At 71.6% G+C, this 55100-nt stretch carries 56 protein-coding genes and 1 pseudogene (2 of these 57 cut by a window edge); 31 read left to right on the forward strand and 26 right to left on the reverse strand.

All coding sequences use genetic code 11. The features are described 5' to 3' along the window. The 4 genes in view from OG514_RS36935 to OG514_RS36950 are tightly spaced (each overlapping or abutting the next) and all read left to right on the forward strand, a layout consistent with a single transcriptional unit that may run on beyond the window. Positions 1 to 285: the 3' portion of a helix-turn-helix transcriptional regulator gene (locus OG514_RS36935; RefSeq protein ID WP_266903071.1), read on the forward strand. Its footprint begins 27 nt before the window's first position; the window shows 285 of its 312 coding nt (coding positions 28-312); its start codon lies off the left edge, out of view; the stop codon is at positions 283 to 285. After that, complete coding sequence (locus OG514_RS36940; RefSeq protein ID WP_266902443.1) at positions 282 to 1094, forward strand: MIP/aquaporin family protein; 813 nt, start codon at positions 282 to 284, stop codon at positions 1092 to 1094. The genes OG514_RS36935 and OG514_RS36940 overlap by 4 nt, the downstream gene beginning before the upstream one ends. Continuing rightward, a complete protein-coding gene (locus tag OG514_RS36945; RefSeq protein ID WP_266902445.1) occupies positions 1091 to 1528 on the forward strand; it encodes an arsenate reductase ArsC in 438 nt (145 codons plus the stop codon). The genes OG514_RS36940 and OG514_RS36945 overlap by 4 nt, the downstream gene beginning before the upstream one ends. Next, complete coding sequence (locus OG514_RS36950) at positions 1525 to 2031, forward strand: GNAT family N-acetyltransferase (protein ID WP_266902447.1); 507 nt, start codon at positions 1525 to 1527, stop codon at positions 2029 to 2031. The genes OG514_RS36945 and OG514_RS36950 overlap by 4 nt, the downstream gene beginning before the upstream one ends. A gap of 47 nt (positions 2032 to 2078) precedes the next feature. On the opposite strand, the gene OG514_RS36955 is transcribed toward OG514_RS36950, so the two are convergent. Next, positions 2079 to 2774 (reverse strand): TetR/AcrR family transcriptional regulator, encoded by a 696-nt coding sequence (locus OG514_RS36955; RefSeq protein WP_266902449.1) that lies wholly within the window; start codon positions 2772 to 2774, stop codon positions 2079 to 2081. 243 nt (positions 2775 to 3017) lie between these two features. Between OG514_RS36955 and OG514_RS36960 the strand changes: the two genes are divergently transcribed. Continuing rightward, the gene (locus tag OG514_RS36960; protein ID WP_266903073.1) at positions 3018 to 3470 is read left to right on the forward strand and encodes a nitroreductase family deazaflavin-dependent oxidoreductase; all 453 of its coding nucleotides are present in this window, start codon (positions 3018 to 3020) and stop codon (positions 3468 to 3470) included. A gap of 63 nt (positions 3471 to 3533) precedes the next feature. Here the strand turns inward: OG514_RS36960 and OG514_RS36965 are convergent, their stop codons facing one another. Then, positions 3534 to 4913: a geranylgeranyl reductase family protein gene (locus OG514_RS36965; protein WP_266903075.1), complete on the reverse strand. Its 1380-nt coding sequence runs from the start codon at positions 4911 to 4913 to the stop codon at positions 3534 to 3536. A 368-nt stretch (positions 4914 to 5281) separates the two neighbouring features. Between OG514_RS36965 and OG514_RS36970 the strand changes: the two genes are divergently transcribed. Continuing rightward, positions 5282 to 6646 carry a dipeptidase gene (locus tag OG514_RS36970; RefSeq protein ID WP_266902451.1) on the forward strand — a complete coding sequence of 455 codons (1365 nt, stop codon included), beginning with the start codon at positions 5282 to 5284 and terminating at the stop codon, positions 6644 to 6646. 247 nt (positions 6647 to 6893) lie between these two features. Here the strand turns inward: OG514_RS36970 and OG514_RS36975 are convergent, their stop codons facing one another. Further along, positions 6894 to 7928, reverse strand: a complete 1035-nt coding sequence (locus OG514_RS36975) for an NUDIX hydrolase (RefSeq protein WP_266902453.1) — start codon at positions 7926 to 7928, stop codon at positions 6894 to 6896. A 192-nt stretch (positions 7929 to 8120) separates the two neighbouring features. Here OG514_RS36975 and OG514_RS36980 point away from each other — a divergent pair, with 192 nt between their 5' ends. Beyond that, entirely contained in the window at positions 8121 to 8303 is a 183-nt protein-coding gene (locus OG514_RS36980) for a hypothetical protein (RefSeq protein ID WP_266902456.1), read from the forward strand. A 59-nt stretch (positions 8304 to 8362) separates the two neighbouring features. Here the strand turns inward: OG514_RS36980 and OG514_RS36985 are convergent, their stop codons facing one another. After that, positions 8363 to 9358: an ROK family protein gene (locus OG514_RS36985; RefSeq protein ID WP_266902458.1), complete on the reverse strand. Its 996-nt coding sequence runs from the start codon at positions 9356 to 9358 to the stop codon at positions 8363 to 8365. A gap of 197 nt (positions 9359 to 9555) precedes the next feature. Here OG514_RS36985 and OG514_RS36990 point away from each other — a divergent pair, with 197 nt between their 5' ends. Then, positions 9556 to 10590, forward strand: coding sequence for a LacI family DNA-binding transcriptional regulator (locus OG514_RS36990; protein ID WP_266902460.1), 1035 nt, complete (start codon positions 9556 to 9558; stop codon positions 10588 to 10590). A gap of 135 nt (positions 10591 to 10725) precedes the next feature. Here OG514_RS36990 and OG514_RS36995 read toward each other — a convergent pair whose 3' ends face one another. From OG514_RS36995 to OG514_RS37015, 5 genes are all read right to left on the reverse strand, one after another. Then, positions 10726 to 12015 carry an aldolase/citrate lyase family protein gene (locus OG514_RS36995; protein WP_266902462.1) on the reverse strand — a complete coding sequence of 430 codons (1290 nt, stop codon included), beginning with the start codon at positions 12013 to 12015 and terminating at the stop codon, positions 10726 to 10728. Between the two features lie 171 nt (positions 12016 to 12186). Next, entirely contained in the window at positions 12187 to 13149 is a 963-nt protein-coding gene (locus OG514_RS37000; protein WP_266902464.1) for an electron transfer flavoprotein subunit alpha/FixB family protein, read from the reverse strand. A gap of 87 nt (positions 13150 to 13236) precedes the next feature. Continuing rightward, on the reverse strand, positions 13237 to 14022 hold the full coding sequence (locus OG514_RS37005) for an electron transfer flavoprotein subunit beta/FixA family protein (RefSeq protein WP_187623784.1): 786 nt from the start codon (positions 14020 to 14022) through the stop codon (positions 13237 to 13239). A gap of 200 nt (positions 14023 to 14222) precedes the next feature. Further along, a complete protein-coding gene (locus OG514_RS37010; protein ID WP_266902468.1) occupies positions 14223 to 14753 on the reverse strand; it encodes a flavin reductase family protein in 531 nt (176 codons plus the stop codon). Between the two features lie 197 nt (positions 14754 to 14950). Continuing rightward, a complete protein-coding gene (locus OG514_RS37015; RefSeq protein WP_266902470.1) occupies positions 14951 to 15277 on the reverse strand; it encodes a thioredoxin family protein in 327 nt (108 codons plus the stop codon). A gap of 226 nt (positions 15278 to 15503) precedes the next feature. On the opposite strand from OG514_RS37015, the gene OG514_RS37020 reads away from it, so the two are divergent. Beyond that, positions 15504 to 16226 (forward strand): 1-acyl-sn-glycerol-3-phosphate acyltransferase, encoded by a 723-nt coding sequence (locus OG514_RS37020; protein WP_266902472.1) that lies wholly within the window; start codon positions 15504 to 15506, stop codon positions 16224 to 16226. A 45-nt stretch (positions 16227 to 16271) separates the two neighbouring features. Here OG514_RS37020 and OG514_RS37025 read toward each other — a convergent pair whose 3' ends face one another. The 6 genes from OG514_RS37025 to OG514_RS37050 all read right to left on the reverse strand — a co-directional run bounded on the left by OG514_RS37025 (position 16272) and on the right by OG514_RS37050 (position 21661). Then, positions 16272 to 16964 (reverse strand): B3/4 domain-containing protein, encoded by a 693-nt coding sequence (locus tag OG514_RS37025; protein WP_266902474.1) that lies wholly within the window; start codon positions 16962 to 16964, stop codon positions 16272 to 16274. A 26-nt stretch (positions 16965 to 16990) separates the two neighbouring features. After that, positions 16991 to 17590, reverse strand: coding sequence for a transglutaminase family protein (locus OG514_RS37030; RefSeq protein ID WP_266902476.1), 600 nt, complete (start codon positions 17588 to 17590; stop codon positions 16991 to 16993). Positions 17591 to 17669: 79 nt separating this feature from the next. Further along, complete coding sequence (locus OG514_RS37035) at positions 17670 to 18752, reverse strand: low specificity L-threonine aldolase (RefSeq protein WP_266903077.1); 1083 nt, start codon at positions 18750 to 18752, stop codon at positions 17670 to 17672. Then, positions 18749 to 19510: an SDR family oxidoreductase gene (locus OG514_RS37040; protein ID WP_266902478.1), complete on the reverse strand. Its 762-nt coding sequence runs from the start codon at positions 19508 to 19510 to the stop codon at positions 18749 to 18751. The genes OG514_RS37035 and OG514_RS37040 overlap by 4 nt, the downstream gene beginning before the upstream one ends. Positions 19511 to 19545: 35 nt before the next feature. Next, on the reverse strand, positions 19546 to 20952 hold the full coding sequence (locus OG514_RS37045) for a DUF6421 family protein (protein ID WP_266902480.1): 1407 nt from the start codon (positions 20950 to 20952) through the stop codon (positions 19546 to 19548). A gap of 157 nt (positions 20953 to 21109) precedes the next feature. Then, complete coding sequence (locus tag OG514_RS37050; protein WP_266902482.1) at positions 21110 to 21661, reverse strand: GNAT family N-acetyltransferase; 552 nt, start codon at positions 21659 to 21661, stop codon at positions 21110 to 21112. A 192-nt stretch (positions 21662 to 21853) separates the two neighbouring features. Between OG514_RS37050 and OG514_RS37055 the strand changes: the two genes are divergently transcribed. From OG514_RS37055 to OG514_RS37070, 4 genes are all read left to right on the forward strand, one after another. After that, positions 21854 to 22468 carry a DUF5134 domain-containing protein gene (locus OG514_RS37055; RefSeq protein ID WP_266902484.1) on the forward strand — a complete coding sequence of 205 codons (615 nt, stop codon included), beginning with the start codon at positions 21854 to 21856 and terminating at the stop codon, positions 22466 to 22468. Positions 22469 to 22619: 151 nt separating this feature from the next. After that, on the forward strand, positions 22620 to 23561 hold the full coding sequence (locus OG514_RS37060) for a M56 family metallopeptidase (protein WP_266902485.1): 942 nt from the start codon (positions 22620 to 22622) through the stop codon (positions 23559 to 23561). Positions 23562 to 23650: 89 nt separating this feature from the next. Continuing rightward, positions 23651 to 24334: a phosphatase PAP2 family protein gene (locus tag OG514_RS37065; protein WP_266902486.1), complete on the forward strand. Its 684-nt coding sequence runs from the start codon at positions 23651 to 23653 to the stop codon at positions 24332 to 24334. 129 nt (positions 24335 to 24463) lie between these two features. Next, positions 24464 to 25156 carry a TetR/AcrR family transcriptional regulator gene (locus tag OG514_RS37070; RefSeq protein WP_266902487.1) on the forward strand — a complete coding sequence of 231 codons (693 nt, stop codon included), beginning with the start codon at positions 24464 to 24466 and terminating at the stop codon, positions 25154 to 25156. Here the strand turns inward: OG514_RS37070 and OG514_RS37075 are convergent. Continuing rightward, positions 25135 to 26574: an LVIVD repeat-containing protein gene (locus tag OG514_RS37075; protein ID WP_266903079.1), complete on the reverse strand. Its 1440-nt coding sequence runs from the start codon at positions 26572 to 26574 to the stop codon at positions 25135 to 25137. The genes OG514_RS37070 and OG514_RS37075 overlap by 22 nt on opposite strands. Positions 26575 to 26846: 272 nt before the next feature. Between OG514_RS37075 and OG514_RS37080 the strand changes: the two genes are divergently transcribed. Further along, on the forward strand, positions 26847 to 27494 hold the full coding sequence (locus OG514_RS37080; RefSeq protein ID WP_266902488.1) for a DUF305 domain-containing protein: 648 nt from the start codon (positions 26847 to 26849) through the stop codon (positions 27492 to 27494). A 169-nt stretch (positions 27495 to 27663) separates the two neighbouring features. On the opposite strand, the gene OG514_RS37085 is transcribed toward OG514_RS37080, so the two are convergent. Further along, complete coding sequence (locus OG514_RS37085) at positions 27664 to 28017, reverse strand: helix-turn-helix transcriptional regulator (protein WP_266902490.1); 354 nt, start codon at positions 28015 to 28017, stop codon at positions 27664 to 27666. Positions 28018 to 28141: 124 nt separating this feature from the next. On the opposite strand from OG514_RS37085, the gene OG514_RS37090 reads away from it, so the two are divergent. From OG514_RS37090 to OG514_RS37100, 3 genes are all read left to right on the forward strand, one after another. Then, the gene (locus tag OG514_RS37090) at positions 28142 to 29227 is read left to right on the forward strand and encodes an NADH:flavin oxidoreductase/NADH oxidase (protein ID WP_266902492.1); all 1086 of its coding nucleotides are present in this window, start codon (positions 28142 to 28144) and stop codon (positions 29225 to 29227) included. A gap of 133 nt (positions 29228 to 29360) precedes the next feature. After that, positions 29361 to 30443: an exo-alpha-sialidase gene (locus OG514_RS37095; protein ID WP_266902494.1), complete on the forward strand. Its 1083-nt coding sequence runs from the start codon at positions 29361 to 29363 to the stop codon at positions 30441 to 30443. A gap of 224 nt (positions 30444 to 30667) precedes the next feature. Next, positions 30668 to 31210: an RICIN domain-containing protein gene (locus OG514_RS37100; RefSeq protein ID WP_266902496.1), complete on the forward strand. Its 543-nt coding sequence runs from the start codon at positions 30668 to 30670 to the stop codon at positions 31208 to 31210. 78 nt (positions 31211 to 31288) lie between these two features. On the opposite strand, the gene OG514_RS37105 is transcribed toward OG514_RS37100, so the two are convergent. Further along, positions 31289 to 31966, reverse strand: coding sequence for a uracil-DNA glycosylase (locus tag OG514_RS37105; protein ID WP_266902498.1), 678 nt, complete (start codon positions 31964 to 31966; stop codon positions 31289 to 31291). Between the two features lie 127 nt (positions 31967 to 32093). On the opposite strand from OG514_RS37105, the gene OG514_RS37110 reads away from it, so the two are divergent. Next, the gene (locus OG514_RS37110) at positions 32094 to 33098 is read left to right on the forward strand and encodes an N-acetylglucosamine kinase (RefSeq protein ID WP_266902500.1); all 1005 of its coding nucleotides are present in this window, start codon (positions 32094 to 32096) and stop codon (positions 33096 to 33098) included. Between the two features lie 161 nt (positions 33099 to 33259). Beyond that, positions 33260 to 34183, forward strand: a complete 924-nt coding sequence (locus OG514_RS37115) for a sirohydrochlorin chelatase (protein ID WP_266902502.1) — start codon at positions 33260 to 33262, stop codon at positions 34181 to 34183. Between the two features lie 92 nt (positions 34184 to 34275). On the opposite strand, the gene OG514_RS37120 is transcribed toward OG514_RS37115, so the two are convergent. Next, a complete protein-coding gene (locus OG514_RS37120; protein WP_266902504.1) occupies positions 34276 to 35325 on the reverse strand; it encodes a lactonase family protein in 1050 nt (349 codons plus the stop codon). Positions 35326 to 35518: 193 nt separating this feature from the next. Then, positions 35519 to 37015, reverse strand: a complete 1497-nt coding sequence (locus OG514_RS37125) for an FUSC family protein (protein ID WP_266902506.1) — start codon at positions 37013 to 37015, stop codon at positions 35519 to 35521. 350 nt (positions 37016 to 37365) lie between these two features. Between OG514_RS37125 and OG514_RS37130 the strand changes: the two genes are divergently transcribed. From OG514_RS37130 to OG514_RS37145, 4 genes are all read left to right on the forward strand, one after another. Then, the gene (locus OG514_RS37130; protein WP_266902508.1) at positions 37366 to 38073 is read left to right on the forward strand and encodes a VanZ family protein; all 708 of its coding nucleotides are present in this window, start codon (positions 37366 to 37368) and stop codon (positions 38071 to 38073) included. 128 nt (positions 38074 to 38201) lie between these two features. Next, positions 38202 to 38930 carry a response regulator transcription factor gene (locus OG514_RS37135; RefSeq protein ID WP_266902510.1) on the forward strand — a complete coding sequence of 243 codons (729 nt, stop codon included), beginning with the start codon at positions 38202 to 38204 and terminating at the stop codon, positions 38928 to 38930. After that, a complete protein-coding gene (locus OG514_RS37140; protein WP_266902512.1) occupies positions 38923 to 40002 on the forward strand; it encodes a HAMP domain-containing sensor histidine kinase in 1080 nt (359 codons plus the stop codon). The genes OG514_RS37135 and OG514_RS37140 overlap by 8 nt, the downstream gene beginning before the upstream one ends. Positions 40003 to 40120: 118 nt before the next feature. Continuing rightward, a complete protein-coding gene (locus OG514_RS37145) occupies positions 40121 to 40519 on the forward strand; it encodes a molybdopterin-binding protein (RefSeq protein WP_266902514.1) in 399 nt (132 codons plus the stop codon). Positions 40520 to 40573: 54 nt separating this feature from the next. Here OG514_RS37145 and OG514_RS37150 read toward each other — a convergent pair whose 3' ends face one another. After that, positions 40574 to 42103: a PucR family transcriptional regulator gene (locus tag OG514_RS37150; RefSeq protein ID WP_266902516.1), complete on the reverse strand. Its 1530-nt coding sequence runs from the start codon at positions 42101 to 42103 to the stop codon at positions 40574 to 40576. Positions 42104 to 42436: 333 nt separating this feature from the next. Here OG514_RS37150 and OG514_RS37155 point away from each other — a divergent pair, with 333 nt between their 5' ends. The 4 genes from OG514_RS37155 to OG514_RS37170 all read left to right on the forward strand — a co-directional run bounded on the left by OG514_RS37155 (position 42437) and on the right by OG514_RS37170 (position 46259). After that, positions 42437 to 42832 carry a molybdopterin-binding protein gene (locus OG514_RS37155; RefSeq protein WP_266902518.1) on the forward strand — a complete coding sequence of 132 codons (396 nt, stop codon included), beginning with the start codon at positions 42437 to 42439 and terminating at the stop codon, positions 42830 to 42832. A 102-nt stretch (positions 42833 to 42934) separates the two neighbouring features. Then, entirely contained in the window at positions 42935 to 43750 is an 816-nt protein-coding gene (gene modA / locus OG514_RS37160) for a molybdate ABC transporter substrate-binding protein (protein WP_266902520.1), read from the forward strand. Between the two features lie 78 nt (positions 43751 to 43828). Continuing rightward, a complete protein-coding gene (locus tag OG514_RS37165; RefSeq protein WP_266902522.1) occupies positions 43829 to 45847 on the forward strand; it encodes an ABC transporter permease in 2019 nt (672 codons plus the stop codon). Between the two features lie 43 nt (positions 45848 to 45890). Continuing rightward, positions 45891 to 46259 carry a pyridoxamine 5'-phosphate oxidase family protein gene (locus OG514_RS37170; protein ID WP_323181689.1) on the forward strand — a complete coding sequence of 123 codons (369 nt, stop codon included), beginning with the start codon at positions 45891 to 45893 and terminating at the stop codon, positions 46257 to 46259. 335 nt (positions 46260 to 46594) lie between these two features. Here OG514_RS37170 and OG514_RS37175 read toward each other — a convergent pair whose 3' ends face one another. Then, entirely contained in the window at positions 46595 to 48418 is a 1824-nt protein-coding gene (locus tag OG514_RS37175) for a protein kinase (protein ID WP_266902525.1), read from the reverse strand. A 293-nt stretch (positions 48419 to 48711) separates the two neighbouring features. Beyond that, positions 48712 to 49029: pseudogene (locus tag OG514_RS37180) on the reverse strand (transposase); the annotation flags it as partial. Positions 49030 to 49468: 439 nt separating this feature from the next. On the opposite strand from OG514_RS37180, the gene OG514_RS37185 reads away from it, so the two are divergent. After that, a complete protein-coding gene (locus OG514_RS37185) occupies positions 49469 to 50131 on the forward strand; it encodes a DUF1254 domain-containing protein (protein ID WP_266902527.1) in 663 nt (220 codons plus the stop codon). Further along, positions 50128 to 50793, forward strand: a complete 666-nt coding sequence (locus OG514_RS37190) for a DUF1214 domain-containing protein (protein ID WP_266902529.1) — start codon at positions 50128 to 50130, stop codon at positions 50791 to 50793. The genes OG514_RS37185 and OG514_RS37190 overlap by 4 nt, the downstream gene beginning before the upstream one ends. Positions 50794 to 50890: 97 nt before the next feature. Here OG514_RS37190 and OG514_RS37195 read toward each other — a convergent pair whose 3' ends face one another. Beyond that, positions 50891 to 51310, reverse strand: a complete 420-nt coding sequence (locus OG514_RS37195; protein WP_266902531.1) for a molybdopterin-binding protein — start codon at positions 51308 to 51310, stop codon at positions 50891 to 50893. A gap of 736 nt (positions 51311 to 52046) precedes the next feature. Between OG514_RS37195 and OG514_RS37200 the strand changes: the two genes are divergently transcribed. Beyond that, positions 52047 to 52823, forward strand: a complete 777-nt coding sequence (locus OG514_RS37200; protein WP_266902533.1) for a class I SAM-dependent methyltransferase — start codon at positions 52047 to 52049, stop codon at positions 52821 to 52823. Positions 52824 to 52843: 20 nt separating this feature from the next. On the opposite strand, the gene OG514_RS37205 is transcribed toward OG514_RS37200, so the two are convergent. Further along, positions 52844 to 53953 carry an alkene reductase gene (locus OG514_RS37205; protein ID WP_266902535.1) on the reverse strand — a complete coding sequence of 370 codons (1110 nt, stop codon included), beginning with the start codon at positions 53951 to 53953 and terminating at the stop codon, positions 52844 to 52846. Positions 53954 to 54018: 65 nt separating this feature from the next. Here OG514_RS37205 and OG514_RS37210 point away from each other — a divergent pair, with 65 nt between their 5' ends. Next, positions 54019 to 54477, forward strand: coding sequence for a MerR family transcriptional regulator (locus OG514_RS37210; RefSeq protein WP_266902537.1), 459 nt, complete (start codon positions 54019 to 54021; stop codon positions 54475 to 54477). 8 nt (positions 54478 to 54485) lie between these two features. On the opposite strand, the gene OG514_RS37215 is transcribed toward OG514_RS37210, so the two are convergent. After that, a protein-coding gene (locus OG514_RS37215; RefSeq protein WP_266902539.1) for a hypothetical protein crosses the window boundary here: on the reverse strand, positions 54486 to 55100 show its 3' portion. It continues 270 nt past the right edge of the window; the window shows 615 of its 885 coding nt (coding positions 271-885); its start codon lies off the right edge, out of view — the gene reads right to left on this strand; the stop codon is at positions 54486 to 54488.

The following is a 55100-nucleotide window of genomic DNA, read 5'->3' on the forward strand; positions in this document are numbered from 1 at the left end:
ACCGCCGCCGATCTGGCGAAGGCCTTCAAGGCCCTCTCCGACCCGGTCCGGCTGCGGCTGCTCTCGCTCATCGCCTCCCACGAGGGCGGCGAGGCCTGCGTCTGCGACCTCACCGGGCCGTTCGACGTGTCCCAGCCGACCATCTCCCACCACCTGAAGGTGCTCCGGGAGGCCGGATTGGTCGACTCCGAGCGACGCGGGACCTGGGTCTACTACTGGGTGCTGCCCGCCGCCCTGACGCGACTCTCCTCGCTGCTCCAGGCTCCGGCCGGGACGACCGAGTGACGGCTACGGCTCCGCTCGGGCGGCGCGTGGCGGCCGAGTTCGTCGGAACCGGTGCGCTGGTCGCGATCGTGGTGGGCTCCGGCATCCAGGCCACCCGGCTCAGCCAGGACGTCGGCGTACAACTCCTGGCCAACTCCGTGGCGACCGTGTTCGGCCTCGGCGTCCTCATCGCCCTGCTCGGCCCCGTCTCGGGCGCCCACTTCAACCCGGTCGTCACCCTTGCGACCTGGGCGACGACCGGGCGACGATCCCTGAACGGCGGGGGCCGGGGCGCAACGGACGGCGGGGGCAGGGGCGGGGAAAGCGGCGAAGGGCCGCACGCGCGCGAGGTGGCCGCCTATGTGTCCGCGCAGACAGCCGGAGGGATCGGCGGCGCCGTCCTCGCGGACGCGATGTTCGCCGAACCGCTCGTCCAATGGTCCGGCCACGACCGGTCGGACCCACACCTGTGGCTGGGCGAGGTCGTCGCCACCGCCGGCCTGATCCTGCTGGTCCTCGGGCTGCCCAGGGCCCGCCGGGCGCACCTGGCTCCCGTGGTGGTCGCGTCCTACATCGGCTCCGCCTACTGGTTCACCTCCTCCACCAGCTTCGCCAATCCGGCCGTCACCGTGGGCCGGGCCTTCACCGACACCTTCGCCGGCATCTCCCCCGGCTCGGTACCGATGTTCGTCGTCGCACAGCTCGGCGGGCTCGTCGCCGGACTCGCGCTGTACGGCCTGCTGTTCGGCCGACCGTCCGACCGGCACACGGCCGACCCGGGCCCTGTACCCGAGCCCCCTCGCCCCCGTGAAGGAAGTACCCGCCCGTGAGCGCTGCCCCGATCCCCTCCGCACCCTCCGTACCGTCCGTCCTTTTCGTCTGTGTGCACAACGCCGGGCGGTCCCAGATGGCCGCCGCCTTCCTCAGCCACCTCGGCCGGGGCCGCGTCCAGGTGCGCTCGGCCGGATCCGCCCCGGCGGATGCCGTGAACCCGGCCGTTGTCGAGGCTCTCCAGGAGGTCGGGATCGACATCTCGGCCGAGACCCCGAAGGTGCTCACCGTCGAGGCGGTGCAGGAGTCCGATGTCGTGATCACCATGGGGTGCGGTGACGCCTGCCCGTACTTCCCGGGCAAGCGCTACCTGGACTGGCAGCTGGACGACCCGGCCGGCCAGGGCGTCGCCGCCGTCCGCCCGATCCGTGACCGGATCGAGCACCTCGTCCGCGAACTGCTCACCGACCTCGATGTCGAGGAGGCCGTATGACCGCGAACGGCGCGGTGCGGATCGCCCCTCTGCTGCCCTCACACGCCGAACAGGTGCTGGAGGTCTACCGCCTCGGCATCGAGGGCGGCGACGCCACGTTCGAGACGCACCCACCCACCTGGGAGGCTTTCGACAGCAGCCGGGCTCCCGCGCACCGGTTGGTCGCCCTCGACGGGGACGACCGGGTTCTGGGCTGGGCGGCCGTCACCCCGGTCTCCGACCGTTGCGCGTACGCGGGGGTCGTCGAGCACTCCGTCTACGTCCACCCCGAGGCGCGCGGCCGGGGTGTCGGTCTGTCACTGCTCACCGAACTGCTCGCGTCCACCGACGCCGCCGGGATCTGGACGGTCCAGTCGGGCATCTTCCCGGAGAACACCGCCAGTCTCGCCCTCCACGCGAAGGCCGGCTTCCGCGTCGTCGGCACGCGGGAGCGCCTGGGGCGCCGTCAGGGTGTCTGGCGGGACGTCGTCCTCGTCGAACGCCGCAGCCCCGTCGTGGACTGACGCACCCCCGGGGCGCATGGCCACGTGGGCCTGCTGCCGCGCGCCCCTCAGCCGCGCGGCAGCAGGCCCACGTCCTGGCCGAGGCGGCGGGCCGCCGTCGCGAAGAAGGTGTCGCGGTCCTCGACGATGTTGTGGAAGTGGCCGAACACCTCGAAGGAGACGAGGCCGAAGAGCTGTGACCAGGCGGCGACCAGCGCGACCGCGAGCGCCGGGGGGAGGTCCGGGGCGACGTCGGCGGCCAGGCGGGCGGCTTCGGGGCTCAGCGCTTCCGGGAGCGGGGGAAGGGCGACGCCCTCGCCGGTGTGCGCGCTGCGCGCGGTCTCGATGAGGACGAGGCCGACGCGGGAGGCGGGGACGATGGTGTCCTGGGGTGCCGTGTAGCCGGGCACCGGGGAGCCGTAGATCAGGGCGTACTCGTGCGGGTGGGCGACGGCCCAGGTGCGGACCGCCCGGCAGACGGCGGTCCAGCGGTCCAGGGGGCGCTGCCGGGCGGTCTCGGAGGCGGCCTGTTCGGCGGCGGCGCCGATGGCGTCGTAGGCGTCGACGATCAGTGCGGTGAGCAGGTCGTCGCGGCTCGGGAAGTAGCGGTAGAGCGCGGAGGACACCATGCCCAGTTCGCGGGCCACGGCCCGGAGGGACAGCTTGGCGGCGCCTTCGGCGGCGAGCTGGGTGCGGGCCTCGTCCTTGATGGCGGCGGTGATCTCGATACGGGCGCGGGCGCGGGCTCCTCGAACAGTCGTCATGGAGAGCAGTGTGCCATTTTCGGAGCGCCGATACGAAACGAGAGCACCGCTCTTGCTTGTGAGCGACGATCCGTGCACACTGATCTCAAGCGAGAGCAGTGCTCACACTTTGCTCTCGTGGTCAGCAGTCGCCGCACCACCCGTCGATTCCGCAGTCTCCGCAGGAGGAACCCCATGTCCGACCGGTCCACCACCGACTCCGCCGGCTCGAACGACTCCACCGGCTCCCCCGCCGCTCACGTCATGAAGCCCGGCTGGCTCACGATCAACGTCCTCAACCGCGCGGTCGCCTGGATGACCCGGCGCGGCTTCAGCGTCTGGGGATCCCGCGTTCTCGCCGTCCGCGGCCGCAAGAGCGGTGAGTGGCGCCGTACCCCCGTCAACCTCCTGACGCTGGACGGCGACCGGTACCTGGTCGCTCCCCGCGGGCACGTCCAGTGGACCCACAACATGCGGGCCGCCGGCGGCGGCCGGCTGATCCTCGGCAAGCACGTACAGGACTTCACCGCCGTCGAGGTCGCCGACGACGACAAGCCCGCCCTGCTGCGCGCCTACCTCAAGCGCTGGAAGGCCGAGGTCGGCGTCTTCTTCGGCGGTGTCGGCCCCGACTCCTCCGACGAGGAGCTGCGTGCCATCGCCCCGAAGCACCCCGTCTTCCGCATCACGCCGACGGGCCCCACCACTCCCGCCGCGTGAACCGGCCGGAGCGGCGGAGCCCGTCCGCACCTCTTCGTCGGAAAGCCTCGCCGAACAGCCGCGTCAGACCACTTCCGGAGCTTCCGGACTCGCTGAAGCCTCAGGACTCACGGAAGCCTCCGTGCTCGCGGAAGTCGCCGGGCTGTCGGAGGCCTCCGGAGCCGACCGCTCCCGCTGGCCGACCCCCCGGCCCGCGGGACCGACTCCGGTCGAGGTGTCCATGCGCTTGTCGAGGATCTCAAGGGCCCGCCGGGCCATGCCGTTCGAGCGGACCATGCCACCGAGCGTCGCCGAGCCCCGGGTGATGTCCGCGAACGCGTTCCACGCCGGGCGCAGCCCCGTGAGCGTCGCGTGCAGCAGACCCGGCCGCCGCTCGAAGACGGCGAGCATCCGCCGGCCGACGGCCATCTCGACACCGAGGCCGGCCTTGATGGCGAAGGCGTAGTTCAGGGCCTGACGCCGGGCGTCGACCGCGTCGTTGGCCTCGGCGACCCGTACCGCCCACTCGCCGGCGAGCCGGCCCGAGCGGAGCGCGTACGAGATGCCCTCTCGCGTCCACGGCTCCAGGAGCCCGGCCGCGTCACCGCAGACGAGGACCCGGCCGCGGGAGAGCGGCGAGTCGTCGGTGCGGCAGCGCGTCAGATGACCGGAGGAGATCGTGGGCTCGAAGCCGGAGAGGCCGAGCCGGGCGACGAAGTCCTCCATGTACCGCTTGGTGGCGGCGCCCTCGCCGCGCGCCGAGATGACGCCGACGGTCAGCGTGTCGCCCTTCGGGAAGACCCATCCGTAACTGCCGGGCATCGGGCCCCAGTCGATGAGGACACGGCCCTTCCAGTCCTCGGCCACCGACGGCGGCACGGGGATCTCCGCCTCAAGGCCCAGGTCGACCTGACCGAGCTTCACCCCCACATGAGCGCCTATCCGGCTGGCGCTGCCGTCGGCACCGATGACCGCGCGCGCGAGCACGGTCTCCCCGTCGGCGAGGACCACGGCGACGGTCCGCCGGTCAGGGACCGCCGGGCCGTGCTGCTCCACGCGGGTCACGGTGGCCCCGGTCCGCAGTTCGGCGCCGGCCTTCTGGGCGTGCTCGACGAGCTGCGCGTCGAACTCGGGGCGGTTGATGAGCCCGAAGAGCATCTTCCGCGAGCGACGGGTCCGGGCGAAGCGTCCGTCCAGGGAGAAGGTGACGGCGTGCACCCGGTCCTGGAGGGGCAGTTCGAAGCCGGGCGGCAGGCAGTCGCGGGAGGGGCCGATGATGCCGCCGCCGCAGGTCTTGTACCGGGGCAGCTCGGACTTCTCCAGGAGCAGCACCCGACGTCCCGCGACGGCCGCCGCGTAGGCCGCGGACGCGCCTGCCGGTCCCGCGCCGACGACCACGACGTCCCAGACCTCGGCCTGCTGGGCCTCACCGGCCGCCCCGACTTCGAGGTCCGCCTCGACCACGGCGTCCGCCTCGACTTCGAGGTCCGGCGCCGCTCCGTCGGCCGCGACGTGCGCGAGGGCCGCGTCCGTGACGTCGTCCGCGACCTCGTTCCCGACCGCGTCCGTGACCTCGTCCGTCGCCGCCTCCGCACCGATGCCCTCAGGAGTCGCGCCTTCGGGGGCGGTGTTCTCCGGACCGGCGTTCTCCGCTTGCTCGCTGCTCACGATGTGCTTCTGCTCCTGATCCGACCGGTGGTCTGCTCCTGACGCATCCTACGGCGCGGTAGCCAGAGGCCCGCGCCGTAGGATCGGCGGTGCGTTCGCCGTACCACGACATACGCCGAACGCCGTCCTACAGTCGTAACGTCGCACCCATCAGGAGCGTGCCCATGACCTCGAATCCGATCGCCGAGACCGTCCGGTCCCTGATGCCCCGAGCCAAGGCCGAGCTCACGGAGCTGGTGGCCTTCGAGTCGGTGGCGGACGAGGCCGTGGCCCCGCGCAGCGAGTGCGAGGGCGCCGCCAACTGGGTCGCGGACGCCCTGCGTGCCGAGGACTTCCAGGACGTGGCGCTGCTCGACACCCCGGACGGTTCGCAGGCGGTGTACGGCATCCTGCCCGGCCCGGCCGGCGCGCCGACCGTCCTTCTCTACGCCCACTACGACGTCCAGCCGAAGCTGGACGAGTCCGCCTGGCTCACCCCGCCGTTCGAGCTGACGGAGCGGAACGGGCGCTGGTACGGGCGTGGCGCGGCCGACTGCAAGGGCGGCTTCATCCTGCACCTGCTCGCGCTGCGCGCCCTGAAGGCGAACGGCGGCGTTCCCGTGACGGTCAAGGTGATCGTCGAGGGTTCGGAGGAGCAGGGCACCGGCGGTCTCGAGCGCTACGCCGAGCAGCACCCCGAGCTGCTCGTCTCCGACGCCATCGTCATCGGCGACGCGGGCAACTTCCGAGTGGGGCTGCCGACCGTGACCGCGACCCTGCGCGGCATGACGATGATCCGGGTGGGGATCGACACCCTGGAGGGCAATCTGCACTCCGGTCAGTTCGGCGGCGCCGCGCCGGACGCGCTGGCCGCGCTGATCCGCGTACTGGACTCGCTGCGCGGCCCGGACGGTTCGACCGTCATCGACGGGCTGCCGGGCGACCAGGTGTGGGAGGGGCTGCAGTACCCGGAGGAGGACTTCCGCCAGGACGCCAAGGTCCTCGCCGGGGTGGCGCTGCCCGGCTCCGGAACGGTCGCCGACCGGATCTGGGCGCGTCCGGCCGTCACCGTCATCGGCATCGACTGCCACCCGGTGGCCGGGGCGACCCCGTCGATCCCGTCGTCGGCCCGTGCCCAGCTCAGCCTGCGGGTGCCGCCGGGCCTGGACTCGGCCGAGGTGACGAAGCTGCTCTTCGCTCACATCGAGAAGCACACGCCGTGGAACGCCCGGGTCTCCCTCGAACAGGTCGGCCAGGGCCAGCCGTTCCAGGCGGACACGTCGAGCCCGGCGTACGCGTCGATGGCCGAGGCGATGCGGATCGCGTACCCCGGCCAGGAGATGCAGACGGCGGGCATGGGCGGCTCGATCCCGCTCTGCAACACGCTGGCCTCGCTGTACCCGGAGTCGGAGATCCTCCTGATCGGCCTGAGCGAGCCGGAGGCGCAGATCCACGCGCCCAACGAGTCGGTCTCGCCGGAGGAGCTGGAGCGGCTGTCGGTGGCCGAGGCGCACTTCCTCCTCAACTACGCGCATTCGAAGCAGGGCTGACGGAGCGACGGCTTCGTCCTACAGGGTCGCTACCACCCCTACGTTTCGCGGTAGGGCGACCCCGTACGGATTCGCCGTAGGCCTTCGCCCTAAGGGTTCGCCGTACGAGTTCGCCGTACGAGTTCGCCGTACGGGATCGTCGCAGGCCTTCGCCGCGCGGGTTCGCCGTACGAGTTCAGCGTTCGGCGAAGCCGCTCCATCGGCCGGGCCAGGACTCGATGCCTCCGGCCGGTGGCCGCTCCGGCGGTCAGCCCACCGGGTCTCCCGCCTCCAGGTTGAGCACCGTGCCGCGTTCGCGCGCGCGCAGGGCCCAGCGGAGACGGCGGTAGCGGACGGGGGGCAGGAGGTCGGCGGCCTCCTCCTCGGTGACGAAGCGCCAGTCGCGGAGTTCGGCGCCGGGGAGGTGGAGGCGCTCCGTGTCGGCGGGGCCGAGCGTGCCGCCGTCGAAAAGGAGGCGGAGTCCTCCGTAGCCGGGGGGCTGGGGGCGTTCCCAGTCGACGAGCAGGAGGCGGGGTACGGCGTCGAGTTCGAGGCCTATCTCCTCGGCCACCTCGCGCATTCCGGCTCGGGCCGGGGGTTCTCCGGCCTCGACGACCCCGCCGGGAAACTCCCAACCGGGCTTGTAGGTGGGGTCGACGAGCAGGAAGCGGTCCTGCTCGTCGAAGAGCAGGACTCCTGCGGCAAGCGTCTCGCCGGTCGGTTCGGGCGTCTGGACGATGCCGCAGGGCGTGGCCTGCCCCGCCCGGACCGCGTCGGCGACGGACCGGGCGACCTCGGCCACGGTGAGCGCCGAGGTGTCGACGACGTACGCGTCGGTGGCGAGCCAGCCGAGCGCGGTGCGGTAGGGCGCGACATGGCCGTGGCACCAGTCCCGGACGCGCGCGTCGGTCTCGGGGTCGCCGTACTCCGACCTGCCGTCGATACGTTGCCGCAGGATCGTTTCCTCCGGGGCGAGCAGCACATGACGCACGTCGATGCGGCGGGCCGCGAGCCCACCGAAGATCTCGTCCCGGTACTCCTGCCGCAGCAGGGTCATCGGGACGATCAGGACACCGCCGACCTCGGCGAGCAGCGCGGCGGCGGTGTCGACCACCAGGCGTCGCCAGATCGGCAGGTCCTGGTAGTCCTCGACCTCGGCGAGCCGCTTGGCCGGCAGGAGGCCGCGCAGGCCCCCGCCGGTGACCTCGGGGTCGTACAGCGTGCTGTTCGGGATCAGATCGACCAGCTCGCGCGCGGTACTCGACTTCCCCGCGCCGAACGCACCGTTGATCCAGACGATCACGTTTCCCCCTCTTCGACAGCCCCCTGTGGCTTGCCCGCAACACCCTGCCACGAAAACCACGAAGTCATGTCCCGGTGATTCGGCGCCTCGGTGATTCGGGGTCGCGGTGATGCGGCGTTCGACGTCTCGGCATGTGCGTGACACTTCCGCGCGGGTGTCGTTGAGAACGGCAAGCACGAGGGGGTGCGGAGAATGAGTCGTAGGGTTCTCGAACGTTTTCCGGCCGGCGGCCCGCGGGGCAGCTGGCCGGCGGAGGAGTTCGCCGGGGCGCGGCGCGACGAGGGGGTGCCGGCCCGGGTCGTCATGGATCTGGCGTCCGACACCTTCCTGGTGATCGTCGAGCAGCGGGCGCCGGAGCGGATACGGGAGGAGTGAGCCGGGGGGATCGAGTCAGGAGGAGCGAGCCGGGGTACGGCTTCCCGGCTTCCCCTCGCTCAGGCCGCCGGGCCCGTCCACGCTCCCCCGCCCACCGCGCGCGATGCCGCCGCGGCGGCGCCGAGGAGGCCCGCGTCTGTGCCCGTGAGGGCCGGGACGACGGTCAGGTTCCGGACGAAGGAGAGCGTGGCGTAGGTGGCGAGGCTGCGTCGAAGCGGGGCGAAGAGGACCTCTCCGGCACCCGCCACCCCGCCGCCGACGACCGCGATGTCGATCTCGACGAGGGCCGCCGTCGCGGCGATGCCCGCCGCGAGCGCTTGGGCCGCCCGCTCGAACGAGGCGACGGCGACCGGGTCTCCGGCGCGCGCGGCGGCGGCCACGGCGGCGGCGGAGAGATCGCCGTCGGGCCCGGGGCGCCAGCCGTTGTCCAGGGCGCGACGCGCGATGTGCGGGCCGCTGGCGATGCGTTCGACGCAGCCGCGTCCGCCGCAGGCGCAGGACTCGCCGTCCATGTCCACCACGATGTGACCGATGTGACCGGCGTTGCCGGTGGGGCCCGGGTGGACCTGTCCGCCGAGGACGAGTCCGCCCCCGACGCCCGTGGAGACCACGAGACAGAGGGCGTTGTCGTGGCCCCGGGCGGCTCCGAGCCAGTGTTCGGCGGCCGTCATGGCGACGCCGTCGCCGACCAGGGTCACGGGCCGTCCGCCCGTCGCCTTGTGGACCCGTTCGACGAGCGGGTAGTCGCGCCAGCCGGGCACGTTGACCGGGCTGACGATCCCCCGGTGCGCGTCCACGGGGCCCGCGCTGCCGATACCGACGGCGCCCGCGGCCTCCCACAGGGGCGAGGCCGCGAGGTCGGCGAGTACGTCCTCGACCGCGCCCATCACCGTCTCGCCGTCCTCACGCGCGGGCGTGGGCCGCTGGGAGCGGACGCGGATGCGCCCCTCACCGTCGACCAGGGCGCCGGCGATCTTGGTTCCCCCGATGTCGAGAGCGACGACGAGACCGTCGGCGGGGCCGTCGTGGGGGCCCGTGGCGGGATCGGTCTGCATGGGCGTGGGGTCTCCAGTCGGCGACGGCGGACGGAACGGTCTTCCGTCCAGTCTCCCTCGCCGTGACAACGTTGTCCAGGCCCTATGCTTCGACGAGGGAGTCGATCAGACCACCGCGTCCAGACCATCGCGTCACGGACACCACCGCGTCGCAGACACCACCGCACCACCGACCTTCGACGGAGGAACCGCACACCGTGGCCGACATCGCCCGCCGCCCTGAGCACCGCTACGGCAACCGGCCCACGATGAAGGACGTCGCCGCGCGCGCGGGCGTCGGCCTGAAGACCGTGTCCCGGGTCGTGAACGGCGAACCGGGGGTCACCGCGGACACCGAGCGGCGGGTCCAGGAGGCCATCGAGGTCCTCGGTTTCCGCCGCAACGACAGCGCGCGGGTCCTGCGCAAGGGCAGGACCGCGACGGTCGGGCTCGTACTGGAGGATCTGGCCGACCCGTTCTACGGGCCGCTCAGCCGCGCCGTGGAGGAGGTCGCACGGGCGCACGGGGCCCTCCTCATCAACGGTTCCAGCGCCGAGGACCCGGCCCGGGAACAGGAGCTGGCGCTCGCGCTGTGCGCGCGCCGGGTCGACGGTCTGATCGTCATTCCCTCGGGCGACGACCACCGTTATCTGGAGCCCGAGATCAGGGCGGGCGTCGCCACCGTCTTCGTCGACCGGCCCGCAGGGCTCATCGACGCCGACGCCGTGCTCTCCGACAGCTTCGGCGGGGCCCGCGACGGTGTGGCCCATCTGATCGCCCACGGGCACCGCCGCATCGGCTTCATCGGTGACCGTCCGCGTATCCACACCGCGGCCGAGCGGCTGCGCGGCTACCGCGCGGCGATGGAGGACGCGGGTCTCCCGGTCCGGGACGACTGGGTCTCGCCGGGGTCCACGGACCCGGAGCGGGTGAGGACGGCCGTACGGGAGATGCTGGCGGCGCCGGAGCCCGTGACGGCGCTGTTCGCGGGGAACAACCGGGTCATGGTCACGGTGGTCCGCGCCCTGGCCGGGCACCCGCGGCCGGTGGCCCTGGTGGGCTTCGACGACATCGAGCTGGCCGACCTGCTCGGCATCACGGTCGTCGCCCAGGACGCGGCCGCACTGGGCCGGACGGCGGCGGAGCGCCTGTTCCGGCGCCTCGACGGGGCCGACGAGGCGCCCGAGCGGGTGGTGCTCGGCACCACGCTCCTGGCTCGCGGTTCTGGCGAGATCCCGCCGCCGACCGTCTGAGGGTCGGCCGTCCGGGCCATCACCCCGACCGCCCGCCGTCCGAAACCGTCACCCCGACCGTCGGGGCCGTCGGAACCGTCACCCTGAGCACAGGCCGTCCGGGCCGCCTCCTCGGCGGCCCGGACGGTACCGCCGCTACTCGGCGGAGGCCGTCAGGTCGCCGCGGCGCGGGGCGGCGAAGCGGTCGAGGGCGGCGCGGTTCATACCGGTGAGCGCGTCGACCTCGGCGGTGTCGAGGGCGCCGCAGTCGATGCCGCGCAGCAGGTAGGAGCTGAGGGCCTTCGCGGTGGCGGGCTCGTCCATGACGTCGCCGCCCGCGTGGTTGGCGTACGCGGAGAGGCGCTTGGCGGCGGCCTCGAAGCCCTCGCGGTAGAAGGCGAAGACGGCGGCGTACCGGGTGGGGATGTGGCCGGGGTGCATGTCCCAGCCCTGGTAGTACGCGCGGGCCAGGGCGCGGCGGGTGAGGCCGTAGTGCAGGCGCCAGGCCTCGTGGACGTGCTCGGTGGAGCCGACCGGGAGGACGTTGGTGGAGCCGTCGGAGACGCGGACGCCGGTGCCGGCGGCGGCGACCTGCATGATCGCCTTGGCGTGGTCGGCGGCCGGGTGGTCGCTGGCCTGGTAGGCGGCGGAGACGCCGAGGCAGGCGCTGTAGTCGAAGGTGCCGTAGTGCAGTCCGGTGGCGCGGCCCTCGGCGGCGCCGATCATGCGGGCCACGGCGGCGGTGCCGTCGGTGGCGAGGATGGACTGGCTGGTCTCGATCTGGATCTCGAAGCCGAGGCGACCGGCGTCGAGGCCGTGGGCCTTCTCGAAGGCCTCCAGGAGGCGGACGAAGGCGGAGACCTGCTCGGGGTAGGTCACCTTGGGGAGGGTGAGGACGAGCCCGTCGGGGAGGCCGCCGTTCTCCAGGAGGCCGGTGAGGAAGACGTCGGTGGTGCGGATGCCCCGGTCGCGTACGGCGGACTCCATGCACTTCATCCGGATGCCCATGTACGGGGCTGCCGTGCCGTTCCGGTACGCCTCCGAGATCAGCCGGGCGGCGCGGGCGGCGTCCTGGTCCTCGTCGGCTCCGGCGTAGCCGTCCTCGAAGTCGACGCGGAGGTCCTCGATCGGCTCGCGCTCCAGCTTCGCGCGCACGCGGCCGTAGACGTCCTCGGCGAGGTCGTCGGAGAGGCCGAGGACGGCGGCGAAGGAGGCGGCGTCGGGGGCGTGCTCGTCCAGGGCGGCAAGGGCCTGGTCGCCCCAGGAGCGGACGGTTCCGGCGTCGAAGACGTTGCCGGGTACGTAGACGGTGTGGACGGGCTGGCGGGTGCCGGGGTCTCCCGGGTAGCGGCGGTCCAGCTCGGCGTCCACCGCTGCGAGGGAGGCGCTGATGCCCTCGCTGACCGCGCCCGCGAGGCTCGTCGACACCTTCTCCTGCTGACCCATCCCACATCCTCCTATTTTCCGCTTCACGGAATCAACAATCCGTATAGCGAAGTTAGTAGTCCGCCGGGACCTGAGTCAATGGTTGTCCGAAACGGCCGAGGGCCGCGCGGTGATCATCACCACGCGGCCCCCGGGCCGTACAGAAGCGCAGGTCAAGCCTGCGCGGTCGGATCAGCCCTTGCGGGACTTGACCTCTTCGGTCAGCTGCGGGACGACATCGAAGAGGTCGCCCACCACGCCGTAGTCGACGAGGTCGAAGATCGGCGCCTCGGCGTCCTTGTTGATCGCGACGATCGTCTTCGAGGTCTGCATGCCCGCGCGGTGCTGGATCGCGCCGGAGATGCCGGAGGCGATGTACAGCTGCGGCGAGACCGACTTGCCGGTCTGGCCGACCTGGTTGGAGTGCGGGTACCAGCCGGCGTCGACCGCGGCGCGCGAGGCGCCGACGGCGGCACCGAGCGAGTCGGCGAGCGCCTCGATGATCGCGAAGTTCTCGGCACCGTTGACGCCACGGCCGCCGGAGACCACGATCGCGGCCTCGGTCAGCTCCGGGCGGCCGGTCGACTCGCGCGGGGTGCGGGCGGTCACCTTGGTGCCGGTGGCCAGCGCACCGAAGGAGACCGAGAGGGCCTCGACGGTACCGGCGGCCGGGGCGGCCTCGACGGGGGCCGAGTTCGGCTTGACCGTGATGACCGGGGTGCCCTTGGAGACACGGGACTTGGTGCTGAAGGAGGCGGCGAACGCGGACTGCGTCGCGACCGGGCCCTCGTCACCGGCCTCCAGGTCCACGGCGTCGGTGATGATGCCGGAGCCGATGCGGACCGCGAGACGGGCCGCGATCTCCTTGCCCTCGGCGGAGGACGGGACGAGCACGGCGGCCGGGGAAACGGCCTCGTACGCGGCCTGCAGCGCGTCGACCTTGGGGACGACGAGGTACTCGGTGAACTCGGGGGCGTCGGCCGTGAGGACCTTCACCGCGCCGTGCTCGGCGAGGACGGCGGCGGTGTCGGCGGCGCCGTTGCCGAGCGCGACGGCGACCGGCTCGCCGATGCGGCGGGCGAGGGTCAGCAGCTCCAGGGTGGGCTTGCGGACGGCTCCGTCGACGTGGTCGACGTAGACGAGAATCTCAGCCATGGGACTTCAATCTCCTGCGAACGGAAAGGGGCGGTCTGAGGGGCTCGCGCGGGCCGGGGACGGACTCCCGGCTCACGGCGCCGAGTCCTAGATGAACTTCTGGCTCGCGAGGAACTCGGCGAGCTGCTTGCCGCCCTCGCCCTCGTCCTTGACGATCGTGCCCGCGGTGCGCGCCGGACGCTCGGCGGCCGAGTCGACCGCGGTCCAGGCGCCGGCCAGGCCGACCTCGTCCGCGTCGATGTCCAGGTCGTCCAGCTCCAGGGACTCCACCGGCTTCTTCTTGGCGGCCATGATGCCCTTGAAGGAGGGGTAGCGCGCCTCACCCGACTGGTCGGTCACGGACACGACCGCCGGGAGGGAGGCCTCCAGCTGCTCGGAGGCGGTGTCGCCGTCGCGACGGCCGGTGACCTTGCCGTCCTCGATCTTCACCTCGGAGAGCAGGGTGACCTGCGGGACGCCCAGACGCTCGGCGAGGATCGCCGGGAGGACACCCATGGTGCCGTCGGTGGAGGCCATACCGGCGATGACGACGTCGTAGCCGGTCTTCTCGATCGCCTTGGCGAGCACCAGCGAGGTGCCCATGACGTCGGTGCCGTGCAGGTCGTCGTCCTCGACGTGGACGGCCTTGTCGGCGCCCATGGACAGCGCCTTGCGCAGCGCGTCCTTGGCGTCCTCGGGGCCGACCGTCAGCACGGTGACCTCGGCGTCGTCCGCCTCTTCGGCGATCTGCAGTGCCTGCTCGACCGCGTACTCGTCGAGCTCCGACAGCAGGCCGTCGACGTCGTCGCGGTCGACCGTCAGGTCGTCCGCGAACTTCCGGTCTCCGGTCGCGTCGGGCACGTACTTCACACAGACAACGATCCTCAAGCTCACGCCGGCTCTCCTACTGCATCGTCATAACTGGGCTGCCTTGTTGCTCGCAGCATAGGCGCCTGAAGGGCGGGTTTCCGGTCGGGGCGCCGGACGCCCCGACCTGGAATATTACTCGCCAGTACACCCAGTTCGTTACCCCTGAGCAAGCGCTCAGGCATGTGACCTTGACAACGCGCGGAGAGCGGCGCGCGCGGGAACCCTCAGTCGCGCAGAGCGTTGAAGCGGCCGTGGTGGTAGAGGAGCGGACGGCCCGCCCCGTCCGGGTCTCCGGCGACCGCCTGGGCAATCACGATCCGGTGGTCACCGGCGGGCACGCGGGCCACCACACGGCAGACCAGCCAGGCGAGTACGCCGTCGAGTACGGGCACTCCCTCGGGCCCCACGCTCCAGCGGGTCCCCTCGCCGAAGCGGTCGGCGCCGCTGCGCGCGAAGGTGGCGGCCAGTTCCTGCTGGTACTCGCCGAGTATGTGCACGCCGATGTGCTCGGCCTCGGCGAGCACGGGCCAGCTGGAGGAGGTGGTGCCCACCCCGAAGGAGATCAGCGGGGGTTCGGCGGCGACGGAGTTGAGCGAGGTCGCGGTGAAGCCGACGGGGCGCTCGCCGTGTGCGGTGACGACCGCGACACCGGCGGCGTGCCGGCGGAAGACGGAGCGGAGCAGATCCGGAGAGGCCTGCCGGGGCGCGCCGATGGTGGGAACGGTGCCGGGTCGGAGGTCTGGCGTGACCGTCATGGAGTTGTCCTTCTGCGAGGGCGGCATGAGAGAGGTCCGGGGGCGGTCAGACACCCGGACAGCGCGCGCTCGCGTTGCGGGCCAGGTCCACGTGGGTCCGGCCGTAGAGAAGGAGTTCTGGGGGCACACGGTCAGGGTGACGATCGTTGCCGCGTGCAGTCAAGTGCGTACCGGGATGTGGGAGAAGTGTCACCGCGTCAGACCGCCCGGCCCAGGGCGGCGATGACATCCGCCTTGCGCGGCTGTCCCGAGGCCCGGCGGACGACGCGGCCGGTCCGGTCGAGGACGAGGACGGTGGGGGTCTTGGCGATGCCGAGCGCGCGTACGAGATCGAGGCGTTCTTCGGCGTCGATCTCGACGTGCCCCACGCCCGGCACCATCGCGGCGACCTCGGCGAGGGTGCGGCGGGTGGCCCGGCAGGGCTGGCAGAAGGCGGTGGAGAACTGGACGAGGGTGGCCCGCTCCCCCAGTTCGACGCCGAGCGCCTCAGGTCCCAGCGTGTCGGCTCCGGGTATCTCGGTCACCCCTGTCCCCTTCTCTGTCAGGCCGTCTCCCCAGGTGCAGCGTCGCACGGGAGCGTTCGATTCCCGCCACGGCCACCGCGAGTGACGAGAATCTCCCTGTACGGAGCCGCCTGGACTGGTCACGACGGCCCACATGGGGCACGATCTGCCCAAAGCCGAAAACCTACGGCTGCGTAACTTCCGCCGGGAGAACCCTCCCCAGGCACAGAAGAAGGGTTCCTCTCAGATGGCAGAACTCGTGTATCGGCCGGTCATCGGCGCCGCATTGACCCTGTTCAAGGCGCTCGACCTGAAGATCGACACGCAGGGTTCGGAGCACATCCCGCGGACCGGCGGCGCGGTGCTCGTCAGCAACCACATCAGCTATCTGGACTTCATCTTCACGGGCCTGGCCGCGCTCCCGCAGAAGCGTCTCGTGCGCTTCATGGCGAAGGACTCGGTCTTCCGGCACAAGGTCTCCGGGCCGCTGATGCGCGGCATGAAGCACATCCCGGTGGACCGTTCGCAGGGCGAGCACGCCTACAAGCACGCGCTCGAATCCCTCCGGGCCGGCGAGATCATCGGTGTCTTCCCCGAGGCGACCATCTCCCAGTCGTTCACCCTCAAGGGCTTCAAGACGGGTGCCGCGCGCCTCGCGCAGGAGGCGGGCGTCCCGCTGATCCCGATGGCGCTCTGGGGTACGCAGCGCATCTGGACCAAGGGCCGTCCGCGCAACTTCAAGCGCAGCCACATCCCGGTGACGATCCGCGTCGGCGAGCCCGTGGAGGCCCCCGCCGACCAGTACGCGGGCGCCATCACACGGCGGCTGCGCGAGCGCTGCCAGGAGCTCCTGGAGGCCGCGCAGCGCGCCTACCCGGTGCGCCCCAAGGACGCGAACGACACCTGGTGGGTGCCCGCGCACCTCGGGGGTACGGCTCCGACGCCGGCCCAGGTCAAGGAAGCGGGCTGACGGCAGGCCGCCGACCCCGCTCCCGTCCTCTTCCCCGCTGAATCGTCACTCCGGGTCACGGACCGTGATCCGGGCTCCCGGGCTGAGCTTCTCCAGCGACTCCGCCAGCTCGACGCCCGCCGCGAGGAGCTCCTCCCGGGTCATCGGGACGAGCGCCTCCAGCAGGAAGAACGCGTCGACGGTGTCGTCGTCGATGCGGGTACGGGGGCCCTGGCGCCAGTTCCAGCGACGGCAGGTCACGCCCTCCTCGTCGCACCAGACGATCTCCCCGGGCTCGGGGTGCTCCACCGTCTCCACGCCGCCCGCCACGGTGACGAAGGGCTCCTCCCCGGTGGCCCGCACCAGGCGCATGGCGCCCTGGATCCTGCCCAGGTCCTCGCCGCCGACCGGGATGAGGTGAGCGACGCTGATCGCGTTGTAGGCGTCGACGAGCCGGTTGACGCGGGGCAGCCCGCCGTCCGCGAGCGCGCGCTTGGCCAGCGCTTCCGCGGAGTTGCGGGTACGGGAGGGCTTGGCGCCGAACGCGGTGTACGCGGCTCGCCAGGCGGCGATGTGCGGATCCTGGTCCGGGGTCCGGCCGTCGAGGCGCTCGGCGAGCCGCCGCGCGGCCTCGTCGAGGAGGGCCGCACTGGTCTCGTCGCTGGGACCGTTGACCAGTCCACGGGCCTCGACCACCAGAGCGGTGAAGCCGGGTACGAGGGTGCGCACCTCGTCGGAGACGGTGAGCGTGAGAGTCATGATCCGCCGTTCGCTGGTGTCCGGGGTCAGAGCTCCGTGGGGAGCGTCCGCCAGAGGGAGGACCGGTCGGGGGCGGCGCGCAGCGCGTCCAGAACAACCGGGTGCGGTTCAGTGTAGAGCACTGAATAATCCACTTCATTGAACTCCGGTCGCACGACCCAGGCCAGCCGCTCCCCCTTCAGGGAGAACCGGGCGTCGACGCCGGGCTTGTTTCCCCGTACGTCCTGGCGGGCCCAGGTCCGCTCGCCGGGGAGCAGGACGGCGACGAGGCCGTGGATCACCGGGTTCGAGCCGTCGTCGTCGGCGAGTCGCTGGTAGCAGAGGGCGGCCGGGATGCCGCGGGCCCGCAGGAGGGCCGCGTACGCGATCGACTTGGCGTAACAGACGCCGGTGCGCTGCTCCAGGACGTCGGAGGCGCGCCAGGTCACGCGCGGGTCGCCGGCGTCCGCGGAGTGCGGGACGGTGTCGCGTACGTACACGAAGGCCGCTTCGGCGTATGCGTATGCGCCGGGGTGCTCTTCGGAGAGGCGGTTCGCCACGGCGCGGACCGCCGGATGCTCATGGTCGACAGCTTCACTCGCGGCCAGATAGGCGGCGATGTCGGGGTTCTGCTGGACGAGTTCCATGCGGGTGGAGCGTACGGAAACGGCCGGACGGAAGTCAATGACTTTCCATCCGGCCGTATATCCATGCAGTTGGCGGGAGTTACTGGCGGGCCAGCTCTTCCTTCAGCGCCTGGAGGAAGGCGTCCACGTCTTCCTCCGTGGTGTCGAAGGCGCACATCCAGCGCACGTCACCGGCGTTCTCGTCCCAGAAGTAGAAGCGGAAACGCTCCTGGAGCCGCCGGGTCACGTCGTGCGACAGCCGGGCGAAGACGGCGTTGGCCTGCACCGGGTAGAGGATCTCCACCCCGTCGACCTCGCGCACCCCGGCCGCGAGGCGCTGGGCCATCGCGTTGGCGTGGCGGGCGTTGCGCAGCCACAGGTCCTTCGCGAGGAGGGCCTCCAGCTGCACCGACACGAAGCGCATCTTCGACGCGAGCTGCATGGACAGCTTGCGCAGGTGCTTCATGTGGCTGACCGCGTCGGGGTTGAGGACGACGATGGCCTCGCCGAAGAGCATGCCGTTCTTCGTGCCGCCGTACGAGATGACGTCGACGCCGACCGCGTTGGTGAACGCGCGCATCGGCACGTCCAGCGAGGCGGCGGCGTTGGCTATCCGGGCCCCGTCGAGGTGCACCTTCATGCCCTTGGCGTGCGAGTGCTCGACGATCGCGCGGATCTCGTCCACCGTGTAGACGGTGCCCAGCTCGGTGTTCTGGGTGATCGAGACGACCTGCGGCATCGCCCGGTGCTCGTCCTCCCAGCCCCAGGCCTGCCGGTCGATCAGCTCGGGGGTGAGCTTGCCGTCCGGGGTCGGCACGGTGAGCAGCTTGAGGCCGCCCATCCGCTCCGGCGCGCCGCCCTCGTCCACGTTGATGTGGGCGGACTCGGCGCAGATGACGGCGCCCCAGCGGTCGGTGAGCGCCTGGAGCGCGGTCACGTTCGCCCCGGTCCCGTTGAAGACCGGGAAGGCCTCGGCCGTGGGGCCGAAGTGGCTGTGCATGATCCGCTGGAGGTGCTCGGTGTACTGGTCCTCGCCGTAGGCGACCTGGTGGCCGTCGTTGGCGAGGGCGAGGGCCGCGAGGATCTCGGGGTGGGCGCCGGCGTAGTTGTCGCTGGCGAAGCCCCGGACCGACGGGTCGTGGTGACGACGTGCGTCGGTCCTGGGGCCGAGTGCCGCGGTCACGGCTTGGGGGTCAGCCACAGACGCTGTCCATTCACTTCCTGGGCGGGCCTGTTCCACAGCCCGGCGATCTCGTCCGCGAGGACCGAGACGTCGGTGAAGCCCGCGAACTTCGCGTTGGGGCGTTCGGCGCGCATGGCGTCGTGCACCAATGCCTTGATCACCAGGATCGCAGCCGCCGCCTGCGGGCCGTCGTCGCCCCCCAGCTTGCGGAACGAGTCGGCCATCGCGAGGGTCCAGGCCTCGGCGGCCGCCTTGCCGGCGTTGTACGCGGCGTTGTTGGCGAGCGGCTTGTGCGCGCCGACCTGGCTGACCAGGGCGTACCGGCCGCGGCCACCGGCGCGCAGCAGTCCGTCGTGGAAGGCGAGCGAGGTGTTCTGGACGGTGCGGATCAGGAGCTTCTCCAGGAAGTCCCAGTCCGTGAGGTCGGTCTCGGTGAAGGAGGCGCTGCCGCGCCAGCCGCCGACGAGGTGGACCAGGCCGTCGATGCGGCCGAACTCCTTCTCGGTCTTCGCGGCCCAGTCGCGGGTGGCGTCCAGGTCGAGCAGGTCGACGGTGTCACCGACGACCTTGGCCCCTCCGTGGGCGTAGCGGGCGGCGTCGACGGCCTCCGCGAGGCGCGTCGGGTCCGCGTCGGACCCGACGACCGTGGCGCCCGCCTCGGCGAGACGCAGGAGCGTCGCGCGGCCCGCCGGGCCGGCCGCACCGGCGACCGCGATGACGGCGCCGTCGAGCGGCCCGCCGTTTCCGTTGGCGTTCATGGGCGACGCCTCCTCCGTGTCCTCCGTACGAGCACTCACGCGGCGGCCCGCTCGGTCCGCGAGACGTCGGCGGCGGTGATCCCCTTGGTGTCGGCGATCACGCCCTTCAGCTTCTTGGCGAGGGCCTCAAAGAACATGCTGAGCGGAAACTCGTCCGGAAGCACGTCGTCGACGAGCTTGCGGGGCGGGAGGGACAGGTCGAGGGCATCGGGGCCCTTGGCCCACTTCGATCCCGGGTGCGGGGCGAGGTAGGTGGAGACGAGCTCGTACGCCTTGAACCAGTGGACGAGCTTGGGGCGGTCGATGCCGTCGCGGTAGAGCTTCTCGATATCGGCGCAGAGCTGGTTGGTGACCTCGGGGGCCCGCTGCCAGTCGATCTTGAGGGTGTTGTCCGTCCAGCGCACCACGTCGTTCTTGTGGAGGTACGCGAAGAGGAGCTGGCCGCCGAGACCGTCGTAGTTGCGGTTGCGGTCGCCGGAGAGCGGGAAGCGGAACATCCGGTCGAAGAGGACGGCGTACTGCACGTCACGACCGTGGGTGTTGCCCTCGGCCTCCAGCTTCACGGCCTCCTTGAAGGCGGTGAGGTCGCAGCGGAGCTCCTCCAGGCCGTACATCCAGAAGGGCTGGCGCTGCTTGATCATGAAGGGGTCGAACGGCAGGTCGCCGTGGCTGTGGGTGCGGTCGTGGACCATGTCCCACAGCACGAAGGCCTTCTCGCAGCGCTCCTGGTCGCCGATCATCTCGGCGATGTCGGTGGGCAGCTGGATGCCGAGGGTGTCGACGGCGGCCTCGGTGACCTTGCGGAAGCGGGCGGCCTCGCGGTCGCAGAAGATGCCACCCCAGGTGAAGCGCTCGGGGGCCTCGCGGACGGCGATGGTCTCCGGGAAGAGGACGGCCGAGTTGGTGTCGTACCCGGCGGTGAAGTCCTCGAAGGTGATGCCGCAGAACAGCGGGTTGTCGTAGCGGGTGGCCTCCAGCTCGGAGAGCCACTCCGGCCACACCATGCGGAGCACGACGGCTTCGAAGTTGCGGTCGGGGTTGCCGTTCTGCGTGTACATCGGGAACAGCACCAGGTGCTGGAGCCCGTCCACGCGGTCGGCGGCCGGCTGGAAGGCGAGCAGCGAGTCCAGGAAGTCCGGGACGACGAAGCCGCTCTCGGCCCACTTGCGCAGGTCGGCGACGAGGGCGCGGTGGTAGGCGCCGTCGTGCGGGACGAGCGGGGAGAGCTGCTCGACGGCGGCGACGACCCGGTCGAGGGTCAGCTCGGCCACGGAGCGCGCGGGCGCGTCCTCCCGCTCGAAGTCGATGGATCCGTCCGCGTTCTGCCAGGTGCGGATCTCCTCCACGGCATTCTTGAGCTCGGGCCAGGCGGGGTGGTCGATCAGCCGGGCGTCGGTGGATATCCCCCCACCGGTCACGTCCTGCACAAGAATTTCCGTCATGCCTCTTCCTTCACAGGAGAACCTCGTGTCAAGACACCGTAACCGTCGACGGTTCTCCGCCACAAGGGGGCGCAAGAGAAATTATCCTGTGCGACCCCCCTGATCGCAGAAGTTTTTCCTGTCAGCCAGGGGGGAAGCCACGCTTCCGCCGTGTTCGTCAGCTCAGCGGCTTCACCAGGAGCTCGAACTCCAGGTCGTCACGCTGGGGCACGCCGAAGCGCTCGTCGCCGTACGGGAAGGGAGTCATCCGCCCGGTGCGCCGGTAGCCGCGGCGCTCGTACCAGGCGATGAGCTCCTCCCGTACGGAGATCACCGTCATGTGCATCTCGCGGACGTCCCACTGCTCGCGCACCCGGCGCTCGGCCTCCGCGATGATCTGCTTGCCGAGACCCGCGCCCTGAAGTTCGGGACGGACCGCGAACATGCCGAAGTAGGCGGCCTCGCCGCGGTGCTCCAGCTGGCAGCAGGCCACGATCTCGCCGTCGCGCTCGACGATCAGGAGCCGGCCGCCGGGCGCGGTGATCACGGCTGCCACGCCGTCGGGGTCGGTGCGCTGCCCCTGCAGGATGTCCGCCTCGGTGGTCCAGCCACCCCGGCTGACATCGCCCCGGTAGGCCGACTCGACGAGCGGAACGAGGGCCGGGACGTCGTCCAGAACCGCCTCGCGATAGCTGATCCGGCCGGTCTCCTGCGGCGTGGCGGTGTCCATGCGAACGGGGCTCCCCTCGGGCGTTGACGATCGTCGTACGCGATCGTCCCGAGCCTACTTGGGTGCCCCACCCCCGATCTCCGCACCTTTCACACCCCCTTTGTACGCCGGTGCGCGCCCGTGCGCCCGGGTGTGCCCTGTCGGGCGCGGGCATCCTCCGGGGAGGGGACGCCGTCGAGGGGGAGGTGTGCCGTGCACGGACCGGCCCTGCCCGGGTGGTTGATGGTCGCGCTCTGCGCGGTGACGGGCGTGTACTGCCTGCTGCGGATGCGCGCGTGCACCGGGGAGGAGCGGCGGGCCGCTCGCGGTGAGGCGGTGATGGGCTTCGGGATGGCGACGATGGCGCTGCCCACGGCGGTCCTCACGCCGCCGGAGTGGAGCTGGGCGGTGTACGCGGCGGTGTTCGGCGGCGCGACGCTGCACGGTCTCGCGGCGGTGCGGCGCGGCGGACACCATCGGCACCACCTGATCGGCTCGCTCGCCATGGTCTACATGGCGGTGTCGATGGCCGCGCCCGGCGCGGGGGCGCACTCGGGGCACACGGTCGGCGCGGCGGGTGGCATACCCGTACTCACCGGCGGGCTGCTCCTCTACTACATGGCGTACGTGCTGCACGCGGGCGCGAGACTCGTGCCGGTCGCGTTGCCGGCGGCGACGGGGGCTTTGGCTACCGCCACGGCCGCCGCAGGGACCGGGCCGGGGGGAGGGCCGGCGCTCGGACCGGCCTGGGCGGCACGGCCGGAGTTGGCGCTCGCCTGCCGGCTGTCGATGGCGCTCGCGATGCTGGCGATGCTGGTGACCCTGTGAGGGCGCCCGCCCGGTAGAGGGGGGGTGCGGCCGGGTGGACGCGTGCGGGCGGGGCAGTGCCGTGCTGCGCCGGGGGCAACGAAACCGTGGCGTACGTCACTTGCCGTTCGTGGGCATACCCCCGACCCGTACGCGCTCATAGGCTGACGCCATGTGGGTCTCCCTCGCGCTGTTCCTGCTCGGCGTCCTGACCGCCCTCGCGGCCCCCCGGCTGCTGTCACGGGCGGACTGGGTGGAGCGAGAACCCGTGGTGGCCCTCTGGGTCTGGCAGTGCGTGGTCGCCGCGGTGCTGCTGAGTTTCGCCCTCTCCATGACGTTCAGCGCCTCGACCGCCTGGCAGGCCGTACGGGGCCAGGTCTTCGCGCCCGCGCCGCGCGCGGTGATCGACGCCTATGAACTGGGGACGACCGGCCCCTGGTCCGCGGTGCTCGCGGTGGCCCTGGCGGCCGGCGGGGTCTGGTCCGGGGCGATGCTGGGCCGGGAGATCAGCCAGGCCCGGGCGCGGCGCAGGCAGCGCCGCTGCGATCTTCTCGTCCGCGCGCCCATGCTGCCCGGGGAAGAGCCGGGCGGCGAGCGCCTCGTGGTCCTGGAGGGCGAGCGGGCGAACGCCTGGTGGCTGGCGGGCACCACGCCCCAGCTGGTCATCACCACGGCGGCACTGAGGCGGTTGAAGGGGCGTCAGCTGGACGCGGTCCTCGCGCACGAGCAGGGGCACGCGCGCGCCCGGCACGACTGGCTGCTGCACTCCTCGGCGGCGCTGGCCGCCGGGTTCCCCGGGATTCCCGTCTTCGCGGCCTTCCGTGAGGAGATGCACCGGCTGGTGGAGCTGGCCGCCGACGATGTGGCCTCGCGCCGGTTCGGGCGGCTGACGATCGCGCTCGCGCTGGTCGAACTGAACGAGGACCGGGGCGTGTTCGGGCCCGGCCAGGCCCCGTACGGCGACCTGCCGCGCCGGGTGAACCGACTGCTGACCGCGGCGCCCCGGCTCACGGCCGGCCGCCGGTTCCGGCTCACCGCCGCCGCCTCCCTGGTGCCGGTGGTCCCGGTGCTCGTGGCCTTCGTCCCGGCGCTCAGCGCGCTGGGACAGGGGTGACGGGAAGCGCGCCGGTCCGGGCGCGCACGACGGCGCGCGCGGGGAGCGCGAAGGATCGTCCGGAGCTGATCGTCGGGCAGGATCGACGCATGCGCTCCTCCGCCGTGATCTCCGGGGCCCTGGCCGTTCTCCTGCTCGTGCTCGTCGCCGTCGGGTGGACCCCCTTGCTGTCCTTCGACCGGTCGGTGGTCGAGACCCTCCATCGTGACGCGGTGGCCGACCCCGGTCTCACCCAGGCGCACCGGATCCTCAGCGACTGGGTGTGGGACCCGTGGACGATGCGCGCCCTGGCCGCCGGGACCGTGGTGCTGCTGTGGTGGGAGCGGGAGCGGCGCCTCGCCCTGTGGGTGGCCGTGACGAGCCTGCTCGCCGTGGGGCTCCAGCAGGGCCTCAAGACGCTGGTGGGGCGGGACCGGCCACAGTGGACCGATCCGGTCGACTCGGCGCGCTTCGCCGCCTTCCCGTCCGGGCACGCGATGACGGCCATGGTCACCTGCGGGCTGCTGCTCTGGGTGCTGTCCCTGCGGTGGCGGGACGAGTGGCGCGGCTGGGGCACCCTCGCGGGCGTCGCGCTCGTCTCGGTGCTCGGCGTGGGCTGGACGCGGGTCTACCTGGGCGTGCACTGGCCCTCGGACGTGCTCGGGGGCTGGCTGCTCGGCTGGTGCTGTGTGTCCGTCGCGGTCCTGACGTACCGCTGGAGCGAGCGACGTTTCCCCCGGACCGGCCCGGCGGACGCCGACAGCAAGGGGAGCAGAATGGGAGGAACAGAGTGAAGCCGCCTGTTCTGGACGATCCCCCGTGTCGCCCAGAACAGACGGCATCCCCGGCGGTCTGCCACACGGGCATGCCGACGGGATGCGCCGAGTATATTGGCTGGCAGCCAGTCAACGCAGGAGTCCAGCATGTCCCCGCGTAGCCCATCGGTCAATGAAGAGCTTCGGCGCAGGTCCCGCGAGCGCATTCTGCAGGCCACGGTGGAGCTGGTCGACACACGCGGTTACGAGGCGACCACACTCGGCGACATCGCGGAGCGGGCCGGTTCGGCACGGGGGCTGATCTCGTACTACTTCCCGGGCAAGCGGCAGCTTCTGCAGGCCGCGGTGCACCGGCTGATGCATCTCACCCTGGAAGAGGCCCTGGAGCGCGAGCCGCGCACGGAGGACGGCCGCGAGCGCATGGCGCGCGCGATCGACGCGATCCTGGGGCTCGCGGCGGCGCGCCCCACCCTGATGCGCACCCATATGGCGGGCATTCTGCAGGCCGAGGGGTTCGTGCAGTGCGAGGAGCAGCAACGCCTGGCGTTCCTGCTGCGCGACACGGTCACGCGCTACGGCTCCGAGGACGTGGACACGGACTATCCGATGCTGCGCGCCCTGCTGATGGGCGCGGTGGTGGCGGTGCTGCTCCCGGGCGCCAAGATGCCGCTGGCGCGGCTGCGTTCGGAGCTGTTCCACCGGTACGGCCTGGACTGGGAGGCCGGCATGCCGCCGGACGGGGGTCCGCCCGACGGTACGCCGGCCCTCAGGACGTCAGCCGGCCGCCGCGAGCCGACGGCCGGTGGTCACGGTTTCGATCAGTCGTCGAAGTCGAAGTAGTCCGGCTGCGTCTGGACGTTGAGCTCGTCCATCCGGATCCGCTTCGCGGGGTCGGTACGACGGTCCGAGAGCTTCAGGACGTCGAAGCCCTTGGCGATGTCGTTCGAGTAGATGTAGCCGTTGTAGTAGTACGCGGACCACGAGCCGCCGGTGGCGATGGTGGTGGCGGACAGCGGGCCGCGCTCGAAGTAGGCGATCTCCTTGGGCTTGCGGGAGTCGGTGAAGTCCCAGACGGAGATGCCACCCTGGTACCAGGCCTGGACCATGATGTCCTTGCCCTTGACCGGGATCAGCGAGCCGTTGTGGGCGACGCAGTTCTCGGTGTCGGCCTGGTGGCGCGGGATCTTGAAGTAGCTGCGGAAGACGAGCTTGCTCTTCTTGCCCTTGCCGACGATGTCGTAGATGCCGTCGGCACCGCGGTTCGGGCCGACCACGGCGTTGCAGGTGGCCGCGCCGCCGCCGCCGAGCTCGTCGGTGAAGACGACCTTGTTGGCCTTCTGGTTGAAGGTCGCGGAGTGCCAGAACGCGAAGTTGACGTTGTCCTGGACACGGTCGATCACCCGCGGGTGCTCGGGGTCCTCGATGTCGAAGAGGATGCCGTCACCCATGCAGGCGCCGGCCGCGAGGTCCTTCTCCGGCAGCACGGTGATGTCGTGGCAGCCCGTGGTCTTGGAGACACCCGGGTTGGTCGGGCCACCGGGGTTGCCGCCACCGTCCGGGCCCTCGCCCGGGAAGAGGACGGGGAAGCCGACGAGCGCGGCCTTCTCGGGCGCCTTGCGGGGCACCTTGATGACCGAGATGCCGTCGTGCGGGGGCTGGCAGTCCGGGAACGCCGCGTTGGGCGAGTACGACGAGACGTAGATGTACACGTCCCGCTTCTTGGGAACCAGCGTGTTGGTGTGCGAGCCGCACGCGGTCTCGACGGCGGCGACGTACTTCGGGTTCCTGACGTCGCTGATGTCGAAGATCTTCATGCCCTCCCAGGATTCCTTGACCGAGGCGGGCTGCGACGTGCTGGCGCAGGAGTTGTCGCTCCGGGAGGAGTCCGTCGAGAGGAACAGCAGGTCCCCGGAGACGGAGATGTCGTTCTGGGAGCCCGGGCAGAGGACCTGGGCGACGGTCTTCGGGGACTTCGGGTTGCTGATGTCGAAGATCCGGAAGCCGTCGTAGTTGCCTGCGAAGGCGTACTTGCCCTGGAAGGCGAGGTCCGAGTTGGTGCCCGGAAGGGCGTCCTTGGGGATGTTGGCGAGGTGCTCGATGTTCGAGCTGTGGACGATCTCGTCCACGCCGGGTATCTCACCGCTCTGTATCGCGGCACGCGCCTCGGCCGCCTGCTCCGAGGAGACCTTGCCCTGTGCGGGGACGTCTCCCGGGTCGGGGGTCGCGGTGGCGGGGCCGGCCATGAACATGGTGGCCATCAGTCCGGCCGCGGCGGATGCCACGCCAAGGCGTCTGAGCCTGGCACGCGGGTCGCGCGTGATGGACGTGGTACGCGGGGTACGCAACGAAGTCACTCCGTCCTCCCTGGTATCCGTTCAGCGTTGAACGGGTGTTGGACCCCGGCAGTATCTTCCTTGCCGTGCACATCTCAACAGATGGCAACACAGACGTAATGAAGGTTTTTGATCGGTCACCCCGAGAAAAGTGCTAGGAACGGTCACTGTCCCCGCAAGAACATCTGGAGGTCGCGTTGTTGATCCGCCGTCAGCGTGCCGTCGTCGCCGTGGCCCTGTCCGCCGTCGCCGTACTCGCCCTGAGCGCCTGCGAGTCGGGGCCCGACAAGGGCGCACCGGAGGCCAAGGGATCGGCCGGGACCGTGGTCGCGCCGGGCAAGCCCGGCGAACCGGCCAGGCGGATATCCCCCGAGGAAGCCGCGAAGCTGCTTCCGGACCAGAGCCCGAACAGCGCCGACTTCACCTACACGCAGATGATGATCGTGCACCACCGACAGGCCCTCACCATGACCGCGCTGGCCCCGCAGCGGGCGGCCTCGGCTCAGGTGAAGGGGGTGGCCGAGCGGATCGCGGCGGCGCAGAAGCCGGAGATCGGCGCGATGGAAGGTTGGCTGAAAAACAACGGCGGCCCGCGCGAACAGACGGGCCACGACCATCACTCGATGCCGGGCATGGCGAGCGAGGCGCAGCTGAAGGAGCTCAGGAACGCGAAGGGCAAGGCCTTCGACGAGCTGTTCCTGAAGCTGATGATCACGCACCACGAGGGGGCGGTGACGATGGCGGCCGAGGTGCTGAGCGAGGGCAACAACGTCCTCGTGGAGGAGATGGCGAACGACGTGATCGCCCAGCAGTCGGCGGAGATCGGGAGGATGCGGGGGCTGTAAGGGGATGCGGACCCTCTGATGGGCACCCAGGGCCTGCCTGACACATGGACATCGGATCAGGCCGGGTCGCTCGGTGCGTGCGATCGACGTGCGGCCGGGGCGCCCTCGTAGCGGAGCTACTTGGGTGTTCCGGCCGTGCGGCGAGCGGGCGGGCCCCGACGGGAATCGTCTAGACCGTCGCGTCCTCGCGGTCGGCCTGGGCGCCTGCCGCCGCCAGGACCGCGGCGAGGAGGCCCGGGAAGAGGGCTTCGAGGTCGTCCTCGCGCAGGGCGTTGAGTTTGGCCGTGCCGCGGTACGTCTGCCGGATGACTCCACCCTCGCGCAGCACCCGGAAGTGGTGCGTCGTCGTGGACTTGGTCACCGGGAGGTCGAAGTACGAGCAGCTCAGCTCGGCGCGTTCGCGCGCCATGTCCCGCACGATCCGCAGGCGCACCGGGTCCGAGAGCGCGTGCAGCACCGCCTCCAGGCGGATCTGGTCGCGCGTGGGGTGCTCGAGAGCACGGGGGCTGGTGGCGGTCGTCATGGCGGCGGCTCCACTTCATCCGGGATACGGGCCATTGTACGAGAACCCTCGTAGTTTGACAGATGCCGTACTACGATGGTTACCGTACTAGCGTCCTTCGAGGCATCCCGAAACGGAGTCCGTCATGAGCGTCGCCCTGTTCGAGCCCTACACCCTGCGGTCGCTGACCGTCCCCAACCGGGTCTGGATGGCGCCCATGTGCCAGTACTCGGCGGAGATGACCGGACCCGGCGCGGGTGTCGCCACGGACTGGCACTTCGCCCACTACGCCTCCCGGGCCACCGGCGGCACCGGACTGATCCTGGTCGAGGCGACGGCCGTCTCCGCCGAGGGCCGGATCAGCCCGGCGGACCTCGGCCTCTGGAACGACACCCAGACCGAGTCCCTCCGGCGGATCGCCGGCTTCCTCAAGGACCACGGCACCGTGCCCGGCATCCAGATCGGGCACGCCGGACGCAAGGCCTCCACCAAGCGCCCCTGGGAGGGCCGCGGACCCGTCCCCGAGGGCGGCCCCGGCTGGCAGCCCGTCGCGCCGAGCTCCGTCGAGTTCGCCGAGGGCTACCCGGTGCCGACCGAGCTGACCGTGGAGCGGATCCAGGAGATCACCGGGCAGTTCGCGGACGCGGCCCGCCGCGCCCTCGACGCCGGTTTCCAGGTCGTCGAGGTGCACGGCGCCCACGGCTACCTCATCGGCGAGTTCCTCTCTCCGCACAGCAACCACCGCACCGACGCGTACGGCGGTTCCTTCGAGAACCGGACCCGCCTCGCCCTCGAAGTCGTCGACGCCGTCCGGTCCGTGTGGCCCGAGGAACTCCCCGTGTTCTTCCGCATTTCCGCCACCGACTGGCTTCAGGAGCAGGGCTGGACGATCGACGAGACCGTGCGGTTCGCCGCGCTTCTTCGCGAGCACGGCGTCGACCTCCTCGACGTCTCCAGCGGCGGCAACGGCGGACCGGCCGAGATCCCGGTGGGCCCCGGCTACCAGGTGCCCTTCGCGGCCCGCGTCAGGGCGGAGACCGGGCTGCCCGTGGCCGCCGTCGGCCTCATCACCGAGAGCGAGCAGGCCGAGAAGATCGTCGCCAACGGCGAGGCCGACGCGGTCCTCCTCGGCCGCGAGCTGCTGCGCGACGCCTCCTGGGCCCGCCGCGCCGCGCGTGACCTAGGCGCGGAGACGCACGCGGCGCCGCCGCAGTACGCCTGGGCGATCTGAGGGCCGCGCCGTGGGCGCCCGGGCCTGAATCAGGGCCGCGCGGCCGGGGCGCGGGGTGTCCGGGAGCCGTTGTCAGTGGCCGGGTGCAGACTGGCCCGTATCCGCGACAACGGCGTCCTGGAGGTTGGCAGCCATGCCCGACGTACTCCTCACCGTAGGCACCCGCAAGGGGCTCTTCATCGGCCGCAGGCACGACGGCCGGTGGGAGTTCGACGATCCGGCCTTTCCCGCGCAGGCGGTCTACTCGGTCGCCCTGGACACCCGCGGGCCCACACCGCGGCTGCTCGTGGGCGGGGACAGTGCCCACTGGGGACCGTCCGTCTTCCACTCCGACGACCTCGGCAAGACCTGGACCGAGCCGGCGCGACCGGCCGTGAAGTTCCCCGAGGACACCGGGGCCTCTCTTGAGCGCGTCTGGCAGCTGCACCCGGCGCCGGAGCACTCCCCCGGCGTCGTGTACGCGGGGACGGAACCGGCCGCGCTCTTCCGGTCGGCGGACGGCGGGGAGTCGTTCGAGCTCGTGCGGCCACTGTGGGAGCACCCGACCCGCTCCCAGTGGGTGCCGGGCGGAGGCGGCGAGGCCGTGCACACCGTGGTGACCGACCGGCGCGACCCCGAGGCCGTCACGGTCGCGGTGTCCACCGCGGGGGTGTTCCGCTCGCAGGACGGCGGGGCCGCCTGGGAGCCTTCCAATCAGGGTGTGTCAGCGGTCTTCCTGCCGGACCCGCACCCCGTGTTCGGACAGTGCGTCCACAAGATCGCCCAGGACGCGGGCAACCTGGACCGGCTCTACCTCCAGAACCACTGGGGCGTGTTCCGCAGCGACGACGCCGGCGCCAGCTGGACGGACATCGGCTCCGGGCTGCCCTCCGACTTCGGCTTCGCGGTCGCCGCGCACCCGCACCGCCCGGACACCGCCTATGTCTTCCCGATCACCGCGGACTCCGACCGGGTCCCGGCCGGCCGCCGGTGCCGGGTCTACCGTACGACCGACGCCGGAGCCACCTGGGAGCCGCTGAGCCGGGGACTGCCCGAGGGCGACCACTACGGCACGGTGCTCCGGGACGCGCTGTGCACGGACGACGCGGACCCGGCGGGCGTGTACTTCGGCAACCGCAACGGCGAGGTGTACGCGAGCGCGGACGACGGCGACAGCTGGCGACTCCTCGCCGAACACCTGCCGGACGTGCTCTGCGTGCGGGCGGCGGTGATCTGAGCGGGTCGGCCCGGCGGGCGGAGAGGGAGGCTCCGGGAGGGCCGGAACAGGGGGCTCCCGGAGGCCGGAACGGGAGCCTCCGACAGGTGGAACGGGAGCGTCCTCATCCTGTTGGCCGATCGTCTCAACTGTCGGGATCAGCAGGCGAGTCGGCTCGTACAGTCGTGCGATCATGAGCGGCGTTTCCCGGCCACCGGCCGGGTCCTTCCCGATTGCAGAGGACCATGAAGCCCAGTCCCCTCCTCCGCGCCCGCCGCGGTCTGCTCGTTCTCGCCGCCGCCCTCGGCCTCGTGTTCGGCATCAGCGCCGCCCCGGCCCAGGCCGCCTCACCGGTCTACGACTTCACGTACACGATCAGCCCGCAGCACGCCCCGGGCATGTGCCTGGAGGTCGCCGACTGGAGCACGGCGAACGGCGCGGCCGTCCGCCAGTACCCCTGCACCGGGGGCAACAACCAGAAGTGGCGGAAGTACTACATGCCGGGCTCGTCCACCGGTCCGTACTGGTACGTGAACGTCCACAGCGGCAAGTGCCTGGAGATCGGCGGCTGGGCGACCGGCAACGGCGCCACCGTCAACCAGTGGGACTGCCACTACGGCGCCAACCAGACCTGGTACGGCAATTCCGGCCTGATCCACCCGTCGTTCGAGTACGCGTCGAGCAAGTGCCTGGAGATCGCCGACTGGAGCCAGAACGCCGGAGCGCCGGCCCGGCTGTGGGACTGCCACTACGGCGCGAACCAGAAGTTCAACTTCACGTTCGTGTAGCCGTACTCGGGGGGCGGGGGCGTGGCAGGGCCCGGATCATCGGGCGCCCGTCCCCCCTCCCCACTGAGGGGCCCAGGGTCAGGGCAGGCGCCAGTCCACGGGCTGGGCGCCCTGGTTCAGGAGGAGTTCGTTCGCGCGGCTGAAGGGCCGGGAGCCGAAGAAGCCGCGGTCCGCCGACATGGGGGACGGATGCGCGGACTCGATCGCCGGCAGATCGCCGAGGAGCGGGCGCGCGTTGCGCGCGTCGCGACCCCACAGGATCGACACCAGCGGCTTGCCCCGTGCGGCCAGCGCGCGGATGGCCTGCTCGGTCACCTCTTCCCAGCCCTTGCCGCGATGGGCGGCGGGCTTGCCCGGGGCGGTGGTCAGCGCCCTGTTGAGGAGGAGGACGCCCTGGCTGGTCCAGGGGGTCAGGTCGCCGTTCGACGGGCGGGGCATGCCGAGGTCGGTGTGCAGCTCCCGGAAGATGTTCTCCAGGCTGCCCGGCAGCGAGCGGACCTCGGGCGCGACCGCGAAGCTCAGTCCGATCGCCATCCCCGGTGTCGGATAGGGGTCCTGACCCACGATCAGGACCCGCACCTCGTCGAAGGGCTGCTGGAACGCCCGCAGCACATGCTGTCCCGCCGGAAGGTAGGTCCGGCCCGCGGCGATCTCCGCACGCAGGAAGTCGCCCATCTCCGCCACACGGCCTGCCACGGGGCTCAGGGCCTCCGCCCAGCCGGGCTCCACCAGTTCGTTCAACGGTCGCGCTGTCACGGTCCGTCACTCTACCGGCCTACGGTGACACCCCGGTCCGGACGCCTTCACGGCCGACCCCCTAGACTCCGCCCACTCCCCCGCCCACCCGTTGCGAGGACGGTGCACCGTGGCTTCTGTGGCTCCCGTGGTTTCCGTGAACGACCCGGTCGGCGCGCTGGTCGTCGGCGTCGACTCCGGCGGTTCGGGGCTGCGGATCGCGCTGGCCGAGGCGGCGGGCGGCGCCGTGCTCGACACCCGCTCCTCACGTGAGCCGGTACGGACCGGCCCCGGCGGGATCTCCGCCCGGCACTTCCTCGAACAGGTCCTGCCGGCCGTCCGCGCCCTGACGGAGCCTCACGGTGCGCGGCCGGTCGCCGCCGTGGCCGTGGGCGCCGCCGGTATGGCCACGCTCGGGGACGAGCTGCGGGCCGAGCTGCCGGGCGCCTTCGCCGAGGCCTGGGGCGTACGACGGCTCGCGCTCGCGGCCGACGCGGTCACGGCGTACACCGGGGCGCTCGGGCAGCGACCGGGGGCCGTCGTCGCGGGCGGTACGGGCATGATCGCGCTCGGCACGGACCAGACGTCCTGGCGGCGGGCGGACGGCTGGGGCCACCTCCTCGGCGACTGCGGCAGCGGAGCCTGGATCGGCCGGGCCGGCCTGGAGGCGGCCATGCGCGCGTACGACGGCCGCAGCGGCGGTTCGGCGGCGCTCCTGGCCCGCGCCGAGAAGCTGTTCGGCCCGGCGGCGGGCCTGCCGGGCACGCTCTACCCCCGTACCGACCGGCCCGCCGTGCTCGCCTCCTTCGCCCCCGAGGTGGGACTGTGCGCCGCGGCGGACCCGGTGGCGGCGGACATCCTGGCGCGGGCGGCCGGGCACATCGCCGAGGCCGCCGAGGCGGCATGCCCCGCCGGGCCGGGGGCGCTCGTGGCGCTGACCGGGGGCCTGTTCAAGATGGGCGACCCCCTGCTCGTACCGCTGCGGGCGGCGCTCGCGGAGCGGATCCCGGAGGCCCGGACGGTGTCCCCCGCCGGAGATCCGCTGGCCGGGGCGGTCGCCCTCGCGTCGGCCCTCGCCACGGGCACCCTGCGGCTGCCGGAGGACGATTCGCTGCTACGGCTGTTCGGGCGGGACACCCCCCTAGGGAGCTGACATCCGCCCAGGTGGGAGGCGGTGCTTCGGGTCGTGGTGGGGGCAGGGGGCACGTCCCGGAGGGTCCTGGAGGGGACATCGGGGGGACATAGAGGGGCAGAAGGCGCATGATCGCACCTCAGCCGACGGCGCGCCGGGCGAAACCAGTAGCATGCGGCGCCATGAGCTCCCCCAATGGGCCTGCTTCCGGCCTGCCTGTACGAATGCCTCGACCCCGTCAGTCCGGGCGGCACCGTCGCCCCGAACCCGCGGCGGCGCCCGAGGGCGCTCCCGCACTGGTTCTCGCTGTGCCCGGCGCGCCGTCCGCCGCCATACGCTCGCTGGCCGAAGAGGTCGTGAGCATCGCCCGTTCCGAGCTGCCCGGTCTCGATGCCCTGATCGGCTTCCTCGAAGGCGACGACAGCGAGTACCCCACGCTCGCGACCGTTCTCACGGCCGCCGCCACCCTGCGCCACGAGCGGTACGAGCTGGCCCTGGCCGCCGGCCGCGAGGTCAGCGCCCCCACCGGCCCCGCCTCGGTCGTCGTGCCGCTCCTCGCGGGTCCGGACAGCGCCCAGACGCGCCAGGTCCGCCAGGCCGTCATGGACGCCGGCAACACCGCCGAGCTGACCGACGTCCTCGGCCCGCACCCGCTGCTCGCCGAGGCGCTGCACGTGCGACTCTCCGAGGCGGGTCTGGCCCGTGCCGACCGCGCCCGGCTGTTCACGGTCGCCACGGCCGCCGACGGCATCATCCTGGCCACGGTCGGCGGCGAGGAGGCCGTCCAGGCCGCCGGGATCACCGGCATGCTGCTCGCCGCGCGCCTCGCCGTGCCGGTGATGGCCGCCGCGCTCGACCAGGAGGGTTCGATCGCCTCCGTCGCCGAGCAGCTGCGTGCCACCGGTTCCGAGCAGCTGGCCCTCGCCCCGTACCTGATCGGCCCCGAGCTGGCCGATGGCCTGCTCGACGAGGCCTCCAAGGAGGCCGGGTGCGCCGCCGCCGAACCGCTGGGTGCCTACCCGGCCATCGGCAAGCTGGTGTTCTCGCAGTACACGGCCGCTCTGGGCATCCCGCCGCAGCAGCCACAGGGCGCGCCCTCGTTCTGAGGACCGCGACCCGAGCCCGTACGTCGAAGGGCCCGCACCGATCTCCGGTGCGGGCCCTTCGGCGTACCCCTGGCGCCGCCGCGCGGGTCGGCTCAGCCGAAGACGACGCAGGAGGCCGCCGGGGCCTCGATCGAGCCCGCGCGCGCGGGGATCCCGGTCTCCGGGTCGAGGGTGAACCAGGTGACGTCGCCGGAGCGCTCGTTCGCGGCGTACAGGTGCCGTCCGGACGGGGCGAGGGCCAGATCGCGGGGCCAGGTGCCGCCGCAGGGCACGGTGGCGACCAGGGCGACCCCGTCGCCTTCGAGGGCGAGCACGGCGAGCGTGTCGTCGCCGCGGACGGCGGCCCACAGGAAGCGCCCGTCGGGGGCGACGACGACCTCGGAGGGGTAGCTGGGTCCGGGGGCGTCCTCGGGGACGACGGGGGTCTCGGCGAGCGGTTCGAGCACGCCGGCCTCGGCGTCCCAGCGGCAGACGGTGAGGGTGGGTTCCAGCTCGTTCAGGACGTACGCGTGCGTGCCTGCCGGGTGGAAGGCGAGATGGCGCGGTCCGGTGCCGGGACGCAGCGCGGTCTCGCCATGGAGGGTGAGCGTCCCGGTGGCGGCGTCGAGTGCGCAGATCCGTACGGAGTCGGTGCCGAGGTCCACGCTGACGACCCAGCGGCCGCTGGGGTCGGGGAGCACCTGGTGGGCGTGTGGGCGGGCCTGGCGCGCGGTGACGGGTCCGCGGCCCTCGTGCCGCAGGACGGCCGTGGCGGGGCGGGCGGTGCCGTCCTCGGCGAGGGGCAGGGCCGTGACGCTGCCGGAGGTGTAGTTGGCGGTGAGGAGGTGCCCGTCGGCGAGGGCGAGGTGGGTGGGCGCGGCGCCGTCGACGGGCACGGGCGAGCCGAGCGGCCGGGGTGCGGGCCCGCTGATGTCGAAGGCGGCCACGGCGCCGGCCTCGGTCTCGGACACGGCGTGGAGCACGGGGCCCGCGAGGGCGAGGAAGGAGGGGTCGGCGACGGCGTCGCTGCCGCCGGTGACGGTCAGTGCGCCCGTCTCCGCGTCCACGTCGGCGGCGAGGACGCCCCGCCCGCCCGCCGAGGTGAAGGAGCCGATGTACGCCCGTACCGCGCTCCGGCCCCGAACCGTCCCTGTGCCGCCCACGACGCCTCCCCTGTCCCGGTGCCGGTCACGGTGGACCGGCCTTCGTCCGGCCGACGGTAGCAGGCGGTCTAGACCAAAGAGGCGAGCTGGGCGGGAGCCGCCGCCGGGAACCGTGACCGGGAGGGAGCCGCCGGGAACGGTGCCGGAGCCGCCGGAAGCGGTGTTGGAGTTGTCAGGATCGGTGCCGGAGTTGTCAGGAGCGAACGAGCAACGAGCCCGGGGGCGTCCGCAGCGGCTCGTCGAGCGCGGCGAGCAGCTTCTCCAGACCACTGACGTGGCCGAGCGCGACCTGACCGGCGGTCGGAGCGGCCACAGCGGCCGTGGGCGCCCCTTCCCCGCGGCCGCCCCGGGGCGACGTCAGCCGCTCCACAGCCGCTTCGACGCGCCAGCAGGCAGCCGCGAGGCGGGCGTCATGGCTCGCGGCCGGGTCGGCCGCCACCGCGGTGAGCCCCCGCACCTCGTCGGCGCACTCGTCGAGGAGCGCCAGCACCTGACGGGCCCGGGCCTTCCGGCCCCGGAACGGGCTCAGCGGATGGACAAGGGGCGCGAGGGACAGGCGTACCCGTCCGAGCAGCAGCTCCAGCTCGGCGGCGTGGGGGGTCGGGTCGGCGTCCTCGTCACCGGACAGGCGCCGCAGCGAGGCGGACGTGGCGGACCGGACGCCCTGCAGGGCGCGCTGGATCCAGGCGTCGTTGATCGCGTGGGTGGTGACCGGGAGGATGAGGAGCACGGCGAGCGCGGCGCAGACCGCGCCGACGGCCGTCTCCTCCAGGCGCAGGACCAGCAGCGCCGGGTCGAGCACGCCGAGGAGCCCGTAGAGCAGGCCCGCCATCACGGTCACGGCCAGCATCATCCAGCTGTAGGAGACGGGCGCCGTGTAGAAGATCCCGAAGACGCACAGGGCCACCAGGACGGCCGTGGGGGCCACCGCCCCGTTCAGCGGGATGGCGACCACCATGCCCACGGCGATGCCGATCACCGTGCCCAGGACCCGGCGGAAGCCGCGTACCAGCGTCTCGCCCCGCGACACGGTGTTGACGAAGATCCACCACGTCGTGCCCACGGCCCAGTACCAGCGGTCCTCGGACAGCACCTGGCCGACCGCGAGCGCCACGGCACACGCGGCCGCGGCCTGGAACGCCTGCCGCGTGGTCACACGGGAGAGCCCCGAGCCGGGCAGCGGGGCCGGCGCGGCGGCCGGAGGGATGCGCCGCTCCAGCGGCCACAGGAGGAAGCGCACCGCGCCCGCCGCGGCCAGGGCGATGCCCACCGCCGCATAGAGCTCGGGGAGCTGCCCGGGGACGGCGTGGAGGAACTGGGTCGTGAAGAAGTTCATGAACGCGAAGATCCCCAGCGCGTGCCCGCGCGGTCCCCAGCGCCGCGCGTACACCCCGCAGAAGACCACAGCCAGGAAGGCGAGGTCGCGCAGCAGCGTGATGTCGTGCAGCGCGGTGGCCAGGGCGAGCACGGGCAAGCCCGCGGCCGGCAGGAGCAGGGTCGTCACGGCCTGCGCCCGGACGGTGGAGTCCATGACGGTGAACAGCGCGAGCAGCGCCGCCAGACCACCGGTGATCGAGGCGGTCAGCGAAAGACCGGCCAGCTCCGCGAGGGCGACGGCGAGCGCGATGCCCATGACGGCGCGCAGCGAGTTCCTCAACCTGACGTGCCCCGGATCCGGTGCCACGAACATCCTCTTCACGGTGGTGAACCGCCCCCTCGTCTTGCCTTCCGCCTGTCGCGCGGCGTCCCGGGGTGGTGGGAGCTCGCGGACATGACGAAGGCGCCGCGGTCCGGACCGGCCTCGTCGCCGCCCCGGCGCTGCGCGGCGCCGAAAGTACCTGGATACGACAAGCAAACCATCCAGGTCGCCCATGGCTCAACTCATCGCCCACCCGCTGAGCCATTGGCCCAGTGAGCAGCCTCCCCGATAGTCCATCGGGAGACCAACGGACCACCGGGCCCTTGGCTGCGGATGACGTATCGCGGGCCTATCGAAAATCGCATACGCCGCCGCAACGGCCCTCCGCCTTCCATGAGGGCATGAACCACGACGCATCCCTGTCGGCACCGCCCGGCCGCACGCGCAGGATCGTGCTCCTCGGCCTGGCGGTCCTCGGCCTGGCGAGCGCCCTGTTCGCCCTGCGGGGGCCGCTCATGATGTCCGCTCCGCGATGCATGGCCGGGCGCTGGCACGGCTGCTTCGACACCTTCAACGGTGTGGTGCTCATGACGCTGGTCACGCTGCCGCCGGCCGTGCTGGTGGCGTGGGCACTGGCGTACCGTCGCCGTGCCGCCGGTGTCCCCTCGGCGTGGCAGATGTCGCTGGCCGAGGTGGGCATGGTCCACGGGACGGTGCCGTTCCTGTGGCTGACCTTGATGCCTGGCTCCGCGCCCGGCATCGCGCCCGCCCGGGTGAGCCTCGTCCCGCTGCGGGACCTGGTCGCGATGGGGCCGCTCGGGATCGTCGGCAACCTGCTGGTCTTCGCGTCGCTGGGGTTCTTCGCCCCGATGCGCTTCGCGGCTCTGGCGTCCTTGCCGCGGATCCTGGCGCTCGGGGCGGGCTGCTCGGTCCTGGTCGAAACCGCGCAGTCCGTCCTGCGGCTCGACCGGGTGTCCTCCGTGGACGACGTACTGGTCAACGCCACCGGCGCGGTGCTGGCCGGACTGGCGTCGCGCCGCTGGTGGCGCGTGAGGGCGGAAGCGCCGCCGTCGGACCGGCCTCGGCCCGTACTGACACCGGCAGGCTGAGTCACGTGCCCGGCGTACGGGCGTCCTCGCACCCCTCCCCGGTCCACGCCCTGCCCACGCCCACGACCACGCCCCTGAGCGCGTGCCCGCATACGTCGGCGATATGTCGTGCTGCTTAGGCTTCGGGCATGCGCGTACTGATCGTGGAGGACGAGCCCTACCTGGCCGAGGCCGTCCGTGACGGCCTGCGCCTGGAGGCGATCGCCGCCGACATCGCCGGCGACGGCGACTCCGCTCTGGAACTGCTCGGCGTCCACTCGTACGACCTCGCGGTCCTCGACCGCGACATCCCCGGCCCCTCCGGCGACGAGGTCGCCCGGCGCATCGTCGCCTCCGGCAGCGGCATCCCGATCCTCATGCTCACCGCTGCCGACCGGATCGACGACAAGGCGTCAGGGTTCGGGCTCGGCGCCGACGACTACCTCACCAAGCCGTTCGAGCTGCGGGAGCTCGTCCTGCGACTGAGGGCGCTCGACCGACGACGCGCGTACGCCCGCCCCCCGGTCCGCGAGATCGGCGGCCTGCGGCTCGACCCCTTCCGCCGGGAGGTCTTCCGCGACGGACGTTACGTCGCCCTCACCCGCAAACAGTTCGCCGTCCTCGACGTCCTCGTCGCCGCCGAGGGCGGAGTCGTCAGCGCCGAAGAGCTCCTCGAACGAGCCTGGGACGAGAACGCCGACCCCCTCACCAACGCCGTGCGCATCACCGTCTCCGCACTGCGCAAACGGCTCGGCGAACCATGGGTCATCGCCACGGTGGCCGGCGTCGGCTACCGGATCGACACCACCGGTCCGGACGGCACCGCCCCCCGTACGGCGCATGCCGACACGACCGACCCCGGCCGTCCGCATGCCTAGACGCCCGGGGCTCAGCGTCCGGCTGAAACTCACCCTCAGCTACGCCGGGTTCCTCGCCGTCGCCGGTGCTCTCCTGCTGGCCGTGGTGTGGGGGTTCCTGCTGCGCTACGTACCCGACAACCCCCAGGGCCTTCTCGGGATCTCGCCCAACCGCTACCTCCTCGTGCGCACCTTCTTCCCCGCCGCGGCCGTGGCGATGGCCTTCCTGCTCGTGTTCGGCCTCGTCGGGGGATGGCTCCTCGCCGGGCGGATGCTCGCGCCCCTCACACGAATCACGGACGCGGCACGCACGGCCGGGAACGGGTCGCTGTCCCACCGGATCCGCATGGAGGGACGTCAGGACGAGTTCCGCGAACTCTCCGACGCGTTCGACTCGATGCTCCGGCAACTCGAGTCCCACGTCGCCGAGCAGCAGAGGTTCGCCGCGAACGCCTCCCACGAGCTGCGCACCCCGCTGGCGATCTCGCGGACGCTCCTCGATGTCGCCCGCAAGGACCCCACGCGGGACCGGGACGAACTCATCGAACGTCTGCACACCGTCAATACGCGGGCGATCGACCTCACCGAGGCCCTCCTGCTGCTCAGCCGCGGCGACCGAGGGAACGTCACACGCGAGAGGGTCGACCTCTCCCTCGTCGCCGAGGAAGCCGCCGAAACGCTGCTTCCCCTCGCCGAACAGCGCCGGATCACGCTCGACGTCACCGGCGGGGCGGCCGTGACCGGCGGCTCTGCGGAGCTCCTGCTGCGGATGGTGACGAACCTCGTCCAGAACGCCGTCGTCCACAACCTCCCCGCCGGCGGCACCGTGACGGTCCACACCGAGGCACACGGCGACACGAGCGTGCTGCGGGTCGAGAACACGGGCCGGCCGCTCCCACCGGAACTGGTGCCGACCCTCACCGAACCCTTCCAGCGCGGTACGGAACGCGTACGCACCGACGAGCACGCGGGCGTCGGCCTCGGCCTGGCCATCGTGCACAGCATCGTCCGCGCCCACGGCGGGACCCTCGACCTCCTCCCCCGCCCCGCCGGTGGTCTGCTCGTCACGGTCAGGCTTCACTACGCACCGTAGGCCCGCTCGTGGAGTGATGAGGGGGCGGACATCCGGCTCGGGGTGGTCTCCTGCCGTCCCGGCCGAGCGAAGCCGACGGCACAGATCGTCTCGGCCGGACAGCCCTTAGAGTGCGGTGGTGCCGTCGTACAGCATTGGGCAGGCCGCTCGGCTGCTCGGAGTGAGTTCGGAGACCGTTCGCCGGTGGGCGGACGGCGGTCGTCTGCGCGTGGACCGAGACGGTTCGGGCAACCGCGTGGTCGACGGAGCAGGGCTGGCGCGCTTCGCCCAGGAACGGGGAGCCGGCCTGCACGCGGTGCCCGAGGACGACGTGCCGACCTCGGTACGCAACTCGTTCGTCGGGATCGTCACCGCGGTACGCGTCGACGACGTGGCCGCGCAGGTGGAGATCCAGGCGGGCCCGCACCGCCTCGTGTCCCTCGTGACACGCGAAGCCGTCGAGGAGCTCGCACTCGACGTCGGCGTCACCGTCACCGCCCGCGTGAAGTCGACCAGCGTCCACATCGACCTCACCTGACCTGGATCGACCTCACCCGAGCACGGATCGACCTCATCTGACCCTGGCCGGCCCTCAACGGCACAGCAACGCGGCCCGCAGATCCAGCCGATGGTCCAAACGGGACAGATCCCGCCCGGTGAGGCTCTCGATGCGCTCGATCCGGTAGTGGACCGTGTTCACGTGCAGGTGCAGGGCCTCGGAGGTCCTCGCCCAGGAGCAGTTCTCCCGCAGGAAGACCTCCAGCGTCTCCAACAGCACGGCATGCGAGGCCCGGTCGTCCTGCAGGAGCGGTCCCAGGACGGTGTCGCGGTAGACGGTGCGGACGTCGGTGGGGATGCCCGCCAGGAGCGTTTCCAGTCCGCGCAGGTCCTCCAGGCCCGCCACGAGCGCAGCCGCCGGCGCCGTCGTACGGGCCGCCGCGAGCGCATAGCGGGCCTGCGTCAGGGCCCGGCCCAGGTCGGCCGGAGTGCCCACCGGCCCGCCGACCCCGGCGTGCAGAGCCGCCTTCGGGCGGCAGGCGTGCAGCAGCGGCCACACCTCGCCCAGCACCGCCCGCACGTCCGGCTCCCCGCCGTCCTCGTGTGCCAGGAGCGCCAACGCCTCACCGCCCGGCCGCTCCGCGACGGCGAACACGGCCGACGGCAGATGGCTCAGCGCCTCCGTGAGCGCGGCCACCCCGTCGGCCCGCTCGCCCGCCGGTTCCAGGGACGCCACCACCACGGTGTAGGGCCCGGTGGCGGGCAGCGCGCACGAACCCAGCGCGTTCTCCACGCCGTTGACCTCGCCGTACGCCGCACCGACAAGCGCCATGAGCTCCTCGTAGGCCTGCCTGCGCTCCTTCCGGCGCCGGTCCAGACGACGCCGGTGCCGGCCCAGGAGTTCGGCTATCTCGTGCAGCACCCGCGGCGGCACCTCGTTGCCCTCCGGCAGGTGCAGATGCCAGGCGTCGAACGCGGTGTCGTCGGCGTCGACGCGGACCGTCATGCCGCGTGTACCCCGCAGCGCCTCCGCGGCCCGCCGCGCCGGCAGTTCGCCCGCCTCGCTCGTGCGGGCGAGGGTACGGCCGCTGCCGGTCAGCAAGTAGCAGGCGGGCGTCCCCAGATGAGCGAAGGCGCGCTCCAGCAGAACACCGGCCGACGCCCCGCCCTCCAGGACGCGGTCGAGGTCGACGCGTACGTTCTCCGGCAGGGCGTGGTGGTCCGTGGGGCGGCGGCTCAGTTCGCCCCACTGGCGCACGTACACCGCTTCGGTGATCGCCCGGAAACTCGTATGGGCCGGCACCGCGACCAGCGCGATCCGGTGCTCCCGGCAGGCATCCGCCAGCTGCACGGGCACTTCCCCGTGGGTCTCCTCCCCCGCCAGCAGGGCCACCGCACCGGCGTCCCTCAGCGCCGACACGAAGCGGTCGGTCTTCGCCGGGTCGCCGTCCCGGGTCCACCACACCAGCCCGCTCAGGACGACCTCCCCCGGCTGAAGGAACCGGGCCGGGTCCTCCAGATCGGTCGCCGTCACACCACCGATCTCCTGACCGAGCAGGACCTCGTCACCCCAGACGAGGGAGAGGTCAAGACGGTCCAGGCGGAGAAGTTGATCGACCTGCATGCGGAACTCCTAGGGCACCCACGGGACGCGCCCGCATCTCATATTCACGAGGCACATTCGAGTCCGACCATCGTAGATGCCAAGAGAAGTCTGCAAAATGCCTCTTGCTCGATCGGCCAGAGCGCGGTACGCAGCGCTGGAGGATCTCGGCATTGCCCCAGCACCGGACGCCGTGGTGGCGGGTACACGACTCGTCGCGACCTCCCACCGATGAGTTCCCGATGAGCTCCCGACCGACGCGTTCGTCCCTTCCTCCAAGCCACCTCTCATTCGCCATGGAGACTCGCACGGGCTTGTTGCAGATGAGACCCTCATCGACCTACGGTGTGGCACATGCAGTCCTACACGATCGGTCAGGCCGCTCGTCTGCTGGGCGTGAGCCCGGATACGGCGCGGCGCTGGGCGGACGCGGGAAGGATCGCGACCCACCGCGACGAGAGCGGTCGGCGCCTGATCGACGGCACGTCGCTGGCCGCGTTCTCCGCGGAGATCGCGCAGGGCGGCAGCGGCGACGACGACGCGTCGTACACCTCGGTCCGGAACGCGTTCCCCGGCATCGTCACCGCGATCAAGCTCGGTGACATCGCGGCCCAGGTCACGATCCAGGCCGGTCCGCATCGTCTCGTCTCGCTCCTCACCCGGGAGGCCGTGGAGGAGCTGGGTCTCGAAGTCGGCATGCAGGCCACCGCCCGCGTGAAGTCGACCAGCGTGCACATCGACCGCACCTGACCCCTCACGCAGTACCGGCAGTACCGGGTTGCATCGGCCGTCGGCGCGGCCCGTCACCCCCAGCCATGCATCTCCCTTACGTCCCAAGGAGTTCGGACCCTCATGTCTCTCGCCCTCACCGCCACCAGACGCCGCACCGCCGCCGCTGTCCTGACCGCGGCCCTCCTCGTCCCGCTCGCCGCCTGCGGCAACGACGACACCAAGAAGGACACCGGCGGCTCCAAGCCGTCCGAGTCGGCGAGCGGCGCGCCCGCCGCCCAGCTCACCGTCCTCGCCGCCGCCTCGCTCACCGACGTCTTCAAGACGGCCGGCGCCGCGTACGAGAAGTCCCACCCCGGCACGAAGATCACCTTCTCGTTCGCCGGCTCCCAGGAACTCGTCGCACAGGTCGCCCAGGGCGCCCCCGCGGACGCCCTGATCACCGCCGACACCAAGAGCATGGACAAGGTCAAGGCCGACACCGGCACCCCGGTCGTCATCGCCAAGAACCGGCTCGTCATCGCCACCGCCGAGGGCAACCCGTACAAGGTCGACGAGCTCAAGGACCTCGCCGACACCAAGCTCAAGGTCGTCCTCGCCGCCCCCGAGGTCCCGGCCGGCAAGTACAGCAAGAAGGTCCTCGACGCCCAGAAGATCACGGTGAAGGCGGTCTCCCAGGAGCCCAACGTCCGCGCCGTCCTCAGCAAGGTCGAGCTCGGCGAGGCCGACGCCGGTCTCGTCTACAAGACCGACGCGGAGAGCGCCAAGGACAAGGTCGACGCCGTCGAGATCCCCGACGACCAGAACGCCGTCGCCCAGTACCCCGCCGCCACGATCAAGGACTCCAAGAACGCCGAGGCCGCAGCCGCCTTCGTCACCTGGCTCTCCTCGCCCGAGGCGCAGAAGATCCTCCAGGACGCCGGCTTCCAGAAGCCGTAACCTCCTCAGATCGCGAGGGGCTGCCCGGATCGGGGGACCGGGCAGCCCCTTGTTCCTCCTACGTCTTCAGGACATTCGATGAAACGATCAGGCGTCCGTACACCCGGAGCCCGCACGCCCGTCGCTCTGGCCGTACCGGCGCTCCTGGCCGTGGCGTTCCTGACGCTTCCTCTGATCGGCATCCTCGTACGGACGGAGTGGGGCGAACTCTCCGACCACCTCACCTCTCCCGGGACGATCGAGGCGCTGCGGCTCTCCCTCGTCGTGTCGTTCTGGGCGCTGGGACTGTCACTGGTGCTCGGTGTCCCGCTCGCCTGGCTGCTGGCCCGGGTGTCCTTCCCCGGCAAGGCGCTCGTCCGTTCCCTCGTGCTGCTGCCCATGGTGCTGCCGCCCACCGTCGGCGGTGTGGCGCTGCTCCTCGCCTTCGGCCGGCGCGGGCTGCTCGGCCCCTGGTTCGAGGACGCCTTCGGCATCACCTTCCCGTTCCACACGTCCGGAGCGGTCATCGCGGCCACGTTCGTGGCCATGCCCTTCCTCGTCATCAGCCTCGAAGGCGCGCTCGGCGGACTGCGGCCGCGCTACGAGGAGACCGCGGCCTCGCTCGGCGCCTCGCCGGTACGGGTCTTCTTCACCGTCACGCTGCCCATGGTCGCCCCCGGTCTCATCGCGGGCGCGGCCCTCACCTGGGCACGGGCACTCGGCGAGTTCGGCGCCACCATCACCTTCGCCGGGAACCTCCCCGGCACCACCCAGACCCTCCCCCTCCAGGTCTACCTCCTGCTCCAGGACGAACCGGAAGCCGCCACGTCCGTCTCCCTCCTGCTGCTCGCCATCGCCATGGGTGTACTGATCGCCCTGCGCGGCCGCTGGACGGGAACCCCTACGGACCGCCGTACGCGCCCCGCCCCGGCAGCCGGACCCGACGATCCCGCGCCGGTCCCGCAGGCGCCCCCCGTGTCCGTGTCCGGGCTGGTCTCCGAGCGGTCCGAGCGGTTCGAAAAGTCCGAGGAGTCCGAGGAGTCCGAGGAGTCCGAGCGGTTCGAGTCCAAGGAGGGCGCCGAACGCTGGGCGCTCCACGCCGAGGTCACCGGCTTCACCCACCTCACCCTCGACGCCGAACCCGGCACCACCATCGCCGTCGTCGGCCCCAACGGCGCCGGAAAGACCACCCTCCTCCGCGCCCTCCTCGGCCTCACCCCCCGCGCCCACGCCGCACTCCGGCTCGGCGACACCGACGTCACCGCCCTGCCCCCGCACCGACGGCATGTCGCCTGGGTCCCCCAGGACGGCGCGCTGTTCCCGCACATGAGCGCCCTGGCCAACACCGCGTACGGCCTCCGGGCCCAAGGAGTACGCCGAGCCGAGGCCCGCCGCGAGGCACGATCCTGGCTCGACCGTCTCGGCGTCGGCCACCTCGCCCACCGCCGGCCCACGCAGCTCTCCGGCGGCCAGGCCCAACGCGTCGCCCTGGCCCGCGCCCTGGCCGCGCGCCCCCGGCTCCTCGTCCTCGACGAGCCGCTCGCGGCCCTCGACCAGACCACCCGCGCCCACGTCCGCCACACCCTGCGCACCCACCTCTCCGGCTTCGCCGGCGTCTGCCTCATCGTCACCCACGACCCGGTCGAGGCCGTCTCCCTCGCCACTCGCGTCCTCGTCCTCGACGAAGGCCGTGCCCTCCAGGACGCCCCACCCGTGGAGGTCACCCGGCACCCACGCTCTCCCTGGGTCGCCCGCATGCTGGGCCGCAACGCCTGGCCCGGCATCGCCTCCACCGAGGGGCTCGCCTTCGACGGAGGCGGCACCCTGGTCGCGTCCGACCCACCGCCGCCCGGCACCCCGGCGCTCGCGATCGTCGCGCCCGAGGCGGTCTCACTCCACCGCGACAAGCCGACCGGCAGCCCCCGCAACGTCTGGCCCGGCACCGTACGCGAGATCACCGCGAGCGGCAGCCGGCTCCGGGTCCTGATCACCTCCGACCAGGCCCCCGACCTCGTCGCCGAGATCACCCCGCAGGCGGCCACCGAACTCGGCCTCGCCGACGGGGTGTCCGTCTGGACCAGCGTCAAGGCGACCGAGACGACGATCGTCCCCCTCTGACCTGCCCCGGGTGCCAACGGTGCCGGGAGAAAGCGAGGACGACATGACGGAACGCGACGAGTCCACGGTCCGTGACTGGCTGCGCGGCATCGAGGTGTTCGCCCGCCCCTTGCCCGAGTTCGTGACGGAACGAGCCCCGGCGGAGCCCTCGGATCTGTTCCTGGAATGGCTGACCGATGCCGTCGCGGCAGGTGTCCCCGATCCCCATGCCATGACCCTGTCCACCGTGGACGAGGAGGGCGACCCCGATGCTCGGGTCCTCATCCTCAAGAACGTGGACACCGCCGGCTTCCAGTTCGCCGCCCACGCCGACAGCCCGAAGGGCGTGCAGCTCGCCGGCAGTCCCTGGGCGGCACTCACCTTCTACTGGGCACGCACCGGTGGAGATCTCCACGCAGTCGCCCGGGCCTAGGGGGTGTCTTGCCGATCAGGCCGGATCAGGGAGCGGCGGCTGGTGCATGGGGTCTCCCCAGGCCGCAGGGGCCGAGGGGACGCATCGCAAGGCGGAGAAGGGAGGCATGGCGGAGCCATGCCGACCGACGACAACGGGGCGAGGCGCGGTGCCAGGCGTCGCGAGCCCGGCCTGATCGACAAGACACCCCCTAGGCAATGCGCCCGTGGCGACCCGACCGGGCGCCGCGGGAGGCGTCGACGCCGAAGGCCGGTCGACCCGCCCCGTTGTCCGCGACCACGAAGCCGCATCGCGGCGCGTACAACGGCCCGGGGCTGTAGCCCAGCCCGGCAGTGTCAGCCACGGGCCTTGGCCTCTTGCATGGCGGTCAGCCGGCGTACGTAGCCGGCGGCGACGAACGCCGCCGGCACAACCAGCACGTGCAGAACCAGAGTGAGCCAGGTTTCCGGTAGGAACTCGTACGTGTCGTAGTACGAGTAGCAGCAGCTCTCTCCCACCGGCGGTGAATCGCTGAGCTGCGTCCGGTCGAGGAGGGAAGTCCACGGAGTCAGCACGAGCGGCCCGGCCACGAGGGCAAACAGGCAGGCAGCCCACCAGCCTTGCAGCAGACGGGGCGCAGGGGCTGTGCCGTCGCCCTGGCCGGGCGGGCTGGAGGCATGCCAGACGTCGTTGGCGATCTGTTTGGGAAGGAAGAGATTCGCGACGGGGATGAACCATGCCACCATCGCCATGTACGGGCGGTAGCGCAGCCGGCCGGGCGCGAACTGCTCGGCGGTGGCGCGCACCCGGGCGAACCAGACGAGCCAGCTCACCGCCAGCCCTGCGCCGAAGAGGAGCTGGGCGGCGAACAGGGAGTGGAACGTGACGCTGTCCCACCTCTCCACGTCGGCGATGTTCTCCCAGGCATCGTCCCAGCCCGGGTAGAGATCTTCCCCTTGCCTGCGCCCTGGGACGGTAGCGAAGACGACCACCTGGTGGACGGCCGTGAGCGCGGACACCAGCGCGGAGAGTCCGAGCAGCCAGTAGAGGGCGGCCCGGTACCCGTCGGCCGGTCCCGTTCTGCCGCGCGCACGGCGGCGTTCGTCGGCCAGCCGGGACGGCGGCTGATCCGTACGCCTGGTCTGGTGGGGCAGGGCTGCCTGCTCGGCCTGGCCGGCGGCAGCCGGCGGGTGCAGCGGCCGGGTCGGGCCCTCAGTCGTCATCGCCTCGGCGGCAGGGGGCACGTCGAGCGCATCCGTGCCTGGACCCAGCCGGGTGTGCGGGTCCTCCTGGTCGAGGAGTTGGACGGCTTCCTGCCCGAGCCGGGTCAGTACCTCCAGCGGCAGCCAGGGCCCCAGCGAGCGGTACTGCGTATCGTGCCGTTCCCGCAACTCGGCCAGCGTCGGCCGAGCCGCCGGATCCTTGGCCAGACAGGCCGCGGTCAGTTCACGCAGCGGCTCGGGCACCCCAGTGAGGTCCGGCGGCTCGTGCACCACCCGGTACATCAGGGCGTGAGCCTGGCCCTCAGCCACGTCGAAAGGGAGCCGCCCGGACGCGGCGAAGGCCAGCACGGTGCCCAAGGAGAAGATGTCGCTCGCCGCGGTCAAACGCTCGCCGCGGATCTGCTCAGGTGACATGAAGCCGGGCGACCCGATCACCACCCCGGTACTGGTCAGGCCGCCAGTGGTGGAATTCAGAGCACGGGCGATGCCGAAGTCGATGACCTTCGGCCCGTCAATGGTCACCATGACGTTCGACGGCTTCAGATCACGGTGAACGAGACCGGCGGCATGAATGTCCCCCAGAGCCCGGCACAATCCGGAGGCGAGACCGCGCACCGAATGCTCCGGCAGCGGCCCGTCCTGCTCCGCGACCACCTGTTGCAGGGTCGGACCGGCGACGTACGCCGTGGCGACCCAGGGCAGCGCCGCCTCCGGGTCGGACGCAAGCACGGCGGCCGTCCAGTCCCCACCGACCTGCTGTGCCACGGCGGTCTCCTTGGCGAACCGGCGACGGAAGTCCGGGGCCGCCGCCAGCTCGGCGCGGATGGTCTTCACCGCCACCATCCGGCCCCGCGGCGAACGGGCCAGATAGACCACCCCCATGCCGCCTTCCCCGAGCCGGCCGAGGAGCCGGTAGTCAGCGACCCGGTCGGGGTCCTGTTCCTGCAAAGGCTGCACGACAACTAGCTCCCATGGAAGGCCACTTCGGTCGATCAAGACTAGCTAAGGCTCACCAACCACCACCGGTGAATGACGCGTCCACGGCCACGGCAGTCCCTGGGGCCTCTTGTAGCCCACGTGCCTACAGGGCACTGCCCGCGGATTGCCCGGAGTTCGGGCGGTGCCGAGAGGCAGGGTGACGTCCGTGGTCGTGAAGCGGATGCTGCCGACACCCAGCGGAGGTCGGCAGAGCGGAGCGTGTGCGGCATGCGGCATGCGGCGGGCTGCGTCCGCTATGACGGCGCGCCATGGGCATCGGTCCTGGCCTCTCCCGGAGAGGGATCGGCGACCCGCCGCATCGTCAGCCCCGGCGGACGGCCCACCTGGCAGCCCATGTCACGGGCGACCGCCGGCGGCCGAGCATCGATCGAGGCCGGCTGATCGACGACCACCAGCACGGTCCCGTGCTTGGCCTGCAGTTTCCCGAAGACCTTGCGGGGCTTGGCCTCGTTGTTGGGCAGCCGTTTGTCGAATGCCTTCTCCCCGGCCGGCGTGACGGCGGCGGCGTGGGGTTCGCCCTTGCCGACGTCCAGGCCGAGGACGGCGCCGATGCCACTGGTGTCGATCACGCGTTCCCTCCGGTCGTCCTCTTCGCCCGGCCGTCCCGCGGCACCGATCGCCACATCCACATCACGAAGAGCCTCCCGACCTGCGAAGGAGCCGGTGGCCATGCCCTTGGTCAGCGGTCTGTGGATGCCTCCGGAGCCGGTGACACCCCCAAGACATGCGATCGACAGGGGAGAAAGTCATGCCAACCCCGGAGGCCAGGCGCCCCATTGCGGGGCAACCAAAACGGTCATGGGGGGTGAGCTGCATGAGACGTCGGACCGCTCAGGTAGCTCACGAGGACGCGTCCGGGCGATCTTCGTACGGCGTCAAGCAGCCCGCTGCCGGTCAGCTCCGACGGTTCCGCACCCGCCACTCGTTCGGCGGGCTTGCCACGCGGGAGACCGGCGATGCTCGTAGCGTCTGGCCCGTACAGGGCGCCGGAGCAGATGGGAGAAGCCGATGACGGACGAGTCGATGGAGGAGTTGGCCACTGAGGCATGGCTCTACGGGTATCCGCTGGTCACAGCAGCGATGACGAAGCGCTCGATGGCGGCGGTGCCGGCCCGGGACGACGCCCGTCGAAAGGCCCCGGTCAACCAGTTCTGCTACATGCGCAGCACCCCGGACGCCTCCTTCACCGAGGTCGTCTCGCCGAACGCCGACACCCTGTACTCCAGTGCCTGGCTCGATCTGTCCGACCAGCCTCTGGTACTGACCCTGCCCGAGTTCGGGGACCGGTTCTGGATGGTCCCCATCCTGGACGCCTGGTCCGATGTCTGCGCCGTCGTCGGCCGACGCGAGAACGGCCCGTCCGCCGGCCCGTTCCTGATCGCCGGGCCATCCTGGTCGGGAGCGGAACCGTCCGGCCTGACCCTGTTGAAGTCGCCCACCAACGTGAACTGGATCATCGCCCGGTACGCGACGAGCGGTCCGTCGGACTTCCCGTCCGTCAACCGGCTCCAGGACGACACGCGGCTGATTCCGCTGTCGGAGTGGACCGGCGACCCGGGTGACTACTCCCCTACGTCCCCGTACCCGCCGACGCCGATACCACGACGCCGCCCGTCGACAAGGTCCACGCTCTCAGCGGCCGCGAGTACTTCGCTCTGCTCAACCAGATGATGCTGGACAACCCTCCCGACCCCGCCGATGCCCCGTTCCTGGGCAGGCTTGCCAAACTCGGCATCGCACCTGGCGCGAGCATGGACGACCTGTCCTCCGAGGAGCTCGCGACCCTGAACGCGGGTGCCCAGCGCGGCCCGGAGGCCCTGCGCACGCTGCTCGCCCAAGCGGAGTCCGCGAACTCCGGCGGGTGGACAGTGCACCGGGGTCTGGGTGATGACGAAACCGACTACGCCAAGCGCGCGGTCATCACCCGGTTCGGGTACGGAGCCAACCTGGACGCCGACGCCTTGTACCCACACGCCACCACAGACTCCGAAGGCCGACCTCTCGACGGTGCCCACACCTACGTGCTGCACTTCGACGCCGGGAAAACCCCGCCCGTCGACGGCTTCTGGTCCCTCACGATGATGAACGAGCGTCAGCTCTTCGCCGACAACCCGCTGAACCGCTACGCGATCGGCGACCGCAGCGGTATGCGGACCAATGCCGACGGCTCCTTGGACATCTACGTCCAGCACGACAGCCCCGGACCCGACCGCGAGAGCAACTGGCTGCCCGCACCCGCCGACAGCTTCAACGTCTTCCTGCGCTTGTACTGGCCCCAGCAGCCCGCCCTCACCGGGGACTGGACCCCGCCGGCACTGCAGCGCACCAGCTGAACCCGGACCCTGAAAGCGAGAGCCGCGCACCCGCTCGGTGCGCGGCCCTCGCGCATGACGCGGGACATAAGGAGCGATCCGGAGCGATCGGGAAGGATCAGGCGGAGGCGAGGGAGATCTCGGTCGACTTGATCAGCGCGACGACGGAGGTACCGGCCGCCAGGCCGAGGTCCTCGACGGCGTCCTTGGTGATCGCGGCGGTCAGCTCGCCGCCCTCGACGGAGACCTTCACCGAGCCCATGGCTCCTCCGGTGGCCACCTCGGTGACGGATCCCGCGAGCTGGTTGCGGATGGAGATGCCCTCCACGGGGCCGGTCGCGAGCGCGACCTCGGTGGACTTCACGAGCGCCTTGACGGGGGCCCCCTCGGCCAGGCCCAGGTCCTTGACGGCGTCGGCGGTGATCGCGGCGGTGATGTCCTGGCCGCCGGCCAGGCACACCCTCACCGATGCCATGGCCTCACCGGCGGTGACGGACGTGACGGTGCCGGGGAGCTGGTTACGAATGGACAGGGTCATGGAAACACGCCCTCGCAAATCCGGAAACGGAACAGTCGTCACTTCTGTGACCTGCGTCATGACCGACCGTACCGGAACGGAAATTGCGTCACGCAACTCGCGTCGCATTCACCAGCCGAATGAGCGCAATCCCCTCGCGTATTCCATGAGGGCCGAAAGTCGCCTGCCCAGCGAGGCGATCAAGCGCCTGACCTGGGGCTTGAGACCTGAAGCGCGGCCGTCCAAGCACTCTCGAACAGAGCTACCGGACACGGCAGATGAGCAGTTCCACTCATGCATCCGGCGCAAATGCCGCGCCTCTTCCTGAAATGAAGCCCCAGGTGCGCCGACGCGAACCTTCCAGAAGTTGGATGATTCACCGTAGCAACTACGGCCGTCGAGGCCTGTTTCTGTGTCCGGATCCAGTCGTCCCACCCGAGTGACGCTTGATTCACTGAGTCCCACCGGCCCGGGCGGAGGAGCAGCTCTCGCCGCCCCGCCCGGGCCGTACTCCGCAGATGATCGACGCACACGACCGCCCCCGACTGTCGGTACCTCCAATTCCCGGTGTCACATTTGCATAGCGATCTAGGCGATTGACCAAGCATTCGCGAAGTAATTGTGAGAGCAGGCCAGCATCTGCAAGATTGGGCGAGCGACTGGCGGAGGTGCGGCGACAACGGCTGGGCGATGATCCACGACGTCCTCGTCCCCTCCCCTCCTCCGCTGCTCCTGCTCACGAGGCGAGGTTTGGCACATGAAGGCACGTACGCGCGACGGCAGCGCCGGTGACGTCGACTACGGCACGATCGGATCCGGCTACTCCGCCTACCGCAGGCCGGACGAACGCATCGCCCAGTTCGTCGCGGAGTCCCTGGGTGGAGCCCGCACCGTGCTCAACGTCGGAGCGGGGTCCGGATCGTACGAGAACGTCGCCGACGCGGTGACGGCCGTCGAACCGTCTGCGTCGATGCGGGCCCAGCGACCGCCTCGTCTCACCCGGGCCGTCGACGCCGTCGCCGAGGATCTGCCCTTCGCCGACGGCGAGTTCGACGCCGCGATGACGCTGTTCAGCGTGCACCAGTGGAGTGACGTGGCCGCCGGCCTCCGGGAGATGCGCCGAGTGACCCGCGGCCCCGTCGTCGTCCTCACCTGCGACCCGGCGTCGGTACGGGACTTCTGGCTGTACGAGTACGCGCCCGGGGTCCTCGACACGGAGGCCCGCCGCTACCCTCCCGTCGACGAGATCGCGGCCGCTCTGGGCGGAACGGGCACCGTCGAAGCCGTACCGATCCCGCTCGACTGCACCGACGGCTTCAACGAGGCGTACTACGGACGCCCCGAGATGCTCCTCGACCCGGCCGCCCGCCAGGCCTGCTCCGCCTGGAGCTTCGTCGACGACGGCGTCCGCGAGCGCTTCGACCGCACCCTGCGCCACGATCTGGCCTCCGGGACGTGGGACGAGCGTTTCGGTGCCCTCCGCGTCCAGCCGGCGTACGAGGGCTCGCTCGTCATCGTGCGATCCACTCCCTGACCGGGCGAACTTCTCCGCACTCAGTGGTGAGCCCCGGCCAGCACCGGATAGTCCGTGTATCCGGCTGCTCCGCCCGTGTACATCAGGCCGTGGTCCCGGACCTGATTGAGCGGCGCGTCGACGCGCAGTCGTTCGACGAGGTCGGGGTTGGCGAGGAACGAGCGGCCGAGCGCTATCAGGTCGGCTCCGGCGGCCAGGAGCCGCTCGCCCGCGTGCCTGCCGCCGTCGGCCGGCAGCGGACCTCCCCAGCCCAGCACCGGATTGGCGATCAGCGTGCCCGGCCAGGACTTGCGGATGTGCTGGAAGAGAGGCTGGTCCGGGTCGGCGAAGACGACGTGCAGATAGGCAAGACCGGCGTCCGCCAGGGCATCGACGAGCGCGGGGTAGATCTCCTCGGTATCGCCCTCGTCGATGCCGTTGACCGTGAGTCCGGGGGCGATGCGCAGGCCGACCCGCTCGGGACCGATCGCGTCGGCGACGGCCTGGACCACCTCGACCACGAAGCGGATGCGGCCGGCCACCGAGCCGCCGTAGGCGTCGGTGCGGTGGTTGGTGTTTCCTGCCATGAACTGGTGGAGGAGGTAGCCGTTGGCGGCGTGCACCTCCACTCCGGCGAATCCCGCGTCGACGGCGTTGCGGGCGGCGGCGGCGAAGTCGGCCACCGTGGAGCGGATCTCCTCGACGCTCAACTCACGCGGCACCACGGCGTCCTGGTGTCCGCTCGGGGTGTGGATCGAGTCCGGCAGCGGCACCGGCGAGGGCGCGACCGGCGTCAGGCCGCTGTTGTCGGGGTGACCGATCCGGCCGCCGTGCTGCAACTGCAGGAACATCCGGCCGCCCGCGGCGCGCACCTCGTCGGTGACGCGCCGCCATCCCGCCACGTGCGCCTCGTTGTAGATGGCGGGAATGTTGGGGTAGGTCAGGCCCACCGCGTTCGGGGTGGAGGCTTCGGCGATGATCAGCCCCGCCGAAGCACGCTGCGCGTAGTAGGTGGCCATGATCGATTCCGGAACGCCGTCGGCCCCGGCACGGTTGCGGGTCATCGGTGCCATCACCAGGCGATTGGGCAGGTGCAGGGCGCCGAGACGGGTGGACTCGAACAGGCGGGAGATCACTGGGGAGTTCGTCATGCCGATACGGTAGAAGTTGACATCAGTGTCAGGTTCAAGTCCTGAGTCGGCATGCGAGGTGGAAAATGCGAATCGGTGAACTGGCTCGCCACAGTGGGGTGAGCGAGCGCTCGCTGCGCTACTACGAGACGCAGGGGCTGCTGAGGGCCGAGCGTACCCCGGGCGGCCAACGGCAGTACGGCGACTGGGCGGTCGACCGCGTCATCCGCGTCCAGGCGCTCTACGCGGCGGGGCTGAACAGCAAGAAGATCGCTCAGCTGCTCCCCTGCATGCGCGACACGGACGGCGCCCCGAGCGAGATCGCGACACCGCAACTGGTCGACGAACTCGCCACGGAACGGGACCGCATCAATCGAATGATCACTGATCTGATCCGCTCCCGCGACGTCCTGGACGAGGTCATCGCCACGGCAGAGGTCGGCCTGGGTTCCGCGATGGCGCCGTCCCACCGGATCGACCGTCTCGGCGAACGGACCGTGCCGTCGCCGGCGGCCCGCGGGTCCTTGACCGTATCGCTGCAGTAGCCCTGCGGTTACCCGTGCCGCTCCAGGCGCTGTACGGCAACGGCGGCCTGCTCGGCGGCTCGGCGGGCTTCCCGTAGGGCGCGCTCCGCGGTCGTCGCCGCCTTGCCGGCCGTCGTCGCGGCAGCCGCGCTCTCCCGCTCGGCCTGTCGGGCCTCCCGCAGGTCCTGCCGCAGGGTGCGGACCCGGTCGGCCGCCTGCTCCGCCTGCTGCCCAGCGGCCTGCCGCGCCTCCCGCGCCTCGGCGAGCTCCCGCTCCCGTCGGACGGCGTCGGCATCGGCCTTCTCGGCCGCCGTACGCGCGCGTTCGAGGTCACGCAGACGCCGCGCGTCGCTCTCGCCGCGGCCAGGCTTCTCCTTCGGCGCCGGCGACTCGGGGGGAGGGGTCGCGGTCCGGCGCGGGGGCGTCGTCTCCGGAGCCACCTCCGCGAATCCCACCGCGGCTTCGGGCACCTTCACGAGCCGGCCCCTCGACCACTGCCCGGCGACCTCCTCGTCGGCGAGAACGCCGTGGAGGGTCTGCTCGATCTCGTGCAGCACCGTGTCGCTCACGGGCTGCCCGGCCTCCCCGGCCAGGGCGGCGGCCGTACGGGCGAGAACGGCGATCAACTGCTGCCGCCGGCTGCT

It is taken from the genome of Streptomyces sp. NBC_00572 (assembly GCF_026341815.1).
Classification (GTDB): domain Bacteria; phylum Actinomycetota; class Actinomycetes; order Streptomycetales; family Streptomycetaceae; genus Streptomyces.

Coding starts and splice junctions, on each gene's coding strand:
- OG514_RS36950 (WP_266902447.1), top strand. CDS start 1,525: ATGACCGCGAACGGCGCGGTGCGGATCGCCCCTCTGCTGCCCTCACAC.
- OG514_RS36955 (WP_266902449.1), bottom strand. CDS start 2,774: ATGACGACTGTTCGAGGAGCCCGCGCCCGCGCCCGTATCGAGATCACC.
- OG514_RS36960 (WP_266903073.1), top strand. CDS start 3,018: ATGAAGCCCGGCTGGCTCACGATCAACGTCCTCAACCGCGCGGTCGCC.
- OG514_RS36970 (WP_266902451.1), top strand. CDS start 5,282: ATGACCTCGAATCCGATCGCCGAGACCGTCCGGTCCCTGATGCCCCGA.
- OG514_RS36980 (WP_266902456.1), top strand. CDS start 8,121: ATGAGTCGTAGGGTTCTCGAACGTTTTCCGGCCGGCGGCCCGCGGGGC.
- OG514_RS36985 (WP_266902458.1), bottom strand. CDS start 9,358: ATGCAGACCGATCCCGCCACGGGCCCCCACGACGGCCCCGCCGACGGT.
- OG514_RS36995 (WP_266902462.1), bottom strand. CDS start 12,015: ATGGGTCAGCAGGAGAAGGTGTCGACGAGCCTCGCGGGCGCGGTCAGC.
- OG514_RS37000 (WP_266902464.1), bottom strand. CDS start 13,149: ATGGCTGAGATTCTCGTCTACGTCGACCACGTCGACGGAGCCGTCCGC.
- OG514_RS37010 (WP_266902468.1), bottom strand. CDS start 14,753: ATGACGGTCACGCCAGACCTCCGACCCGGCACCGTTCCCACCATCGGC.
- OG514_RS37020 (WP_266902472.1), top strand. CDS start 15,504: ATGGCAGAACTCGTGTATCGGCCGGTCATCGGCGCCGCATTGACCCTG.
- OG514_RS37025 (WP_266902474.1), bottom strand. CDS start 16,964: ATGACTCTCACGCTCACCGTCTCCGACGAGGTGCGCACCCTCGTACCC.
- OG514_RS37030 (WP_266902476.1), bottom strand. CDS start 17,590: ATGGAACTCGTCCAGCAGAACCCCGACATCGCCGCCTATCTGGCCGCG.
- OG514_RS37040 (WP_266902478.1), bottom strand. CDS start 19,510: ATGAACGCCAACGGAAACGGCGGGCCGCTCGACGGCGCCGTCATCGCG.
- OG514_RS37045 (WP_266902480.1), bottom strand. CDS start 20,952: ATGACGGAAATTCTTGTGCAGGACGTGACCGGTGGGGGGATATCCACC.
- OG514_RS37050 (WP_266902482.1), bottom strand. CDS start 21,661: ATGGACACCGCCACGCCGCAGGAGACCGGCCGGATCAGCTATCGCGAG.
- OG514_RS37060 (WP_266902485.1), top strand. CDS start 22,620: ATGTGGGTCTCCCTCGCGCTGTTCCTGCTCGGCGTCCTGACCGCCCTC.
- OG514_RS37065 (WP_266902486.1), top strand. CDS start 23,651: ATGCGCTCCTCCGCCGTGATCTCCGGGGCCCTGGCCGTTCTCCTGCTC.
- OG514_RS37070 (WP_266902487.1), top strand. CDS start 24,464: ATGTCCCCGCGTAGCCCATCGGTCAATGAAGAGCTTCGGCGCAGGTCC.
- OG514_RS37075 (WP_266903079.1), bottom strand. CDS start 26,574: ATGGCCACCATGTTCATGGCCGGCCCCGCCACCGCGACCCCCGACCCG.
- OG514_RS37085 (WP_266902490.1), bottom strand. CDS start 28,017: ATGACGACCGCCACCAGCCCCCGTGCTCTCGAGCACCCCACGCGCGAC.
- OG514_RS37090 (WP_266902492.1), top strand. CDS start 28,142: ATGAGCGTCGCCCTGTTCGAGCCCTACACCCTGCGGTCGCTGACCGTC.
- OG514_RS37095 (WP_266902494.1), top strand. CDS start 29,361: ATGCCCGACGTACTCCTCACCGTAGGCACCCGCAAGGGGCTCTTCATC.
- OG514_RS37100 (WP_266902496.1), top strand. CDS start 30,668: ATGAAGCCCAGTCCCCTCCTCCGCGCCCGCCGCGGTCTGCTCGTTCTC.
- OG514_RS37115 (WP_266902502.1), top strand. CDS start 33,260: ATGAGCTCCCCCAATGGGCCTGCTTCCGGCCTGCCTGTACGAATGCCT.
- OG514_RS37125 (WP_266902506.1), bottom strand. CDS start 37,015: ATGTTCGTGGCACCGGATCCGGGGCACGTCAGGTTGAGGAACTCGCTG.
- OG514_RS37130 (WP_266902508.1), top strand. CDS start 37,366: ATGAACCACGACGCATCCCTGTCGGCACCGCCCGGCCGCACGCGCAGG.
- OG514_RS37135 (WP_266902510.1), top strand. CDS start 38,202: ATGCGCGTACTGATCGTGGAGGACGAGCCCTACCTGGCCGAGGCCGTC.
- OG514_RS37140 (WP_266902512.1), top strand. CDS start 38,923: ATGCCTAGACGCCCGGGGCTCAGCGTCCGGCTGAAACTCACCCTCAGC.
- OG514_RS37150 (WP_266902516.1), bottom strand. CDS start 42,103: ATGCAGGTCGATCAACTTCTCCGCCTGGACCGTCTTGACCTCTCCCTC.
- OG514_RS37155 (WP_266902518.1), top strand. CDS start 42,437: ATGCAGTCCTACACGATCGGTCAGGCCGCTCGTCTGCTGGGCGTGAGC.
- modA (WP_266902520.1), top strand. CDS start 42,935: ATGTCTCTCGCCCTCACCGCCACCAGACGCCGCACCGCCGCCGCTGTC.
- OG514_RS37165 (WP_266902522.1), top strand. CDS start 43,829: ATGAAACGATCAGGCGTCCGTACACCCGGAGCCCGCACGCCCGTCGCT.
- OG514_RS37170 (WP_323181689.1), top strand. CDS start 45,891: ATGACGGAACGCGACGAGTCCACGGTCCGTGACTGGCTGCGCGGCATC.
- OG514_RS37185 (WP_266902527.1), top strand. CDS start 49,469: ATGACGGACGAGTCGATGGAGGAGTTGGCCACTGAGGCATGGCTCTAC.
- OG514_RS37190 (WP_266902529.1), top strand. CDS start 50,128: ATGATGCTGGACAACCCTCCCGACCCCGCCGATGCCCCGTTCCTGGGC.
- OG514_RS37195 (WP_266902531.1), bottom strand. CDS start 51,310: ATGACCCTGTCCATTCGTAACCAGCTCCCCGGCACCGTCACGTCCGTC.
- OG514_RS37200 (WP_266902533.1), top strand. CDS start 52,047: ATGAAGGCACGTACGCGCGACGGCAGCGCCGGTGACGTCGACTACGGC.
- OG514_RS37205 (WP_266902535.1), bottom strand. CDS start 53,953: ATGACGAACTCCCCAGTGATCTCCCGCCTGTTCGAGTCCACCCGTCTC.
- OG514_RS37210 (WP_266902537.1), top strand. CDS start 54,019: ATGCGAATCGGTGAACTGGCTCGCCACAGTGGGGTGAGCGAGCGCTCG.